Origin of the sequence: Brevibacterium iodinum ATCC 49514 (assembly GCF_900169265.1) — a bacterium.
Lineage (GTDB): Bacteria > Actinomycetota > Actinomycetes > Actinomycetales > Brevibacteriaceae > Brevibacterium > Brevibacterium iodinum.
This window is the reverse complement of the sequence record NZ_FXYX01000007.1, coordinates 57,672-114,295: the sequence shown is the minus strand read 5'-3', so window position 1 is coordinate 114,295 and position 56,624 is coordinate 57,672. Positions and strand designations below refer to the sequence as shown.

Genomic DNA, 56,624 nt, shown 5'->3' with positions numbered 1-56,624 from the left:
GCGAGGCCACGGTCGAGCAGATCGACCGCTCGATCACCGATGGTCCGGGTCTCCGTTGGCCGTTCCAGGGGCCGATGCTCACGTTCCACCTCGCCGGCGGTGAGGGCGGTATGGCGCATATGCTCGACCATTTCGGTCCGTCGCTGAAGTCCCCGTGGACGCGCCTGACCGCTCCCGAGCTCAGCCAGCAGCTGCGAGATGATGTCGTGGCCGGCTGCGATATCGAAGCCGGTGAACGCTCCATTGCCGACCTCGTGGCTCATCGTGATGCCGGAATCATCGCCCTGCGTCGACTCACGGCGCAGTTGGACGCCACGCCAGACTCCAGCAAAGCCCAGTCGGCGGACGGCACTTCGGGGCACCCGGCATCCCCCGCCGCGGTTTCTGCTCCCCCGTCCTCCGCACCGACGGCGGCGACCGCCTCGGCGTCGAAGCTGAGCACGTACAGCACTGAGGTCGTGCCCAAGTGGATCGATTACAACGGTCACATGTCCGAGGCCTTCTATGTCCTCGTCTTCGGATTCGCGACCGACCAGGTGATGGATCAGCTCGGCCTCGATGCCGCCTACCGAGAATCCCAGAAGGCGTCCCTGTATACGGTCGAATCCCATATCCGCTACCTCGACGAGGCGGCTCTCGGCGACCGACTCACCGTCGTCCCGCGCCTCGTCAGTGCCGCAGAGAAGAAGCTGCACCTGGCCTATGAGATGTATGTCGGGGACCGGCTCGTGTCCACCGAGGAGATCATGGCCCTCCACGTCGATCAGACCACGGATCGCGTCGTGCCCTTCCCGGACACCGTGGCCGAGCGGATCTCTCAGGTCGTCGCGGAGCGTCCGGAGTGGGTAGGTCGCTCGATCGACTGACTCGTCAGGAATCGAGAAGTCAGCCCGGACTCGGGCCGCTATTCTTAAAGTCATCGCTTCAGTCGAAGCCGACTATCCGGACCCGAATCCGTTCCATGAGGAGTCATCATGACCACCACGACTGCCGACGTCACGTTCACTGCGACCGCCGAGCTGCTGGCCGACCGTCCGATTCTGCGCCTGCCCCAGGACGCCAGCGATCAGCTGCCCTCCCGCGGGCAGGTGGCCGTCACCGGCACCCTCGACGGCACGGAATTCAGCACTGTCGTCGAACCCGATGGCCTTCGCGGCCATTGGATCAGTCTTGATGAGGACCAGTGGAAGAAGCTCGGTGCGAAAGAGGGAACGGCGGTCGAGGTCGGCCTGACGCCGACGAAGGACTGGCCGGAGGTCACGGTTCCCGCGGACCTCCGCACCGCGCTCGATTCTGCCGGCGGTCTCGACGATGTGTGGTCCGGCCTGACTCCGATGGCACGGTGGGAATGGGTGCGCTGGATCAAGGCGACGAAGAACGCGGATACGCGTGCTCGTCGTGTCGACGTCGCGATCTCGAAGCTCGAGTCGGGCAAACGTCGTCCCTGCTGTTTCGACCTGTCCTCCTGCACGGATCCGGAACTGTCGAAGAGCGGAAAGCTGCTCGGGCTGTCCTGACCCGGCACGCGCCTCATCGGCATGCGTAGCAGGCATCTGATCGCGGTGCAGGATTCAGTCGGTGTCTGCGGCAATCGCGGCCGAAGCCCAGATGAGCGGGATCTGCAGCGGCAGTCTCGCCAAAGCAATGGCCCGGCCCCTGGGATCGTCCCAGTGTTTGACCACAGTGTAGATGTTGGCAGGGAAGACGCCGACCATGAGCGCCGCGGATGCCGCGCCGCCGAGGCGACGTGTCCCCGCGTTCGCCATCAGTCCCGCGCAGCCGAGTTCAGCGATGCCGCTGGCATAGGTCCAGAAGCGCGGGTTGCCCAACTGAGGCGGCACGATGGAGTCGAAAAGGGCGGGCCGGGAGAAGTGGGCAACGCCGGCCAGGCCGAGGATGCCGGTCATGATCGTCGTCTTCATCGTCATTCCGAATCCGTTCTTGTGGAGCTTAGGGGAATCGAACCCCTGACCTTTTCATTGCGAACGAAACGCTCTACCAACTGAGCTAAAGCCCCTCTTCCGGTTTCAGTTTACGCCTGCTCCCGGCGTTCGACCAAAATCGCGCGGCCCCAAACGGGGATCGACCGGCACGGCCTGTCACCTGGGGCGGATCCGGTGGAGCCCCTTGATCCCGGCGAGTAGAGTCGAAAGAGAGTCCCCTCTACGAAAGGACCGACAATGGCAGAAGAATTCGGAACAGTCGTCATCGGCGCAGGCCTCGCAGGAGGCACCGTGGTCGAATCACTGCGCGACGCCGGCTACACGGCGCAGATCGCTCTTGTCGGCGCCGATCCTGCGGCTCCGTACTACCGGCCGGACCTGTCGAAGAAGGTGATGATCGAAGGGTCGGATCCTGCCGATTCGGCGCTCCGAGGCGAAGACTGGTATCCCGCTCACAACGTGTCGACGTTCTTCGGCACCTCGGCGACCTCCATCGACACGGATGCCCAGACGGTCGACCTAGAGGACGGACGAGAACTGTCCTATGGTCAGGTGATCCTCGCGACCGGAGCGGTGCCCCGCACACTCGACGTCCCGGGCGTCCAGCTGGGCAATATCCACACTCTCCGCGATGCCGGGGATGCAGTGGCCATCCGCTCGCAGTTCGGCGACGGCAAGAAGGTCGCGGTCATCGGCGGCGGCTGGATCGGCCTGGAAGTCGCGGCAGCGGCGAAGTCCCACGGCAGCGATGTCACGGTCGTCCTCCGTACCGACGCTCCCCCGCTCTCCTCCGTCCTCGGACAGGAGCTTGGAGAATACTTCGAGGACCTGCACCGGAAGAACGGAGTCAACTTCCTCAAGAACGCGGATACGACCGCGTTCACCGGTGACTCCGCGGTCGAGGCCGTCGAAACGTCCGCCGGAAGCGTCCCGGCCGATCTCGTGGTGGTCGGAATCGGCGCCGATCCCGCCATCGACCTGGCATCCTCGGCAGGGTTGTCGACCGAGAACGGAGTGATCGTCGACGAACAGATGCGCACGTCGGACGGCAACGTGCTGGCGATCGGCGATATTGCGAATGCGCAGAACACTCTGCGCGGTGAACGTCTGCGCGTCGAGCACTGGGACAACGCGGTGCGCCAGGCCGAGGTCGCAGCCTCGACGATCAGCGGAGGGACCAAGTCCTACGACTGGCAGCCGTACTTCTACACCGACCAGTTCGACCTCGGTATGGAATACGTCGGCCGCGGCGCAACCGAGGACGACGTCGTCATCCGCGGTGACAAGTCCAGCGGCGAGTTCATCGTCTTCTGGCACCGTGACGGAACGGTCACCGCAGCCATGAACGTCAATGTCTGGGACTATGGCGACGAACTCCGCGCACTCATCGGCAACAACGTCACCGCCGATCGACTCGCCGACGAACAGGTGCCCGTCGGCGAACTCTGAATCGGTCTGCCTCTGAGTCCGACCGCCACTGAGTCGGACCGCTCAGCTCTCGCTTGATGACTCCGCGGGGTCGGTGACAGACAGTCCCCGACCCCGCGGTTTCCTTGCCGTCTCTGGCATCCTGGTAGGCATGGATTCGCTCTTCGCCGATGAGGCTTTCGACCGCCGACCGACAATCGTCGTACCCGGCGCGGTCTGGGTGCCAGGCTTCCTGTCCTCCGAGGCGCAGCAGTGGATCATCGCCCGCTACGCCGAATGGCAGTCCGGTCCGGTTCCACCCCATGCCACGACGATCGCGGGCCATCCGATGAGTGTGACGACGATCGGTCTGGGTTGGCATTGGCAGCCCGGGGGCTACCACCGGCGTGCCGTCGACGTCAACGACAAGGTGGTGCTGCCTTTCCCCGATTGGATGACCCGGCTGGGTCGGCAGGTTCTGCAGTCGGCAGTCACGGTCGTCGAGGACTCCGCGGATTTCGCCCCGGGATCCGCTGCCGCGTGGGGTTTCGATCCTGCCTGCTACCACCCGGATGTGGCACTTGTGAACTACTACGACGAGCACGCGAAGATGGGCATGCACCAGGACAAAGACGAGTTCGATCCCGCGCCCGTCGTCTCCCTGTCACTCGGCGATACGTGCCTTTTTCGGTTCGGGAACACCGAGTCTCGCAACCGCCCCTTTGACGATCTGCGCCTGGCGTCGGGCGACGCCTTCGTCTTCGGCGGACCTGCCCGCTTCGCCTATCACGGGGTCCGATCGATCCAAGCGGGAACCGCACCGGATGCGGGACGGCTGGACCACCTCGGCGGGGGCAGGATCAACATCACGATACGCACGACCGGTCGGGACTGAACGACGCGATCACGTGGCTGAGCGACCCACCACTGCGACAACAACGGACACGAGCAGGCGAACGTATCGAGCGATCGGCGCCCTCAGGGAACGACGGACTCAGGAGTCCTTCGCGTCGGGGTCGATGTCGACAACCCCTTCAGGCGGCGCTGCCAGCCGATTCGGTGACGTCTTCCGGAACACCGGCTGTCCGGACAGCACCGCCGACCTGGCCAGGGTGTTGCTCGCAACCGAGGACACGATGATCAGGCACAGCACGGCGATGACCGCCATGATCAGCGAACTCCAGGAGAACCCGGACGCGTAGAGGTCGTAGATGAAGGCCGCGATGACGATGAACGGCATGCCCAGACCTGTGGCCGGAGAGAACACATTGATCCGAGACAGGGCATCACGGACCCTGAACATCGCCAGAGCGGAGCCGAGCAGCAGCAGGGAGCCGGTGATCCCGAAGATCCCGACGAGGGTCGTGGCGAGTGCTTCATTCATCAGCGGTGCCCCCTCGTGAGGATTCGGGAGAGAGCGATCGTGGCGAGGATGCCCACCATGGACGACAGGAAGATCACATCGAGGACGATCGATGAAGACACCGTGATGCCGAGCATGGTGACGATGGCGATCGCCGAGAAGTAGATGAGGTCCGAGACCACCGCGCGTGAGCCCTGGTCGCGAGCAGTGAGCACGCGGATGAGCCCGATGACGATGGCGGCGGCGAGGATGACCGCACAGATGCTTGCGATGACGATCATGGGCGTCCTCCCTGCGGATCGGCGTGTGGTCCCGGTGCCCGTCCACGGGTCATGGCCAGCAGTCGCGATTCCATATCGATGAGGCCATTGAGGGCGGATTCCTCCGACTCCTCGAACAGGGCGTGGACGAAGATCACCGGCGGGGTCGTCGACGTGCCGGCGGCGATCGCTGTCACCAGGGTGCCGGGAGTGATGGTGATCGACGATGCGAAGAGGGTGACTTCGAGGTCGGTGGCGCAGCGCATCGGCAGTTCGACGATCATCGGCTGGGCGTAGTCGCTGCGGAAGAGTCGGGAGATGATGGTCGCCGAGCCCGTGATGATCGCCCAGACGATGAAGCCGACGTAGGAGATGCCGTGGATGAGTCGCATCACGGTGCCATCACCGCCTCGATGTAGTCACTGTGGTCGAGCAGACCTTCGGCTGCCCGATGCGTGAGGGCGAGCAGAGGCTCCGGGAAGCAGAAGAGCGCAACGGACAGCCCGATCATGATCGTGGCGGGCACCAGCAGTCGGCCCGGGATGCGCACGCTGCGCGTGATCGGTTCGGCCGGAGCACGCCCGGTCTCCGCCGAGTCCGGACGGTACGTCTGCATCGGCGATCCCCAGAAAGTGTTGCGCCAGGTGCGCTGAAGCGCCAGCAGACTGATCAGTGCGCCCACGACGATGACGGTGACCAGGACCCATCCGAAGCCGCCGCCGGCGTCCGTGGAGGCCCTGACGAGGCCGACCTTGCCCCACAACCCGGAGGTCGGCGGCAGACCGACGAGGGAGAAGAGGCCGAGGACCATGAGGACGGTCGCCCACCGCTCCCGTGAGGCGAGTCCTGAGAGCTTGCGGAAGGAACCGGTGCCGTAGGTCTGTTCGACGGCGCCCATGACGAGCAGCAGGCCTGCCATCGTGATCATGTGGTGCATCATGTAGAAGGCGCCGGCACCGAGGGCCGCCGAGGTCAGCAGGGTGGCGCCGATGAGAATGTGGCCCACGCCTGCGGTCATCTGGAACCCGAGCACATTGCGCACCCGCACCTGCCCGAATCCGGAGATCGCACCGATGAGGATGCTCGCCACCGCGACGATGAGAATGGCGGTCGCCCACGGTGCAGGCTCACCGTAGACAGTGGTGTAGATGCGGTAGATCGCATACAGCCCGACTTTGGAGTGCAGTCCGGAGAACAGCGACATCATGCCCGCCGAGGTGTTCGGATAGCTGCGGACGAGCCACCCGTGGAAGGGTGCGCCGCCGGCCTTGATGAGCAGAGAGAGCAACACCACGCCCAGAGCGACCGCGGCTTGGCCGGTCGGACGTCCCTGATCTGCCAGGACGGCGAGGTTGACGGTGCCGGTGGCGCCGTAGACGAACCCGACGCCGATGAGCAGCATCGTCGAGGTCAGCAGGTTGACCATGACGTAGAGACGTCCGATGCCGAGCCTGCGCCAGGTGCCGGTGACGGCGATGAGTGCGTAGGCGGGCAGCATCATCACCTCGACGAAGACGAAGAAGTTGAACAGATCACCGGTCAGCAGCGCACCGTAGACACCGGTGAGCATCATCAGGATGAGCGCCGGAACGAATCTGTACTGGTCCTCACCGGTGGAGACCAGGAACAGGCTGCTGACGAACGCGACCAGCGAGGTGAGCACCAGCATGAGCGCGGTGAACGTGTCCGAGACGAACACGATCGCCAGGCCGGGCACATAGTCGCCGACCGAATGGGCGATCACCGGGGTCGAGGCGTGCACCCCGAGCAGGACGATGCCGCTGCCGCCGACGAGCACAGGAACGGCGAGCAGGAGCAGCCGGTCGAAGGTGCGTGAGGTGATGAGCACGCTCAGCGCGGAGGCCAGAAGCGGGATGCCGATGAGCAGCAGAAGCAGTGCGGAGTTCATGAGTCGCGCTCCTCCCCTGTCTCAGGATTGCGTTTCTGGTCGTCGTCGTGGCCGAGCACAGCCAGGGCGAGCATGAAGATCGTCACTGCCAGGGTGATGACGATGGCAGTGAGGACGAAGGCCTGAGGCAGCGGATCGGCTGCCTCGGCGAGGTCACCGCGCCCGGCCAGAGGTTCCCCTCTCCACGCGCCGACGCCGGCCGAGAGCAGGATGAAGTTCGCGGCATGGGAGATGAGGGTGAGACCGAAGACTCCCCGGACCATGGAGCGCTGCATCATGAGGTAGACGCCGCCTGTGGTGAGGACGCCGATCGTCGGTGCCAGGATCATGCTTCCTCCTCATCTCCGTCGGTTGGTGGGTCCCCGTGGAGGATATGCGTCGAATTCGCGCGCACCTTCGCCTCTCCGGACTCTTCGACACCGCGGCGTCGGCTGCGTTCGGGGCGTTCTCCGCGGATGGCCTCCATCGGACCGCTCAGCTCACCGTAGAGCAGCTCATCGGCACGTTCGCGTGTGCGTTCGACGTCTCGGCGGATGATGCCGTTGGTGAGCACATCGTCCCCGGCCGGTGTGGCCGCGGAGTCCGAGACGCCGAGGAGGTTGAACGAGAGCAGCATGAGGCCGAGTACCGCTAAGTAGACTCCGACGTCGAAGAGCATCGATGTCGTCCAGTGCTGACCGGCGAATTCGGTGTGCATCGGCTGCAGGAACGAACCGGCGAAGAGGAGGCCGATGATTCCCGTGACCACTGCTGTGGCGACTCCGGAGCCGATGAGGTACAGGGGCGCACGCGGCGGACCGATCGCCCGGTCCTTCGGCGTGGACAGGTAGGCCAGGCCGATGACGGCAGACCCGACGAGGGCGGCGATGAATCCGCCTCCCGGGGAATTGTGGCCGCGCCAGAAGATCAGCAGCGAGCTCACCGCCAGCAGCGGGCCGAGGATCTTCAGGGTCAGCTGCAGAGGGATGACGTTCGGCCAGGCCTCGTGGACGGCACGGTATGCAGTGGTGCCCTTGGGGCGGATCGACACCCACGGCGGCCGCGGCGGCTCCGGGATGTTCTCGGCCGGCGGGTCGATGAACTTGTCCTTGACCGTCGACATCACCGCGACGATCGCGATTCCGGCCATGCCGAGGACGGTCAGCTCACCGAGGGTATCAAGGGCACGGAACTCGACGAGGATCGTGTTGACGATGTTCTTACCACCGCTGATCTCCGGGGCTTTGTCGAGGTAGTACAGGCCGAGGTCGGACCGTTCCCGACGACCGTTGAGCGCCAGAGTGAGTCCGGCCACGCTTGCCCCGACGATGATCGCGAGGATCAGCCGCGGTGTCTGCTTGCGCTTCGGGTACTTCCAGAACGACCGGGGCAGCTTCTGCAGCACGAGCATGATGACGATGATCGTCATCGCTTCGACGAGCAGCTGGGTCAGGGTGACGTCGGGGGCCCCGAGAGCCAGGATCTGCACGGTGGCGAGGATTCCGATGGCAGACAGCGCCACGACGGTGGTCAGTCGCGAATGCGAGGTGCACAGGACGAGCACCGCCACGGTAATGAGGATGAGCAGAATCACGTCGACAGGACGGCTGAGGTTGGCTTGGAGCGGCGGCAAATCGGCGAAGACGACGGGGATGGCCCCGATGGCGAGCACGCTCAGTCCGCCCAGCGACAGAGCGAGATAGGGGCCCGAGTTCATGGGACGGACGAAGGCGGAGAGCCCATATCCCAGGCGTTTGAGAGTATTTGTCAGCGAATCGATGACATCGGCTCCGTCGAAGGGCAGCGTGGCCTTGTGGAAGAAGACGAAGACGCGTGACCGGCGGAGGATGATGAACACGCCGATGACGATGATGAGCCCGGAGGCGAGCAGTTCGATGTTGAATCCGTGCCACAGCGCCAGGTGCACGTGTTCAGAGGCTGTCGGCACCGCAGCCCGCACCACCTGGTCGAGCGGGGTGTCGAGGAGGTAGAGGACAAAGCTCAGCGGCACCGACGCCAGGATCGGCAGGGCCGCTGCGATGAGCATGACGGGTGAACCGCGCTGGATGCGACGCTCCTCGGGTTCGCGGCCGTCGATGAAGCTGCCCCAGACTGTCTTCGCGCAGTAGGCGAAGGTGAGCACCGAAGCCCCCACGGCGACGAGCAGAGCCACCCAACCGGCCCAGGGCCCGCCCGGGGTCTCCCCCAGCGCAGTGAACAGAGCCTCCTTGGACACGAATCCCAACAGCGGCGGAATCCCGGCCATGGACGCACAGCCGATGATCATCACCGTGAATGCCGCCGGGGCGGTGCGCATGAGTTTCGGAATCCGTGCGAGGTCTCTGGTGCCTGCGAGGTGGTCGACCACGCCGACCATCATGAACAGGCCGGACTTGAACAGTGCATGAGCGATGACGTGGAGGGTGGCGGCTGCGATCGCTGCCTCGGTGCCGACCCCGATGACCGCGGTGATGAGACCGAGTTGGGACACGGTCGAATAGGCCATGAGCTTCTTCACGTCATGTTGGTTGAGCGCGAACCAGCCGCCCAGGCAAGCGGTGACGAGACCTGCTGTCACGAGCAGGATATTCCATGCCGGTGTGGCGTGGAAGGTCGGTGAGAACCGAAGCATGAGGAAGATGCCGGCTTTGACGACGGCAGCGGCATGCAGATAGGCCGAAACAGGGGTGGCCGCGGCCATCGCGTCGGGCAGCCACGGATGGAACGGGAACTGAGCGGACTTCGTCATGGCTGCGACGCCTACGAGCAGAGCCACGAGCGTCGTGACTTCGGGCTGGCCCGCCCACACCGGGGAGCTGATCGCCTCGGCGAGGTTCGTCGTCCCCGTCACGGCGATGATCACTCCGGTGGCCACCAGCAGGCTGAGGCCGCCGATGAAGGTGAAGAACATCGTCCGCAGGGCCGGTGCCTGCCCGGGGGGTCCGGACCGGGCGATGAGGAAGAACGACGCCAGGGACGTCAGCTCCCAGCACACGAACAGCACGAGCACATCGTTGGTGAGCACAAGGGCGACCATGGAGAAAGTGAAGATCACCATCAGCCAATAGAAGCTCGTATTACGTCCAGGGCTGAGGTAGCGCGTCGAATAGATGAACACGACCGCACCGATGATCAGTGCGATATAGGTGAACACGACACCGATTCCGTCGGCGCGCAGCGCCAGGTCCACCCCGAAGCTGGGAATCCAGGGGTAGAACACTTCCGGATTCCGCCCGGCCATCACCTCGGCGGCGGTGGGAGTGAACAGGGCTGCCACGCCGAGATAGCCGATCGCCAACGGCCAGCCGCTCTCGCGTCCCGCGAAACGGGTGAGGACGGGAGTGAGCACCACGAGGGCTGCCAGAGCGATTAGCGTTAGGATCATGACCGGGCCTCAAAGGCCGCAGGCACAGGTGATCGTTCGTTCACTCACTGATCCTTCATCGCAAGGTGCGCGTTCTGCAGAACACAGACTTTCGAAGATTCAGACTATCGACTCGGAGTTCCATGAGCAAAAGCACAAAGAGCCTCGACCCTTCCCCGCGGCTGTCGGTCTACTTCGACGCGCGCTTCACCCGCACGACTCATCACGACGGGATCTCCCGGTACGGTTCGTGTCTGCTTTCGGCCCTGCTGTCGGCCGTCGAGGGCACGGAGATCGAGGTGACCGTGATCATCAGCGATGAGGCTCAGTTGGCTCTGCTTCCCGAATGCTCATGGGTGCAGCTGAGCGATCCCACCTCCCCCGCCGAGGTGGCCATCGCCGGAAAGCTCAATGCACTGGGCGCCGATGTCGTGTTCTCGACGATGCAGACGATGGGATCGTTCGGACGCCGCTACGGCCTCATCCTGACCATCCACGACCTCATCTACTACTCGCATCCCAAACCGCCGGGTGACCTGCCGCTGCCAGTGAGGCTGCTGTGGCGGGCGTATCACTTGAGCTTCCTCCCGCAGCGGCTGCTGCTCAATCGTGCCGATGCCGTGGCGGCCGTCTCAGAGACGACGAAAGATCTCATCGCCGCCCACCGGCTGACGGATCGTCCGGTGCAGGTGGTGTCCAATGCCGCCGAGGCGGTCGCTATGCCGGCTCGGACAGTGAACCGACACGATGCGAAGACGCTTATCTACATGGGTGCGTTCCTGCCGTACAAGAACGTCGAATCCCTCATCCGCGCGCTCGAGCACCTGCCGGGGTGGACCCTGCACATTGCCAGCCGCATCGATGGCCGGAGGGAAGCTCAGCTGCGAGCCCTCATTCCCGACCGGGCGAGGGTCGTCTTCCATCGGGGAATCAGCGATGAGGAGTATGCGCATCTGCTCGACGAGTCGACTGCCCTGGTCACGGCTTCGCGGGAGGAGGGCTTCGGCCTGCCCGTGATCGAGGCGATGGCCAAAGGAGTGCCCGTGGCCGTGTCGGATATTCCGATCTTCCGGGAGATCGCCGCCGAGGCGGCCGAATACTTCGACCCGGAAGACCCGCAGTCGATCGCGAACGCGATCGACCGGCTCACCGATGCAGGCAGGTGGGCGGAGCAGTCCGCGGCCGGCAGGCGTCAGTCCCAGGTCTTCGATTGGGAAAAGTCGGCAGACTCACTGGTCGACCTCATCAGATCAGTCGCTGCCAACCGCAAGACAGAGGGCTGAGTCCGCGCGGGCACTGATGCAAGGATGACAGCCTCTGGTTCGGCAATGGCGCAGCAGCCGATGGCCGAGCCCGCCGCGGTGCGACCGAACGACTCAGTGGGAGACCGTGCCCCAACTGCGCAGAACCCATTGGTCGCCGGAGTACCCGAACTCTCCGTGACCGCAGTTTCGGAGCACCCCGAGCCGACCGGTCCCGTTCATCTCCAGGAGGATTTCGGCGGCGGCGCGCAGCACAGCACCGTGGGCGACGACAGCGATCGTCGAGGCTTCAGCGGACTGCGCGATTTCGGTGATGGCGTCGGCAACGCGGCGGCCCGACTGGGTACGCGATTCTCCTCCGGGAGGCGCGATATCGGCGCCGGAGGCCCATTCGGCGAGTTCGTCCGGCCAGGTCTCCGCCACCTCGGCGCGGGTGGAGCCTTCCCATTCGCCGAAGGCGGTCTCGCGCAGCCGCTCATCGCGAACGGGTTCGAGAGCGACGAGTGACGCCAAGCTGTCGGCGGTCGCAGCGGCGCGCGAGAGATCGGAGGAGACGATGAGCTCCGGTCCAAGTTCGGCGAGCCGCCCGGCGACCTGATCGGCCTGCGCTCGGCCGGTGTCGTTGAGGGGGACGTCGGACTGCCCCTGGAACCGACCGGCGACGTTGAAGTCCGTCTGTCCATGACGCCAGAACAGAACGGTCTTCGTCATGTGTCCGAGCCGGGTTCCGGCAGCTGCAGATCAATGACCGGAACGTCCTTCCACAACCGCTCGAGCGCGTAGTATTCGCGCTGTTCGGCTGAGAAAACATGGACGACGATCTCGCCGAAGTCGAGCAGCACCCAGTCCCCTCCCCGGCCTTCACGGCGCAGCGGGGTGCGGTCGTGGACGAGCTGCACTTCCTGTTCGATCGCGTCGATGACCGCACCGATCTGGCGTTCGTTGTCGGCGGAGACGATGAGGAACGCGTCGGTGATGTAGAGCGTGGAGCTCACATCGAGGCCGATGATGTCGGTTCCGAGCTTCTCGTCCGCGGCTTTGGCCGCGGTTCGAAGCAGCTGGGTGGATTCGGCGATCTCGCTCACAAGATCCTTTCGCATGGATGCGGTTATCGAGGTGGTGTGTCCCGGGTGTTGCTCAGAGGAACATGACGAGGGCGATGACGATGAGTGCCAGCGCGAAGAAGGCGGCCACGCCGAGGACGATATAGGGCATCTTCGAAGGCTCTTCGCCCATGAGGATCTGACCGTCCTGCCCGGTCACCGAGCTGGCACGGATGCGTGAGCCGGGAGGGTTGACGGTCTCTTCGTCTTCGTAGTCGGCATTCGGCAGCGACCAGGCTTCGGGCACAGCGTCCATCGGCCGGGTCTCCGGATTGGCCGCCAGGGCGCGTGCCGCGTCATCGGAGCCTGCGTCACCGGCCGATTCGTCGGCCCGACCGGGCACCGGCGTCTGCGGTCCGCGAGCATCGCTCTTGCGGGGTTCATCGACCTCGGGGATCTGCGCCGAGGCGGCTGTGACGACGCGGACTCCGGAGGTCGAAGGCGGCTGCACGATCGGCATCCGTCGCGACCGAGACGAAGGCTCGGACTCGTCCTCGCCATCGGCCTCGGGCTCCGCCGCCGACTTGTCTTCGGTGGCAGGCTCATCTGCGGGAACTGCTGCAGCGGCAACACCCGTGGCTCGCTTGTCGGTTGAGGCGTTCTGATCCTCTGAGTCCGGCTCGTCCGAGGTCTCGGCAGGCTTCTCGCCCTCGTCCTCGGTGCCGAGTGCAGGAGCGTCGCGGTCGAGAGCCGAATACGGCATCGACAGCGCGTCGTAGGGTTCGCTCGCCACGGTCGTCGGCCTCGGAGCCGAGGCAGAAGTGACAGGGGCTTCGAAGTCGCGGGCGGCGACCTCATCAGCTGCTCCCCCGAAACCGGCGGTGTCATAGGATTCGTGCTCGGTGCCCGCGGCATTCGCATCCGGGCTCGACACGGACGAGGCATCTGCAGGGTCGGCTGCGGCGTCCGTGTCGGCTGCGTCTGGCTCGAGGGCGTCCGAGCCGGTGGCTTCCGACTGTGTCGCCTCCGGTTCCGGGACCTCCGGGATCGGACCGGTCAAGCGACCCTCGGCAGCGGCCTGGCGTTCGGCCAGTTCCTGCTCGTCGGCCACAACCGGCATCGCGCCGGTGGACAGATCGCCGTACTGCGAAAGTCCGTGTTCGCGCAGGTATCGCTTCTTCTCGGCACGCGATTGGAAGTGCGGCAACGGGGTCCGTGTCGGGTCGAGACGGTCTTCGGCATGTACCGGCGGCCGGGACTCCTGCGGATGGTCCGAGGCCAGGGCGCCGCGTTCGTGGCTGGTCCGCGGCGAGGGGTCGGGGTCGATGCGCGAGGCGGCGTCGTCGCGGGTCTCAGCGGCGGGTTTCGCACCGGGCTTCTTCGGGGGCAGCGGGCTGAGGAGTCCGGCGCGAGAGTTCGGAGCCTCCTTCGGCTGCTCAGGAACCTCTCGTGCTTCGAACGCCTGTTCCGCCGCCAGCCTTTCGGCTTCGCGCCGTGCTCGACGTGACGTGAACTGCTCCTCAGCCATTCTCACTCCTGTACAACTCGTATTTCGCGATGTACTGCACTACGCCGTCCGGTACGAGGTACCAGACGGGTGCACCATCCATCACCCGTTGTCTGCAATCCGTGGACGATATCGCCAGCGCAGGGATCTGCACGAGACTCAGCCGGTCGACCGGCAGTCCCTCACCGTGGAGTTCGTGCCCGGGCCGGCTGACCCCGACGAAGTGTGCCAGGGAAAACAGCTCATCCACATTCTTCCACGTCAAGATCTGAGCCAAAGCGTCCGCGCCGGTGATGAAGAACAACTCGGTATCGGGACCGTAGCTGCTGGCGAGGTCGCGCAGCGTGTCGATCGTGTAGGTCGGACCCGGTCTGTCGACATCGGCCCGGGAGACGGTGAACCGCGGATTCGATGCCGTGGCGATGACGGTCATCAGGTATCGGTGCTCGGCGCTGCTGACCTCTTCGACTTCCTTCTGATACGGCCGTCCCGTGGGGACGAAAACCACCTCGTCGAGGTCGAAGGTCGCCTGGACCTCACTTGCCGCGACGAGGTGGCCGTTGTGGACGGGGTCGAAGGTGCCGCCCATGACACCGACTCTGCGTCTGTGCTCTGCCATATCAGTGGCGGTGCGAGATGCCCTTCCACGACCGGGACACAATGCCCATCGTGATGAAGATCGCCAGGGTGATGAGTCCGTACCAGATCGGATCCATCGGCAGCTCCACGTGAGCTGCGTGCTCCCCACCTTCGGCCGCGGCGGCCATAATGGCTGCGTTCACGTCATTTCTCCTTACTCAGTGATCCGTCGCGCGCAGAGCGCTTCGGGGTCGTTACCTTCTCAGTTTCTCATGAACCATCGGGGAATCCGGCATCGACATGACTTCTTCCCCCTCCGATGTCTCCCCTGGTCGGGCGGTGAGGACCCTGATCGCGGAGTGTCGGAGTCGATTGGGGCTCAGGAACGGACCTGGCCGTTGCCCATCATCACCCATTTCGTGGTCGTCAGCTGCTCGAGTCCCATGGGGCCGCGAGCATGTAGCTTCTGGGTGGAGATGCCCACCTCCGCACCGAAGCCGAGCTCTCCCCCGTCAGTGAATCGCGTGGAGACGTTGACTCCGACCGCCGCTGCGTCGATGGCGGTGACGAAGGTGTCCGCGTTGTCGAGGTCCTTCGTCACGATCACCTCGGTGTGGCCGGAGCTGTAGGCACGGATATGGTCGATGGCCTCTTCGATGCCGGAGACGATCTTGATCGCGATCTCCAGCCCCAGGTACTCCTTGGCCCAGTCGCGTCTCGACACGCGTCGGACCTTCATCCCGGCCGGCGCCAATGCCGAGACGTCCGAATCGGCGTGGACGATGACCCCGGCGCCGTCGAGGCGTTCGAGGATCTTCGGCAGCACTCGCTTCGCGGCCTTCTCATGCACGAGCAGGGTCTCCAGCGAGTTGCACACGCTGGGTCGATGCGTCTTCGAGTTGAGGACGAGGTCGACGGAGGTCTTCACCGTGGCGGTGGAGTCGATGAACATGTGCACATTGCCCACGCCTGTTTCGATGACGGGCACGATCGATTCCTGCACGACCATGTTGATGAGGTCGGCTCCGCCTCGGGGAATGAGCAGATCGACGTAGTCGCGCGCGTGCATGAGCACGTGCGCGCCCTCGCGCCCGTACTGGTCGATGCCGCTGATCGAGTCGGCCGGCAGTCCTGCCGATTCGACGGCGCGGCGGAGGATGGAGATGATCTCAGTGTTCGAGTTCTGTGCAGCCGATCCTCCGCGCAGGACCGAGGCGTTTCCGGACTTGAGTGCGAGGACGGCGATGTCGACGGTGACGTTCGGGCGGGCTTCGTAGATCGCGCCGATGACACCCATAGGCACACGGTTCTGGGTGAGTCGGATGCCGTTGGGCAGGGTGCGTCCGACGACGACCTCGCCGACGGGATCCGCGAGGTCGATGACGTCCTCGACGGAGTCCGCGATCGCTGCGATGCGATCGGCGTCGAGGCGCAGACGGTCGAGCAGAGCCTCGCTCATTCCGTTCTCGGTGCCTGCGGCGATGTCGGCGTCGTTGGCTTTCACGATGCGGTCGGTGCTGCTGCGCAGCGCCTCGGCGATGGCGCTGAGAGCGGCATTCTTCTCGGCGGTCGAGGTCGTCGCCAACAGGGTCGAGGCGATCTTGGCGTTGCGCACGATGCGGGTCACTCCGCGCACGGTCTTCGGGTGGATCTCGGCTGCTGCTGTCATGGGCTATCTCCCCCCGCTCACCTGTGTGAGAACGAGATCGTTTCGATGGATGACCTCTTTACGGTAATCATTTCCCAGACGGGTGCCAAGTTCCTCGGTTGTGGACCGGAACATCAGCGGGAGCTCGTCCGAGGAGAAGTTCGACATACCGCGGGCGATGACCTCGTCGTCGAGATTGCGGATCTCGACCGGATCCCCTGCTTCGAAGTCCCCGCTGCACGAGGTGACGCCCGCAGCGAGCAGGGACGTGCCCCTCGAGAGCAACGCCGTTTCGGCTCCTCTGTCGATCGTGACCGAGCCGAAGGTCCGGGCGAGGTGGCGCAGCCACAGCAGGCGGGTACCCCGTCGTCTGTGGGTGACCGCGAAGTATGTGCCCACGGGCTGCCCCGCCAGCGCTGAGGCGGCCTGCGGTGCTGAGGTCAGCACGGCCGGGATCCCCGAATCGGCGACCATGATGGCGGCGTCGACCTTCGTGGCCATTCCGCCCGTACCGGTGCCGGCCGTCCCGACACCGCCGATGGCGAGGTCGTCGAGGTCGCTGGGTCCGTGCACGCGGCCGATCAGGCGGGAGCCGGGCTGGTCCGGGGGTCCCGAGTAGAGCGCGTCGACGTCGGAGAGCAGCACGAGCGCATCAGCGTGAGCCAGGTGAGCGACGAGCGCTGCCAGCCGGTCGTTGTCTCCGAAGCGGATCTCCTCGGTGGCCACGGCATCGTTCTCGTTGACGATGGGCAGCGTGCCCAATGCGAGGAGCTTGTCGATGGCGCGCTGGGCGTTCTTGTACTGGGTGCGTCGGATCAGGTCATCGGCGGTGAGCAGCACCTGGCCGGGAACGAGGTCGTAGCGTCCCAGCGCCCGTGTGTATGCGGCCATGAGCAGTCCTTGGCCGACCCCGGCAGCAGCCTGCTGGCTGGCAAGGTCGCGAGGTCGCTTCTTCAGGCCCATCGGCTCCAGTCCGGCTGCGATCGCGCCGGAGGAGACGAGGATGACCTCATGACCGGCCGATCGGTGAGAACCGATGACATCGGTCAGGGCGATGAGTTTTGCTTCGTCGAGTCCGCCGTCGATCGTCGTCAGCGACGACGATCCGACCTTGACGACGATGCGACGGGCTCGGGCGATGTCGTCCCGGAACGATCCTGCGGAAGAATCCACCTGAGCTGCGGCGCTCACTCCTCGCCGGCTCCCTCAGCAGACTCCGTCGCAGGTGCACCGAGGCGGCTCTCACGCTGGGCGCGTTCGGCCAGCCGCTCCTGTTCGAACTCGGCCCGTGTGGCGGCCTTCGCGTCCATCTTCTCGTGATAGGCGGCCTTGCGCTCCTTGCGTGTGGAGCGCGTTTCCTCGTCGAGCCGGGCGTCCGATCCGCGAGAGCCGAGCAGTTCGGCCCCGCCGACGGTTGTGGGATCCCAGTCGAAGACGACGCCGTCGTCTCCGCCGACGACGATGGTGTCGCCGGGTTTCGCTCCAGCCTTGAAGAGAGCCTCTTCGACGCCGAGGTGCTCGAGGCGGTCGGCGAGGTAGCCGACGGCCTCGTCGTTTCCGAAGTCCGTCTGCTGCACCCAGCGACGAGGCTTGTCACCGAGGACGCGGAACAGCGGTCCGTCGGAGGTGCGTTCGGAACGGACTTCGAATCCGCGATCGTCGACGGCTTTCGGCCGGATGACCACACGCTGCGGTGTCGCTTCTATCTCGGCGCGACGTTCCCGTTCGGCGAGCACGAGCTCGGCCATGGCGAACGAGAGTTCCCGCAGACCCGCATGACTGACTGCCGAGATCTCGAAGACCCGGTATCCGGCAGCTTCGAGATCGGGCCGCACGATATCGGCGAGGTCGCGACCGTCGGGGATGTCGACCTTGTTGAGCGCCACGAGCTTCGGACGCTGTGAGAGCGGAAGTAGTCCGCTCCCGTCGTCGAGGTCGACGGCATAGGCGGCGAGTTCGGATTCGATGATCGTGAGGTCGGAAACGGGATCGCGTCCGGGCTCCCAAGTGGCCATGTCGATGACATGGACGAGGCCGGCGCATCGTTCGACGTGGCGGAGGAACTCGAGGCCGAGCCCCTTGCCCTCCGATGCGCCGGGGATGAGTCCTGGAACGTCGGCGACCGTGTAGCGGGTGTCGCCGGCCTGGACGACCCCGAGGTTGGGCACGAGTGTCGTGAACGGGTAGTCGGCGATCTTCGGCTTGGCGGCTGACAGCGCAGCGATCAGGCTCGATTTGCCCGCCGACGGGTATCCCACGAGAGCGATGTCGGCGATCGTCTTGAGTTCGAGCACGAGGCTGAGCGTCTGCCCGGGCTCTCCGAGGAGCGCGAAGCCGGGGGCCTTGCGCTTCGTCGAGGCCAGAGCGGCGTTGCCGAGCCCGCCGCGGCCACCGGCGGCTGCGGTGAATTCAGTTCCGTCGTCGACCAGGTCGGCAATGACGTCGCCGTTGGTGTTCTTCACCACGGTGCCCTCGGGGACATCGACGATGAGGTCTCTGCCGTCGGCACCGTGGCGCAGATCGCCCTTGCCGATCCCGCCGTCGTCGGCGCGCACGTGCGGACGGTGGTGCAGAGGAAGCAGAGTGGTGGTCTGGCGGTCGACGCGGAAGATGATGTTGCCGCCGTTGCCGCCGTCGGCGCCGTCTGGCCCGCCGAGCGGTTTGAACTTCTCGCGCCTGATCGACGCACATCCGTTCCCACCTGCGCCTGCGGCGAGGTGAACGGTGACACGGTCTACGAACTCGGTGGCCATAATGTCCTTATATCAGATGAAGGGTGAGTCGTTCGACTCACCCTTCATGCTCCCTTTTCAGGGAGAGATCATATTGACGACGGAACGGATCCGGGAAAGATCAGGCTCCGACGATGTTGACGATCTTGCGACCGTTGCGGGTTCCGAATTCCACGGCACCGGCGGTCAGTGCGAAGAGGGTATCGTCTCCTCCACGGCCGACATTCGCTCCGGGGTGGAACTTGGTTCCGCGCTGGCGGACGATGATCTCGCCGGCCTTGACGGCCTGGCCGCCGAAGCGCTTCACGCCGAGGTACTGTGGGTTCGAGTCGCGACCGTTGCGGGTCGAGCTGACTCCCTTTTTGCTTGCCATGTGAGAAGTCTCCTCTTACTTGATGTTCGTGATCTTCAGACGGGTGAGGTCCTGGCGGTGGCCCTGACGCTTCTTGTACCCGGTCTTGTTCTTGTACTTCTGGATCACAATCTTGGGACCGCGGAGTTCACCGGCGACCTCAGCGCTGACCGAGACCTTCGCCAGAGCGTCGGGATCGGTCGTGACCGTCTCACCGTCGACAAGAAGTACGGCATCGAGTTCGACGCTGTCTCCAGCCTTCGCCTTCATTCGATTGACTGTGATGATATCGCCGACGCTCACCTTTTCCTGGTGGCCTCCGGCGCGGACGATGGCATAGACCATGGTCGAACCCTCTTTCTGTTGAAAACAAACGAACGGCGGTTGTCCCTTGGCTGCCGCAGAACGAGTCCTGCAGACATCCCATTGAGAGGAATCACCAGCCGTGGTGCGTCACGCGCACCGACGAACAATTCTAGTCGAGAGTGCACGGCGACGGCAAACCCGCAGCCCATGCTCGAGCGGACGACCCGCCCAATGTGAGCCATCTCTCGTCCACGCCCGGAGGCAGGCGACTCTCCCGGCACTTCGACTCAGCTTTCGCGCGACTCCGCGATGCGCTCGTGCCGGCGGATGACCTCGGCGACGATGAATGCCAAGAACTTTTCTGCGAACTCCGGATCGAGATGGGACTCCTCGGCGAGTTCTCGCAGCCGGGCCACCTGCCTGGCTTCCCGAGACTCGTCGGCCGGGGGCAGACCATGGTCGGCTTTGAGTTCGCCGACTCGCTCGGTGAGTTTGAAGCGCTCGGCGAGGAGGTGAACGAGGGAGGCATCGATGTTGTCGATGCTGCCTCGCAGCTCCTGCAGCCGTTCGACTGCGCGTATCCTGTCGTCTCTGTTCTCATCCACGCCCCCAGTCTATCGATGCCCGGACATGCCTGTGCGCCGCGTCCGAATGGGCGCGGCGAACAGGCAACCTAAGTCGGTTGAGTCCTCCTCCGTCAGACATGGAGGTCGGCAATCAGGCGGGCTGGTCGACCGGGACAGCGTCGGCGGTGTCCGGATCGTTGAGCGTGCCGGCCTTGCGGTCGGCGAGGTACTTCTTCATCTCCTTCTTGACCACCGGCATCAGCATGTAGAGGCCGAGGATGTTGATGAAGGCACACATGAACAGGGCCGCATCCGCGAACTCCACGACCTTGGAGAAGGTCGCCACACAGCCGACGACGACGAAGAGGCAGACCAGCGTGCGGAAGACGGTGACACTGGCCTTCGCATTGCCGAACAGGTAGCTCCATGCCTGCTCACCGTAGTACGCCCAAGTGATGAGGGTCGAGAAGGCGAACAGCGCGACAGCGATGGCCAGCAGGATCGGGTACCACGAGGCGACCGTGGAGAAGGCATCCGAAGTCAGTGCCACTCCACCGATCTCACCGGCACCCAGATCCTCCCGGTACGACGCCTGGTTGGCCACGATGATCGTCAGCGCCGTCATGGTGCAGACGATGACCGGGTTCGAGGAGTGCCACGAATCCCTCGGAGATCGGACGACGCGTCTTGACCGCCGAGTGAGCGATCGGCGCGGACCCGATTCCAGCCTCGTTGGAGAAGGCCGAACGCTGGAAGCCGATGATCATGACTCCGACGATGCCGCCGGCCACACCCTGCGGGTTGAACGCGCCGGCGAAGATCTCGCCGATCGCATTGGGGATGTTCGAGAAGTTGAGCCCCAACACGAGGAGGCACGAGATGACATAGAAGATGGCCATTCCGGGTACGAGTTTGTCGGTGACCTTGGCGATGGAGCGGATGCCGCCGAGGATGACCAGGGCGACGAGAGCCGCGAAGATGATTCCGAAGACGAGCGAGGCGAAGGGGCCGGCCAGGAATCCGTCATCGCCGCCGGTGGCGGTGCGGACCTGGGCGAAGGTCTGGTTGGCCTGGAACATTCCGCCGCCGACGACGCCGAAGATGAGGATGGCGATGGCGAACAGTCCGGTGAGCACCGTTGCCACCGGCTTGGAGAAACGGCGGAAGGCAACGGGGAGGTACTTGAACGGGCCACCGTGAACCACACCGTTCTCGTCGATCTCGCGGTACTTCACTCCGAGAGTGCATTCGACGAACTTCGTGCACATACCCAGAAGTCCGGCCACGATCATCCAGAAGGTCGCTCCAGGTCCGCCGAGTGCGATGGCCACTCCGACACCGGCGATATTGCCGAGACCGACGGTGCCCGACAGCGCAGAGGCCAGTGCCTGGAAGTGGCTGACCTCACCCGGATCGGACTTCGAGGAGAATTTTCCACGGATGATCTCGAGCGACAGCTTGGCTCCTCGAGCTTGGATGAAGCCGAAGTAGACCGTGAAGACCGCCGCCGCAGAGATCAGCCACAGGACGACGAATGGAAAAGAGATCTCTCCGATGGAGATCGGAAAGAAGATGATACTGCCGAACCATGTCGCGATCGGATCGAACCAGGAATTGATGGCACCGTCGACCGGGGACACCGGCGCTGCTGAAATCTGAAGATCATTCATAGTGTGACAACCTACTGAGACTTGAGTCACATTCAAGCGTTCCAAGTTGTGGGACGGTTTCAGTTATCGAACCGTTACGAAACTGGCCGTTCCACGGCTGTTTGAGATTCCCGTCTCATTACCTGGCCTAGACTGGGAGCATGACTCAGAACCCCCAGCAGCCAGATCAGCGACCCATTCGAGCGTCGAACCCGACCACTGATCGCGGCCCCGTCCCCAGCGGAGATCCGAGCACACATATCCAGGCAGGGCACAGTCAGCCCGCGGCCTATCCCGGGGCGGAGGCGGTGACGAATCCCAATGGCCACTATGGTTCGCAGGGTGCTCAGTCCGGTTCGATCGGCGGCGCGGGGACGACCGCATCGTATGGTCCGCCCGCCGGCGCCCAGGCGAACACGGGCGCGCCGCCGCACCACCGTGAAGGCGCACCGCTGCCACCGGCACCACAGAGACGACGCTCAGACGGACAGCCCGCCGATTCAGGTCCGGGTCTGGTCGCCGGGTCCGGGCCTGTCTCGTCACAGTCCTCTCCCCCTGGGACCGGACGGTCGACTGTGCAGACTCCGAATTCCCACCGCGGCCCATCTGCCTCGGGTCAGGGGAATTCTGCACCGACGCGCATCGTCTCCCCCGACGGCGAACGTGTCCGAGAGAAGCCGGCAGGCGGGGTTTCGGGCTACTTCGCCATCGTCGGCGCCATCGTCCTGCTGCTCCTCGCTGTGCTCCTGGGCATCATCGGGTTCGTCATGACCTTCGCCCAAGTCGTCGTCGGTGTCGTCCTCTTCATCGTCGCCGTCCTCGGCTTCATCGCTTCGATGTTCCTGTTCAAGGGCTGCACTTCGGTGGCGCCAGGACATGCCGTCGTCCTCCAGCTCTACGGCAAGTACGTCGGAACGGTCAGGCAGTCGGGTCTGCGATTCGTCAATCCCTTCTACACGAAGGATCAGATCTCGACTCGCATCCGCAACCATGAGACCTCGACGCTGAAGGTCAATGACCTCGACGGCAATCCGATCGAGATCGGCGCTGTGGTCGTCTGGCAGGTCCGCGACACCGCACAGGCGATGTTCGAGGTCGATGACTTCGAGGAGTTCGTCGCCATCCAGGCGGAGACCGCGGTTCGGCACATCGCCAACTCCTATGCCTACGATACGTCGGATCCCAGCCGCATGTCGTTGCGCGACAACGCCGACGAGATCACCTCGCGGCTCTCCGATGAGGTCGCCGCCCGCGTCATGGCTGCGGGCGTCACGATCATCGAATCGCGCATCACCCAATTGGCCTACGCCCCTGAGATCGCCCGTGCCATGCTCCAGCGCCAACAGGCCACGGCCGTCGTCGCCGCCCGTCAGCTCATCGTCGAAGGAGCTGTGGGCATGGTCGAGACGGCGATCGAGGAGATCGAAGGACGGCAGATCGTCAGGCTCGGGCAGACCGAACGCAGCGACCTCGTATCGAACCTGATGATCGTCCTCTGCGGTGACCAGGCCGCACAGCCGACGATCAGCACCACCCGCAATCAGCAGTCGGCAGGCTGACCGCCAGGACCCGGAGTTCACCGTACGCGACCGCGCCCCGTCGACGTCATCCGTCGGCGGGGCGCTGTCTTCTGCCTCAACTCAGGACAGGCGCTCAGTCCTCACCGATGATGACGAACGAGGTGGGCAGCTGCTCCTGCTTGGGGGCAGGGGCCTTCTTCGCCGGTTCGCGCTTCTTCGCCGGAGTGCTCTTGACCGGTTCGGCGGCGGCGACCTTCGTCTCGCTGTCCGCGCCGATCATCAGCGGCAGATCCTTCGGCTCGTCGGCTGCAGGCTGCTGCTCGGCTGCAGGCTTCTGTTCGGCTGCGGTCTTCGCTTCTGCCGGCGCCTGCTCGTCGCCGCTCGATTTCTCCTTCCCATCCGACTTCTCGTCGGGCGTCTCGGTCTGCGAGTCGTCTCCGCGGTTCGAGCGAGAACGACGCCGTCCGTTGCGCGAACGCGAGCGGGGCTTTCCGTTCTCGCCGTCATTCGACGAGGCATCGGACTGAGTCTGAGCGTCGGATGTCGATTCGGTCGAATCGGCGTCATCCTTCTTCAGGGTGGCTTTGGCAATCGCGGCGACAGCCGACCGAGAAGCATCCGAGGACACTGTCTCATCAGTCGATTCGGACTCATTGTGCTTGGACTTCGAGCCTGAGTCGCCCCGCCGCTTGCGGTCACGACGGTTGTCGTGGTTCGACGAGCGGCCGCCGCGATGGGCCTTCGAACCGTCTTCTTCCGAACCCGGCAGCAGCAGTCCCCGCCCGGTGAGGTCCTCGCCGGCGCTGACCAGGGATTCGGCGAGTCCGGTGCCGATGCGCTTGCGCGTCATCTGCACGAGTCCCAGCGATGTCACCTCGGCGACCTGATGCTTCGTCCGGTCGCGACCGAGGCACTCGACGAGGCGGCGCACCACGAGGTCGCGGTTGGACTCGAGCACCATGTCGATGAAGTCGACGACGATGATTCCGCCGATGTCGCGCAGGCGGATCTGCCGAATGACTTCCTCGGCGGCTTCGAGGTTGTTGCGGGTCACCGTCTCCTCGAGGTTGCCTCCGGAGCCGGTGAACTTGCCGGTGTTGACGTCGACGACCGTCATCGCTTCGGTGCGGTCGATGACGAGTGAACCCCCCGAGGGCAGATTCACGGTGCGCTGCAGGGCCTTCTGGACCTGCTCTTCGATCCGGTAGTGGTCGAAGATGTCCTCGTCCTCGTTGTAGCTGTGGACGCGATCGAGCAGGTCCGGGGCGACGGATTCGACATACTCGTGGATGGTGTTCCATGCGCCGTCGCCGTCGATGACGAGCGAGCTGAAGTCCTCGTTGAAGACATCACGGATGATGCGCACGATCATGTCCGGCTCGCTGTAGAGCAGCTGCGGGGCCAGCACCTTCGTCGACTTCGACTTCTTCTCGATCGTCTCCCACCGTTTGGCGAGACGTTCGACATCACGTGAGAGATCGGAGTCGGTGGCGCCCTCGGCAGCGGTGCGCACGATGACGCCGTTCGAATCGCCGACGAGCTGTTTGAGCAGCTTCTTCAGACGTGCGCGTTCGTTGTCGGGCAGCTTCCGCGAGATTCCGGTCATCGAATTGCCCGGAACGTAGACCAGGAACCGCCCGGGCAGGGAGATCTGGCTGGTCAGGCGGGCGCCCTTGTGTCCGATCGGGTCCTTCGTCACCTGCACGAGCACGGCATCGCCGGGACTCAGCGCGGTTTCGATGCGGCGCGCCTTGCCGTCCATGCCGAGGGCGTCCCAGTTGACTTCGCCGGCGTAGAGCACAGCGTTGCGGCCCTTGCCGATGTCGATGAAAGCCGCCTCCATGCTCGGCAGCACGTTCTGGACCTTGCCCAGGTAGACGTTGCCGATGAGCGAGGACTGCTGACGGTTCTCCTTGAGGTAGTGCTCGACAGCGATCCCGTCTTCGACGACGACGAGTTGAGTCTGGTCGCCGCTCTCCCGCACCAGCATGGTCCGGTCGACGGATTCACGTCGAGCGAGGAATTCGGCTTCGGTGATGATGGGGCGGCGACGTCCGGCTTCGCGGCCCTCCTTACGACGCTGTCGCTTTGCCTCGAGGCGGGTCGAACCCTTGAGCGAGGTGACTTCGTCGCGGTCGGTGCTGCGGGTGCGAGACCGGCGACGGCGGCGACGGCGCGAGCCGCCGTCGGAGTCGTCATCGCCATCGTCCGAATCCGAATCGTCGGAGTCACTGTGGTCGGCCTCCTTGTGATCGGAGTCGTGATGATCCGACTTCGATTGTGAGTCCTCGGCGTCCGCATCGGAGCGCTTCGAACCGCGATTGCTCGACCGAGATCCCCGCTTCGACGACTTCGCGTCCTGCTTGCCGGCAGAGTCCGAGGAATCGTCCTCGGAGTCCTTCGAGTCGTCGTCGGAGTCCTTCGAGTCGTCGTCGGAGTCAGGGAAATCGTCGTGGGAGTCATCGCGACCCCGCGATCGGCGCCCGCGGCCGCCTCGCCGCCGGCGCGGACCGCTGGAGGAATCGTCCTCACCGCGGTCGTTCTGGCGGTTCTCCTGTGAGGACGACGTGTCGTCATCGGAGTCGTGGGAATCATCCCTGTCATCGTCGGAGTCATCGTCGTCGATCGTGATGACCTCGGCATGTTCGGCCTTCGGCACCTGGAAGATCAGGCCGCCGTCATAGGGCACGGCTGGAGTGGTGCGGGGTTCGGGTGCGGCAGCCGGAGCGGCCGGGGCCGCGAAGGGATTGCGCGGGTCGAAGCTCGGCGATGTCTGCGACGCAGCATCGTCCTCGTCGTCGCCATCGGCATCGTCGGCGTCGTCGTGATCATCGTCATCGTCGTCCGTGTCTCCGCGGACGAATTCCTCGAAGACGAGTCCCCGGTTGGCCACGGCATCGCGTGCGGACTTCTGCCCGCCTCGGCGAGGAGTCGGCTCTTCGCCCTCATCATCGTCGTTGTCATCGGCATCGCCGATACGCAACGATTCGGCCGCCTCGGCGATGTCATCGAGGCGCGCACGCACGCTGTCGTCGACATCCTCGTGTTCGGCGTTCTTGGCACCCGCCGAGTGCTGCAGATTCGCGAGGTCCGCGAGAATGCCTTCGGTCGGATCTGTCGACTCTGTGCCGTCGTTCGACGTATCGTTCATCGTATCTCCCAGTCCGAAGACGCCGTCCACACCGTACGGATCTTCGGATCCTTGCATGGTCCGCAATGGACCGAAACCTGTGGATGGCACATCCGGCTCGCGCTCAGCGCGTAGGCCTTCCGTGCTGCCTCATCTTGTTGTCGACCTGCGAGGTCATACCCTCGACTCGGTGGAGGCACTTCTCCTGCTCGGTGTGAGAGCAGGTATCCGTCCGACCATTATGTCACAGAAGTGTCTCTGCGCTGTGGTTTCGATGGGGACGGGGTTTGCCGCACGGGCCATCGCCAGGCATTCTTGAGGAGTGAACACCATACTGACTCAATCCGATGATCCCGAGTCCGCCGATACCACCTCGTCGTGGGTGCTCAGATCGGTGCCGTTCGGGATCTTCCTCATCATCGCCTCTGCCATCGGCTTCCTCGCCTCGTTCTCCCTGGCGGCGGAGAAGTACGAGAAGCTGGCGAACCCGGACGTCGTCCTCTCGTGCGACCTCAACCCGTTCTTCTCGTGCGGTTCGGTCATGGAACACGCCGAGGCCGAGCTGCTGGGCTTCCCCAATCAGCTCATGGGCGTGGCGGCCTTCATCATCCCGCTGCTGCTCGGCGTGCTCATCCTGTCCGGCACCCGGCTGCCCCGCTGGGTGATGGTGGGACTGAACATCGGACTGGCCTGCGGCGTGGCGTTGGTGATGTTCCTGTTCTACGTCTCGATCTACAAGATCGGAGTCGGCTGCCCGTGGTGCATCATCGTGTGGACCGTGACGATTCCGATGTTCATGGCCGTCACCGCCCGCAATCTGCTCACCGGCGCCTTCGGTCGGCGCGCCGCCGAAAACGCCGTGCTGAGGGTCCTGGCGAAGGAGAACATCGCCCTGTCGGTGCTGTGGATGCTCATCATCTTCGCCTGCATCGTCGTGCAGTTCTGGGCATTCTTCTCCAATCTTCTCTGACCGCGAATCGAATGCAGTGAGGGCGCCCCGCCGCTTGGTGGGGCGCCCTCATGATTTCGACCGGCTCGGCTCAGACGTCGGCCACGTTCGGTCCTCTGCCTGTCATCAGCCTTCGGCCGGGTACCAGATTCCGATCTCCCGTTCAGCCGATTCGGTGGAATCGGAACCATGGACGAGGTTCTTCTGCACCTTCTCACCCCAGTCGCGACCGAGATCGCCGCGGATCGTACCCGGAGCAGCTGCCGTCGGGTCGGTGGCACCGGCCAAGGACCGGAAGCCGGGGATGACGCCCTGACCGGAGGCGATGATCGAGACGATCGGCCCTTCGGACATGAAGTCGACCAGCGGCTGGTAGAAGGGCTTGCCTTCGTGCTCGGCATAATGGGCTGCCAGTTCGGCGGCGGTGGCCGAACGGAGATCCAAGGCGTCGATCGCATAGCCCTTGGCTTCGATTCGGGCCACGATCTGTCCGACGAGTCCGCGAGCGACTCCGTCGGGCTTGATGAGGATGAGCGTACGTTCCATTCCGGTCCTTCCAATGTCGTGTGGACGTCGGTCCACAGTCTACCCGGGCACCGAGGCGCTCCCGCCTCGGCGTTCTCACAGTTCAGCCGCGCGCGGCGACCTCACGATCGATGCGAGCCGACCAGTACACGGCCACGGCCCACAGGGCGATGAACAGCGCTGCGACGAAGAACATCGAGGTGAGCACGAAGCCGGAGGCCAGCAGCAGCCCCTGCACCGCCCACCCGATGATCACACCGGGACGTTTCGCACCGATCTGCCGCGGCAGCAGGATGACTGCGATGATGGCCAGCACTGCGATGACCGAGGCGCCGATGAGCAGCTGCGCCAGGGTCAGGGTCTGCGCTGACTTCACCGACAAGCCGAATGTCGTGAGCACGGCGAAGTAGACGACGACGAGCTCGCAGATGAGGATCGATCCGCAGAGCACGGGGTACTTCGATTTCATCCCTCCTCCCCACGTCCGAGCAGCAGACGCGCTTCGGCCACTGTGTAGATGGAGCCTGTGACGACGATTCCCGGGCTCTTCGCATCGACGCTGTTGGCCAGGTCGATGCCCTTCATCAGAGCGGCATTGAGATCGGAGGCGACGATGACGGAATCCTCGTCGACCCATTCCCGCGCCGCCTCGGCGAGGTCGCCTGCCGGCAGCGCACGGGAGTTGAGATTCTCGCTGACGACGAACACATCCGCACTGCGATGGAGCTCTTCGATGACACCGTCGCTGTCCTTGTCCGCCAGCATCGCCAGCACGATGACGACATAGTCGAAGTCGAACGCCTCGGCGAGGGTGTCGGCCAGCACACGCGCGGCATCCGGGTTATGGGCGCCGTCGACGACGACGCTCGGTCCCGTGCGCAGGAGTTCCGCGCGGCCCGGTGAGGTCACCCGGGCCAGCCCCTCGGCCACCGTCTCCTGATTGAGCGGCTTGTCTTCGGCTCCCAGGAAGGCCTCGGCCGCGACGATCGCGACCGCGGCATTGTGGGCCTGGTGATTTCCGTGCAGCGGCAGGAACAGGTCGGAATAGACGTCTCTGCGGCCCTGGACCGTGATGAGCTGACCGTCGACGGCCCGCTGCCGGTCGAGGAGACGGAAGTCCCGCTCCTCAGCGGCCAGCGGAACTTCACGACGGGCAGCTTCCTCGTCGAGGACCGCCTGGGCCGCCGCGTCCTGGACAGCAGACACGGCAACAGGTTCGGGCGCCGGGCTGTCCTCGACGCTGCGGTCGAGGATCCCAGCTTTGGTCGCGGCGATCTCCTCGATGGTGTCGCCGAGGAACGCCTGATGATCGAGACCGATCTTCGTGAACACGCACACCTGGGCATCGGCGACGTTCGTCGAATCCCATTGTCCGCCCATGCCGACCTCGGTGACGACGACATCGACCGGAGCATCGGCGAACACGGCGAAGGCCAACACGGTCAGCGCTTCGAAGTAGGTGAGCTTCGCGCGTCCTTCGGCCTCGAGCTGGGCATCGACGATCTCGAGGTACGGGGCGATCTCGTCATAGATGCGCACGAAGGTGTGAGCGGACACGGGGGCGCCGTCCACGGAGATCCGCTCGGTCACCGAATGCAGGTGCGGACTGGTGAACCGGCCGACCCGGAGCTCATGAGCGGAGATGAGCGAATCGATCATCCGTGCCGTCGACGTCTTCCCATTCGTGCCCGTGATCGTGATCGTCGGGGCCGCAGTGTGGATATCGCCGAGGATCTCACACGCCCGCCGAGTCGCATCGAGGCGCAGCTCGACCTGCGTCTCCCCCGCCCGGGCCAGCAGCAGGGCATAGACCCGAGCGAGCTCGGCCCGAGTGGCCTCATCGACGACCGGTTCGGGCAGAGGTTCCGAATCCGCGTCTTGTTCTGCGGTCTGCGGATCTTCGACAGCGGCAAGCAGTTCCTCGGCTGCTGCCACCGGATCCTCGGCTGGGCTGTTGTCCTCGCTCATGCCCGCTTCACCGCCAGACGGGTGCCGCCGGGCAGCTCTTCGGGGCTGAAGACCTCGGCACCGGCGTCGACCGGGCCGAAGTCCAGAGTGGTCGTCAGGGTCTCACCGGCGATGAGGTCGACGTGAGGCTCGAGCGCGGCGACCACCTCGGTGCCGGCTTCGATGGTGACGGCGATCCGGTCGGAGATGTCGAGATCGAGCTGCTTGCGGATGCCCTGGATGGCGCGCACGGCATCACGTGCCATGCCTTCGGCCTCGAGCTCGGGTGTGACCCGCGTGTCGAGGGCGAGGAAGCCGGAGTCGAGAGCCGCGAGCTCCATGCCCTCGGTACCGGATTCGGCCACGGATTCGAGCGTGTACTCGCCGTCGACGAGTTCGATTCCGCCGCTGACGACGGTGCCGTCGGTGACGGACCAGTCGCCGGACTTCGAAGCCTTGATGACCTGCTGGACCTGTTTGCCCAGACGGGGTCCGGCGGCACGGGCGTTGACGACGAGATTCTGTGACAGGGAGAATCCGGCGGCCTCCGCCTCGGCGACGTCGAGGACCTCGACGGTACGCACATTGAGCTCATCGGCGATGATCTCGGTGAAGTCAGAGCTCAGGTCCGTGTCGGTGGCGACGGTCAGCTGCGACAGCGGCAGGCGCACCCGCAGTTGGTTGGCCTTGCGCACCGAGGAGGCCGTTGAGCAGATATCGCGGGTGAGGTCCATCGCCGCGACGAGGTCGGCGTCGGCAGGGAATGCCTCGGCGTCCGGGTAGTCGGCCAGGTGCACCGACCGCTGCCCGGTCAGTCCGCGATAGATCTCTTCGACCGTGAACGGCAGCAGGGGCGCGGCCACACGGCAGAATGCCTCCAGGCAGGTATAGAACACGTCGAAGGACTCATGCGTGTCGGTGCCGCCGTCCCAGAACCGGCGACGCGAACGACGCACATACCAGTTCGTGAGCATATCGAGGTAGCTGCGCACGAGTTCACATGCCGCCCAGATGTCGAGGCCTTCCATTGCCTCGGCGAACTCGGTGATGAGGTCGTGCGTCTTGGCCAGGAGGTACCGGTCGAGGACCTGGGACGAGTCGTAGCGGGACTGTGCCTGGTAGCCGGTCTTCTCCCCCGCCGGACCGTCGGCCGCGTTGGAGTAGGTGGCGAAGAACTGCCAGGCGTTCCACAGCGGGAGCACGACCTGGCGGACACCGTCGCGGATGCCCTGTTCGGTGACGACGAGGTTGCCGCCGCGCAGGATGGACGAAGCCATGAGGAACCAGCGCATGGCGTCCGAGCCGTCGCGGTTGAAGACCTCGTTGACATCGGGGTAGTTGCGCAGGGACTTCGACATCTTCTGCCCGTCGGAACCGAGCACGATGCCGTGGGAGATGCAGTTCGTGAATGCGGGTCGGTCGAAGATCGCTGTGGCCAGAACGTGCAGCAGGTAGAACCAGCCGCGGGTCTGTCCCACGTATTCGACGATGAAGTCGGCCGGGAAGTGGTTGTCGAACCATTCGGAGTTCTCGAACGGATAGTGCACCTGGGCGTAGCTCATCGAACCGGAGTCGAACCAGACGTCGAAGATCTCCGGGATGCGCTGCATCACGGAATTGCCGGTCGGATCGTCCGGGTTCGGGCGGGTGAGGTCATCGACCCATGGGCGGTGGAGGTCGATTTCTCCCGAGTCGTTGCGCGGCAGACGTCCGAAGTCGGCTTCGATCTCTGCCAGGGAGCCGTAGACGTCGGTGCGCGGGTAGGCCGGATCGGAGGAGATCCACACGGGGATCGGCGAGCCCCAGAAGCGATTGCGGGAGATCGACCAGTCGCGGGCGTTTTCGAGCCATTTGCCGAACTGTCCGTGCTTGATGTTGTCGGGCACCCAGTTGATCTGCTCGTTGAGTTCGACCATGCGGTCCTTGAACTCGGTGACGCGGACGAACCAGGAGGACACCGCACGGTAGATCAGCGGGTTCCTGCAGCGCCAGCAGTGCGGGTAGGAGTGCTCGTAGGATTCGTGGCGGACCAGCAGAGCACCGCGCGATTCCATCGGACCCGTGTGGTTGCGCAGGTCCTTGATGATCGCCTTGTTGGCGTCGAAGACCTGCTGGCCGGCGTAGTCGGGAACGGTCGTATCGAAACGACCTGCGTCGTCGACGGGACGGGCTGCGGTGATTCCAAAGGAGTCGGTGAGTTCCTTGTCCTCTTCACCGAAGGCGGGTGACTGGTGGACGATTCCGGTGCCGTCTTCGACGGTGACGAAATCCGCGGCGAGGATCGTGTGCAGGTTCTCGCCGAACTCCTCCTGGCGGCCTTCGAAGTACGGGAACGGAGGTTCGTAGGAGGCGCCGACGAGTTCGCTGCCGGGGAAGGTGCGCACAACCTGCGGGTCGGCACCGAGTTCACGAGAATAGGCTCCCAGGCGCGCCTCGGCGAGGATGAGGGTCTTGCCCTGAAGTTCTTCGGCACCGTCTTCACCGGGGATCACTGCGACGAGCGGGATCTCCGGGTTGACTGCCACGGCCTGGTTCGACGGAACCGTCCACGGAGTCGTCGTCCAGATGAGGACCCATTCGTCGGAGTCCTTGAGCTTGTAACCGAGGGTCACGGCCGGATCCTGACGCATCTTGTACACGTCGTCGTCCATGCGCAGCTCATGGTTCGACAGCGGCGTCTCGTCCTTCCAGCAGTACGGGAGCACGCGGTAGCCCTCGTAGACGAGACCTTTGTCCCAGAGCTGCTTGAACGCCCAGATGACGCTTTCCATGTATTCGACGTTGAGCGTCTTGTAGTCGTTGTCGAAGTCGACCCACCGTCCCTGACGGGTCACATATTCTTCCCATTCCTGGGTGTAGCGCAGCACCGAGGAGCGGCAGGCGTCGTTGAATGCGGCCAGTCCCATGCGGCCGATCTCGGATTTGTCGGTGATGCCCAGCTGACGTTCGGCTTCGAGTTCGGCAGGCAGCCCGTGGGTGTCCCAGCCGAAGCGGCGGTCGACCTTCTTGCCGCGCATCGTCTGGAAACGCGGGACGACGTCCTTGACGTAGCCGGTGAGCAGGTGACCGTAGTGGGGCAGCCCGTTGGCGAAGGGAGGGCCGTCGTAGAAGACGAATTCGTTCTCGCCGTTCTCGCCGGCATCGCGCTGGGCGATCGATGCCTTGAAGGTGTCGTCCTCCTGCCAGTAGCGCAGCACAGCGTCTTCGATGGCAGGGAAGTTCGGGGACGACGAGAGTCCGAAGGTTGAGGTCGATACCTTGGGATAGAGAGGCTGAGTCATGAGCGTCCTTCTGGGTCACTGCGGTCACTGTCACGAGGACGACAGTCTGCCGCGGTACCACCTCGCTTATCCGCCGTCCCACCGGTGCAGGTCGGTCAGCGGATCGCTCATTCACTCAGACGATGACGGGTCCACCCGTCCGGGTCTACTGAGAACGCAGCGTTTGGAACGCTGGTTCCGTTCTTCCGGATGCTCCCCGGTGATAGCCGGATCGACGCAAGACAATCGTATACCGTCGACTCCGCCCGAGACCACTCGGCGGCGCGGAGTTTCTCCCTCGCCGAGGCGGCCCCGGGCTGGAGCCGTGGGTGCTCACAGTCCCCGGTTGCGGGCGACCTTGTGCTGAGCGGCCTGGGCGATCGGTCGGATGACCATGAGATCGACGTTGAAGTGGTGGGGCCGGGTGAGGGTGTAGACGACGGCGTCGGCGACGTCGTCCGCGGTCAGCGGGTTCTCGACTCCTTCGTAGACCTTCGCGGCCTTCGCCTCATCACCGCCGACGCGTTTGAAGGTGAATTCGTCGGTGGCGACCATTCCTGGTGCGATCTCGATGACGCGCACGGGTTCGCCGGCGAGCTCGAGGCGCAGGGTCGCGGCCATCGAGTGGGTGCCGTGCTTCGCGGCGACGTAGCCACCGCCGCCTTCATAGGCCTGATGGCCGGCGGTCGAGGACATGACGACGATGTCCCCGCGACCGGAATCGATGAGGGCCGGCAGCAGTGCTTTGACGACGCGCAGGACGCCGAGGACGTTGATGTCGAACATGTCCCGCCACCCGTCGACCGATGCCTCGGCGACGGTGTCGGTTCCGAACGCGGCGCCGGCATTGGCCACGAGGGAATGGACGGCTCCCCCGGCGAGCACCTGTTCGGCCATGGACGCCACGGCGGCGTCATCGGTGAGGTCGGCGACGATGTAGTCGGCTCCGGTCTGCTCGGCGAGGACTTTGAGCTTGTCCTCTCGGCGGGCCACGGCGATGACGTCCCAGCCTTGCTCGCGCAGCTGTCGGACCGTGGCCGCACCGATTCCGGAACTGGCTCCTGTGACTACTGCTCTGAGCTTTTCCATCTGTGTTCTCCTTCGTCGGATCTGTCGGCGGGTTTGAGTCTGGATTCCGGAAGCGGGGCTCTCCTGTTCAGATTCAGTCTACGGACTCGGCTCTCGGCCGCGTGCGGTGTCTTCTGAGCCGAGATCGGTCTCGAAAGCGCTGCTCCCGGCCGGCTCGGGTGGCGTCGTTTCTTCCGGGGTCGTCGACGCGACAGGTGGGGGCCCTTCGCGCCCGGTCGGAGTTTCTTCACTCTTGGTCGGGTGTGCGGGTTGCGGGGTCGGGTTTCGCCGAAGACGGCACGGAGGCCGGGGATCTTCACTGCCACCCAGGTGATGGCGGCGCAGACGATCGCATAGGCGATCGGCATGATCACGGCGTGGAGGAGGACGCCTGGCACGGTGTCAGGCAGGCCCATGGCATTTCGGACAGGGTAGAGCAGCAGCGGATGGAGGAGGAACACACCGAAGGAATACGGATAGAACCGGTGCAGCAGTCCGAAGCCTTCGCGCAGATGGAAATGCAGGAGGAGGTAGGCGGCCATGGAGGCGAGGACGACTCCGGGGGCGAGGTATTCGTACGGGAACATCCACGGCTTCTCACCGGGACCCAGACCGGCCCAGACCGCAGTTCCGGTGACCGCGATGATGAGGCTGACCCACGCCAGGACTGCACCTCTGACCGAGAGCACGATATCGCGCAGCACCCAGCCGAGGATGTAGAAACCAGCCATCGGCAGGAACCGAGTGGCGATATTGGCTTCGCCGACGTCGAAGACCATCGACACCCACTGGTCAGTCATGCCGACGCCGAGGAAGATCAGACCGGTCCCCCACTGCAGACGGCGGGAGCCGTGCACACTGAGGAGGCGGAAGAACGGTGTGAGCAGGGTCAGACCGGCAAGGACGTAGAGGAAGTAGAGCTGGACGAAGGGCGATCCGGTGAGGATCGCGATGCCCGGGTTCCAGGTGTCATCGTCGGGCTGCAGGTAGTAGCGGCGGAACAGAACGTACACGACTGTCCAGAACACGAGGGGGATGCCGATTCGCCAGACACGTTTGGACAGGAACTTCCGCGGTTTGCTGCCCCGGTCGGGGTCGAGGGCCAGAGCCCCGGAGATCATGATGAACACGGGCACCGACCACCGGCAAGCGGAGTCGATGGTGTTGGCCAGCCACCAGTCGGGCCCCGAACTCGCGAAGTTCTCTTCGACGACGGTGCCCAGGGAATGGATGGCTACGACGGCGATGATCGCGATCGCACGTGCCGGATTCATCCACGCGGTCGACGTGGGCGGCGGATTCTCTGTCGGAATTCGGTCCAAGAACGCCATGTGTCCATGATGGCATTGCCCGCGGCGCAGGCGACTCACTGCGCCTTCAGGGTGTGAGCCCTCCCACACCGTCGGACTGGGGCGGCCGAGGTGCGAGTGCTGCACTCGAGCACCGGTGGGGCTTGGCGCGGCCACGAGCGCGAACCGGTTTGGCCGATCGCGAACCGGGTGAGAAAATCAGCAATTATGAACACACCTGCCTTTTCGGACTCGACGCACGAGTCAGTGAACCTTCCTGACAAGCCGGCCCTCGAGGGGCTGCGGGACAAATGGGACGCCGCGTGGAGCGAGCAGAACGTCTACGCGTTCGACGTCGACACCGATCGTGAGCAGGTCTACTCGATCGACACTCCCCCGCCGACCGCCTCGGGGTCGCTGCATGTCGGACACGTGTTCTCCTACACCCAGACCGACATCATCGCCCGCTATCAGCGGATGACCGGCAAGAACGTGTTCTATCCCCTCGGCTGGGACGACAACGGCCTTCCGACCGAACGTCGCGTGCAGAACCACTACGGAGTCACCTGCGATCCCGGCCAGCCCTACGACCCGGACTTCCAGCCGCCGGAGAAGGCACCGAAGAATTCGCGTGACTTCGTCAAGGTCTCTCGCCAGAACTTCATCGAACTGTGCGAGAAGCTCTCCGCCGAGGACGAGAAAGTGTTCGAAGACCTCTTCCGCTCCACCGGACTGTCCGTGGATTGGAAGTACACCTACCGCACGATCGATGACGATTCGCGTGCGGTGAGCCAGCGGGCCTTCCTCACCGATCTGAAGAACGGGCATGCCTATTCGCAGGACGCCCCGACCATGTGGGACGTCACCTTCGGCACTGCTGTGGCTCAGGCCGAACTCGAGGATCGTGAGCGCGAAGGCGCGTACCACAAGGTGAAGTTCTTCCCCGAGGGCGCTGATGGCCAGGCCGACACCTCGGCGGAACCGATCATCATCCTCACCTCGCGTCCGGAGCTCATTCCCGCCGTCGTGGCACTCGTCGCTCATCCCGATGACGAACGCTACGCCTCCCTGTTCGGCACGAACGTCGTTTCGCCGCTCTTCGGTGTCAGCGTCGAGATCCGCGCCCATGAGCTTGCTAAGTCCGACAAGGGCACAGGCATCGCCATGGTCTGCACCTTCGGCGACCTCACCGACGTCACGTGGTGGCGTGAACTCGATCTGCCGACCCGCGCGGTGATCAACCGCGGCGGCCGCCTCAGCCTCGAGGTGCCCGAGTGGATCGCGAACTCATCGAAGTCCGATGCTGTGGCCAACTATGAGGCACTGGCAGGAAAGACGACGTTCTCTGCGCGCAAGGACATTGCGCAGATGCTCATCGACTCCGGTGACCTCATCGGTGAGATCGAGCCGATCACGCATCCGGTCCCGTTCTACGAAAAGGGCGACAAGCCGCTCGAGGTCGTCACCAGCCGTCAGTGGTACATCCGCAACGGTGGACGGTCGGCCGAGCTGCGGGATGCGCTCATCGCCCGCGGTCGCGAGATCGAATGGCACCCGGCGTACATGCGCTCCCGCTACGAGAACTGGGTGGAGAACCTCAACGGCGACTGGCTGGTCTCCAGGCAGCGGTTCTTCGGTGTCCCGATTCCGCTGTGGTACCGCCTCGACGCTGAAGGCCAGCCCGATTACGATGACCCGATCGTGCCCGAGTCGCTTCCGTGCGACCCCATCGCCGAGGCTCCTGCCGGCTTCACCGACGACCAGCGTGATGTGCCCGGCGGGTTCACCGCAGACCCGGATGTCCTCGATACCTGGGCGACGTCGTCGCTGACGCCGCAGCTGCTCGGCGGCTGGTCGCGTGACGAGGAGTTCTTCGACAAGGTATTCCCCTTCGACCTGCGTCCACAGGGACACGACATCATCCGCACTTGGCTGTTCTCCACCGTGGTCCGGGCAAACTCGCTCAACGATGCGGCACCGTGGAAGCATGCCGGCCTGTCGGGGTGGATCCTCGATCCGGACCGGAAGAAGATGTCGAAGTCCAAGGGCAATGTCGTGGTTCCGTCGGACATCCTCGGCGAGGCGAAGCCGGGATTCGGTCCTGACGCGGTCCGCTACTGGGCGGCCAGCGCGAAACTCGGCGCGGACACCGCCTATGACGTCACGCAGATGCAGATCGGCCGCCGGCTGGCGATGAAGCTGCTCAACGCCTCGAAGTTCGCTCTGGCACAGGGAGTGCACGCCGGTCTCATCGGTCAGCTCGGCGCCGTCACCCACGATCTCGATCGGGCCCTGCTGGCGAAGCTTGCCGAGGTCGTGGAGCAGGCCGGGAAGCATATGGCCGCTTACGACTATGCTCATGCACTGCGTGTGACCGAGAGCTTCTTCTGGGAGTTCACCGATGACTATGTCGAGCTCGTCAAGGACCGTTCCTACGGCTCGTCGGGATCTGACGATCAGCTGTCGGCGCACGTCACCTTGGCCACTGCTCTGGATGTCCTGCTGCGTCTGTTCGCTCCGTTCACTCCGTTCGTCACCGAAGAGGTCTGGTCCTGGTGGCGCACCGGTTCGGTCCACCGTGCGCCGTGGCCGGCAGATGAGGTGCTGAGCCATCCGGAATCGTCCGTCGCTCCCGAGCTGCTGGCCTCGGTGGCAGCCGCACTGACCGAGATCCGCCGCACGAAGACCGAGGCCAAGGTGTCGCAGAAGACCGAGGTCGCTTCCGTGACCATTCAGGCGCCGGCCACCGTCGTCTCCGCCATCAAGGCGGCAGAAGGCGATCTCAGGGCCGCGGGCCGTATCAAGTCCCTGAACACCGAGGAAGCCGGCGAGGAGATCACCATTGCCTCGATCGACTTCGTCGACCAGGACTGAGCCGAACACCAGCCGGCCCTGACGGTCAGCCGGCGCACCCTCCGGCCCCGCCGGCTGAACTGTGACCCGAACTGGTCCCGCAGAGCCCCGCGACATTCGTTCCTCCGCAGAGTCGGAGCAGCGGATGCCGTGGGGCTCTGTTCATGTTCCGGAACGGATACACGAAATGACCGGGGTCTGCGTTCTCTCCGCCGTACTATGGTTATCGACCACTGAAGAAGCACCGAAGTCCTCCCTGAACGAAAGGACCCCAGAACCGTGAGAAGCGAACTCTTTTCCAAGCGCAATGCCGAGGTCCAGAACCAAGAGCGGTGGACGCTCCAGTCGAACAAGATGCTGCGTTCGGTGGTCACGCCGAACGCGCCGATGATCGCCACCAAGGGCGCGATGGTCGCCTATCAGGGCGATGTCCGTTTCACCCACCAGGGGTCGAAGTCGGTCGGCCAGTTCATGAAGAAGGCAGCCACCGGGGAGGGCGGAAACGTCATGCGCGTCGAGGGGCACGGAGAGGTGTTCTTCGCCAGGGAGGCCTCGAACATCTTCATGATGGCGCTCGAAGGTCCGCAGGACGCACTGACCGTCAACACCGCGAATCTGCTCGCCTTCGACGACGCGCTCAGCTGGGAGATCAAACGCATCAAGGGCGGTGTCGGTGCGATGGTCAGCGGTTCGGGACTATTCAACCTCGAACTTGCCGGCCAGGGCACTGCCGCCATCTGCTGCAAGGGTGAGCCCATGGTCCTCGACTGCTCGCAGCAGCCGACCTTCGTCGACCCGCAGGCCGCCGTCTGCTGGTCGTCGGCGCTGGCCCCGCAGATCAAGACCGACGTCAGCGTCGGCACCTTCTTCGGTCGCGGCTCCGGTGAGTCCGTGCAGCTGGCATTCCACGGCCCCGGCTTCGTCGTCGTCCAGCCCGCAGAGAACGAAGTCTACTCGGCCACCACCAGCTGACGCACCTGGGGGCCGTCCGCAGCATCACCACGCTGACGCACTCCTGATCTGCTGCTTCGGCAGCGAGTCGGGGGTGTCGTCGTCTCTCCCGCGCATCTCCCCGATGTCGCCGCATCGGGCGCCCCTCACCCGTCGTCACTCAACAACTTGGTGCACAACGGTGTTTCGGCAGGGCGCGTGAGGAATGCGCCAGCACCGGGGCGTTATGACACTGGAGCGGTGGAGTAAGGGCAACGGTGAGGGATGCGAATGTACCGGGACGTCATGCCGCTTGCAGTCCGGGGTGAGAGCCACGAAGCAAACTGAGCGACAATACCCGAATACGCGGATATGTCGGATTCTATTGACATGTCGGAGAAACCGACTCTGCTTGGCTCATTCGGGCTCGACGTCGACACGCCGCTGGAGCGTCAGGCGCTCAAGGGCATGGGTTCGGGGTGGCCGGGAATGCTGGCCGGAATGGAGCAGACCCTCCAGAACTAAGACTCGCGCTGATTCGGGGACGACGCATGGTGGTGCGAGCACGGTCGAACGTCAGGCCTGCTCGATGGATCAGGCAATGGCGACAGTGTGCTCGTGCCCGCCCCGTTCGACCCGGTATTTCCGGAAGGTCGGAAAGGCCACCGCACAGGCGAGCACAAGAACGATGACGGCGACGCCGCCACCCGCCGAGGCGACCGTGGTGTCTGTGACGGCCGCGACGGAGCCGTGGAGGACGTCCGCGATACGAGGTCCGCCTGCGACAACCACGATGAACACTCCCTGCATCCGACCGCGCATCGCATCGGTTGCGGCTTCCTGGAGCATCGTCTGGCGAAAAGCGCCGGACACGATATCGGCTCCTCCGCCGACCGCCATCGCAGCCAATGCGACGACGAGCGCGGTCAGCCAGAACCCTGCCGCCAGTTCAAGCGACAGTCCGAACACCGTCATTGCCGCACCCCAGACGACGATGGCGACGATGACGGCCAGTCCCTGGCGCTCCACACGTGAGACCCACCCGGAGAAGATCCCCGCCAATGCACTTCCGCCGGCCAGCGCAGCGAAGAGCAGCGAGAAGACGATGCCGCCCTCGGGCGGACCGTCGAAGGTCTCAGCGGCGATCTGCGGGAACAGTGCCCGCGGCATTCCGAAGACCATCGCAATGATGTCCACCAGCAGAGAGACCATGACGACGGTGTTCGTCCGCAAATATCGGAACCCGTCGACGATGCCTTTGAATCCCGCCCGAGTATCGGGCTGTTTCTGCGGCGGCAGCGACGGCAATCGGATCACTGCGTAGAGCGTAGCGAACAAAAACATGGCGTCGATGACGTAGAGCAGCTGGTACCCGAACAGAGGGATCAGCGCTCCGCCGACGACAGGGCCGACGACAGCGCCCAATGTCATCACGGTCATGTTCAGCGAGTTCGCCGCGGGCAGCAGGCCGAGCGGGATGATCGACGGCAGCAGAGCTCCCCTCGCGGGTTGGTTCAGGCCGAAGAATGCCTGCTGCATCGAAAACACCGACAGCAGCAGCCAGACATTGTCGCTGCTGAGCACCGCGATGAGGGCGAGTATCGCGCTCGTGACGATCAGACCGACCGTCGAGATCACGAGCAGTCTGCGTCGATCGATGACATCGGCCAACGACCCGCCCCACAGTCCGAAGACGATGAGTGGAACCAGCCCGAACGCACCGGCGAGCCCGACGTACCCGGACCACCCGGTGATATGGAAGATCTGTGCGGGGATCGCCACAACAGTCATCTGCGCACCGATGACGGTGACGATATTGGCCACCCACAGGCGTCGGAACGACGCGTAGCGCAGTGGGCGTGTGTCGGCCAGGAGTCTCATGCGAAAAGAGACTCAGGCAGACTTCTTACTCGTCCTGTTCCGTGACTTCGGCACGAGGGTCGGGGCGACATTGGATTCGACGACGTCCTTGGTCACGACCACCTCGGCGATGTCTTCGCGTGAAGGCACATCGAACATGACCGGCTGCAGGACCTCTTCCATTATCGAGCGCAGGCCTCGAGCGCCCGTGCCGCGCAGCAGAGCGAGATCGGCGATGGCCTCAAGTGCGTCGGTCTCGAATGTCAGGGAGACATTGTCGAACTCGAACATCCGCTGGTACTGCTTGACCAAGGCGTTCTTCGGTTCTGTGAGGATCGACATCAGCGCGGCCCGGTCGAGGTTGGACACGGTGGCCAGCACCGGCAGGCGGCCGATGAACTCCGGGATGAGGCCGAACTTGAGCAGATCTTCGGGAAGGATGTCCGCGTAGAGGTCCTCTTCGTCGTTCTTCGACTGCAGCAGGGCGCCGAAGCCGATGCCGTGCTTGCCCTTGCGGCCGGCGACGATCTCCTCCATCCCGGCGAAAGCGCCGGCGACGATGAAGAGCACATTGGTCGTGTCGATCTGCAGGAAGTCCTGGTGCGGGTGTTTGCGCCCGCCCTGCGGCGGCACCGACGCCTGAGTGCCTTCGAGGATCTTCAGCAGTGCCTGCTGCACGCCCTCACCGGACACGTCGCGGGTGATCGACGGGTTCTCCGACTTGCGAGCGATCTTATCGATCTCGTCGATATAGATGATTCCGTGCTCGGCACGCTGGATGTCGAAATCCGCGGCCTGAATGAGTTTGAGCAGGATGTTCTCGACGTCTTCGCCGACGTAGCCGGCTTCGGTCAGCGCGGTGGCATCGGCGACCGCGAATGGGACATTGAGACGCTTGGCCAGCGACTGGGCGAGGTAGGTCTTTCCCGAGCCGGTGGGACCAACGAGCAGGATGTTCGACTTCGCGATCTCAACCTCGGAGTCGTTCGAGCCGAGGGTCTTCTCATCACCGGACTGCAGCGATCGGATGCGCTTGTAGTGGTTGTACACAGCTACCGACAGTGCCTTCTTCGCCGGTTCCTGACCGACTACGTACTCCTGGAGGAAGTCGAAGATCTCACGAGGTTTGGGCAACTCGAGTTCGGCCTGCTCCGGACTGGATTCGCTGAGCTCCTCTTCGATGATCTCATTGCACAATCCGATGCATTCATCGCAGATGTAAACACCAGGTCCGGCGATGAGTTTCCGAACCTGCTTCTGAGACTTCCCACAGAAGTTGCATTTGAGCAGGTCTGCTCCGTCCGCACTGCGAGCCACTGTCACAACCTTTCGCCAGGACGCTTGGCCCCAACTCTACCGCTCGTGTTTCCTGTACCTCAATAGCTTCCCATACGTGGCTGACACGAGCCCCCAGCCACGACTCGGTGTGTCGGCGGAAGGAACTGAGAATGGGTCCGTCCGATTGCAATCGCACGAACCCGTTCTCAGTGTTTCCCTGTCCTCCGACAGGTGATCAGCTCGCGTTCTTGCGCGAAGAGAGCACCTGGTCGACGAGACCGTAGTCCTTGGCCTGCTCGGCCGTGAGGAAGAGGTCGCGTTCGATGTCGTTCGAGACCTGAGCGGCCTCCTTGTTCGAGTGCTTGGCCAGAGTTCCCTCGAGCCATTCGCGCATCCGCAGCACCTCAGCGGCCTGGATCTCGAGGTCAGACGCCTGCCCCTGTCCCTGTCCCTGCATCGCGGGCTGGTGGATGAGCACTCGCGCGTTGGGCAGTGCCAGCCGCTTGCCGGGAGTGCCGGCGGCCAGCAGCACTGCGGCTGCGGAGGCAGCCTGACCGAGGCAGACGGTCTGGATCTCCGGCTTGATGTACTGCATCGTGTCGTAGATGGCCGTCATCGCCGTGAACGACCCACCCGGCGAGTTGATGTAGAGAGTGATGTCGCGGTCGGGATCCTGCGATTCGAGGACGAGCAGCTGAGCCATGACATCGTCCGCGGAGGTGTCATCGACCTGTGCGCCGAGGAACACGACACGGTCGTCGAAGAGCTTCGTGTAGGGATCCTGGCGCTTGAAGCCATAGGGTGTGCGCTCTTCGAACTGCGGCATGACATAACGCGACTGCGGCATGTTCGACGCCGTCGAACCCGGCATTAAGTTCATTGAATTCATTCTTCCCTCACTCCTGCTCAGTTGTTCTCGACGTCGGACGCGCGGGTGACCATCTTGTCGATGAATCCGTATTCGAGCGCCTCTTCGGCGGTGAACCAGTGGTCGCGGTCGTTGTCCTGGAGGATCTGCTCGAGCGACTTCCCGGTCTGCTGAGCAGTCAGTTCGGCCATCTGCTTCTTCATGTGCAGGATCAGTTCGGCCTGGATCTTGATGTCCGTGGCGGTTCCCCCGATGCCGCCCAGCGGCTGGTGCATGAGGATGCGGGCGTGCGGGGTGGCGTAGCGCTTGCCCGGGGTGCCCGAGGAGAGCAGGAACTGTCCCATCGAGGCAGCCATTCCCATGGCCACAGTGGAGACATCGGGCTTGATGTACTGCATCGTGTCGTAGATGGCCATTCCGGCGGTGACGGAGCCGCCGGGCGAGTTGATGTAGAGCGAGATGTCCGCTTCGGGATCTTCGGCGGCCAGCAGCATCATCTGCGCGCAGATGGCGTTGGCGTTGTCGTCACGCACTTCCGAACCGAGCCAGATGATGCGCTCTTTGAGAAGACGATTGAAGATGTGGTCATCCAGACCCATTCCCCCACCGGCGTCGAGGCCGACGGGAGCTGTCATGTCGTATGCGCTCACGTTTCACTCCTGTGTTCTGTGGATGGCTTGTTATGGACTCTAACCGCTCTCCCCCGGGTTTTAGTCCGCGGCGAGGCCTGTGTTCGCCCTCAGCGTGATCGGGACCTGCGCAGATGCGAAGACGGCGGGTACGGATCACGATCCGTACCCACCGTCTCATCAGGATTCCACCGCCGAGGCGGCTCGTCCTCAGTTCTCTTCGGCGGCCTCTGCAGGTGCTTCGTCCGCGGCTTCCGCGCTCTGCGCGGTCGCGCCGGCTTCCTCGGCGTCGTCACCGGCGGAGGTGAAGGCCTCCATGTCGACGACGTTTCCGGCGGTGTCCTTGACCGTGGCGCCGGCGAGGACGGCGGCCAGGGCCTTGCGGCGCGAGACTTCGCCGACCAGCGCATTGACCTGGCCGGAGCTGTCGAGCATCTGGGCGAACTCGTTGGGGTTCATTCCGTACTGCTGCGAAGCGGAGATCAGGTACTCGATGAGTTCTGGCTGGCTGACCTCGACGTTCTCGGCTTCGGAGACCGCATCGAGGATGAACTGCGTGCGCAGGTTGCGCTCGGTCTCCTCGGTGACCTCCTTGCGGTGCTCGTCGTCGTCCGAACGGTTCTCGGACTCGAGGTGACGCTCGACCTCGTCGGTGACGATCTTAGCCGGGACCGGGACGTCGAGGGTCTCGATGAGATGTTCGAGGACCTTGTCCCGTGCCTGGACGCCCTGCTCGGTCTCCTTGGCTTTGCCGGCCTGGACGCGCAGGTCCTCCCGCAGTTCGTCGATCGTGTCGAACTCGCTGGCCAGCTGAGCGAAGTCGTCGTCGGCCTCGGGCAGTTCACGTTCTTTCACAGCGCCCAGGGTGATCTTCACAGTGCCCTGTTCGCCGGCGTGCTCGCCGCCCGCGAAGGTGGTCTCGAAGGTCGTGGTCTCTCCGGCGGAGAGGCCGTCGAGCGCTTCGTCCATGCCTTCGAGCATCGTTCCGGCACCGACCTGGTAGGAGATGTCGGAGGCGGTGTCGATCTCTCCGTCGCCGATGGTGGCGACGAGGTCGAGGGTGACGAAGTCGTCCCTGGCCGCGGGGCGGTCCACGGCGACGAGGGTTCCGAAGCGGGTGCGCAGCTGCTCGAGCTCTGCATCAACATCGGCGTCGGTGACCTCGATGGGGTCGACCTCGATGGAGATCGTGTCGTAGGCAGGCAGTTCGACCTCGGGGCGCACGTCGACCTCGACTGTGAAGCCGAGTTCGCCGTCTTCGGTTCCGTCGAGACCGGGAACCTCGGAGATCTCGACCTCGGGCTGGCCCATCGGCTTGAGGTCATGCTCTTCGACCGCGTTGCGGTAGAAGTCGTCAAGTCCGTTGTTGATGGCTTCCTGGATCACAGCAGGACGGCCGATGCGCTGATCGATGATGCGCGCGGGGACCTTGCCCTTACGGAACCCGGGGACGGTGACCTGATCCCCGATGGTCTTGTATGCCTCGTCGACGCTCGGTTTGAGTTCGGCGTATGGGACTTCCACGCTGATCTTGACCCGGGTGGGGTCGAGTTGCTCGACGGAGCTCTTCACAGTGTGACCTTTCAAATTCGACAGTCATGCATTTTCGGTCATCTCCGACCTGATCATCCGGGTTCGTGACCGCAAACGGCCATCTCACAGCCTGATCGGTCATCTCGTGACCTTAGAGGGAGCGAAAGTCCACGAATAGTTCGCGCACGTCCGCAAGACGCAATCCCCTATGTTACGCGAAACCCCGCCCGGTACGCGAAACCGGGGTGATTTCACGAGCTCGCACCACCTCGGTGCCCGTAGAGTTCGTCGAGGGTGATGATGACGTTGGCCGCAGTCCATGACAGCGGCGCCACGGAGACCGGATCGCCGTCCCCGCTGATCTTCTCCGGCAGAGACCCCGCGCTCGTGCGGTGTTCTGCCAGCCAGTCGAGGATCGATTCGGCCCGCTCGCTGAGCCCGAGGCGCGCGAAGCCGAGCCCCATGAGCGAGGTCGACGGCGTCCAGCTGGAGCGGTCGATGATCCAGCCGTGTCCGGGCTTGATCCCTCCGGCCGGCTGTTCGAGGCGGTCCCAGACGCCTGCGAGAAGCTCGGGCTCGAGCGCGTAGATCCCCTCTGACCGCTTCGGCACGAGCCCGGCCGCCGGCAGATAGGCGATGGCCGAATCCGATCCGCCTGAGGTGGGGTACCGCTGCATCCCATTGGCACCGAAGGTTCGCGTGAAGGTCGCACGAAAATCATCCGCTGCGCGCAGGACTGCTGCCGAATCCTCGCCGAGGCGGCTCCACAGTTCGCCATCAGCCTTGGTCAGTGCGGTGAGTGAGTTCATCCCGACCAGAGTCGGTCCGGCCAAGCCGAGGGTGACCTGTGATTCTCCGACCTCCCAATAGTCCGGGCCGACCGGAGGCAGGCTGCGACCGCGGTCGGTGAGGGAGAACAGGCGCCGACTGGTCCGTCGCAGCAGGACATCGAGTTCCCCGAGGTCGGACGGGCCAGTCGTCTCCGTGGAGACGGCATGCACTTCGGAGACCGCCCAGAGCACGAGACCGAGGGAGTCGAACTGCGAATCGCGATCGTCCGGCGCCAGTCCGGTCAACGGGTCGACGCGGGCGGCGAACGAACCGTCGACCGCCTGCACGGACTGCAGGCAGCGCAGATGGCTCCATGACAGTTCCGGCAGCCCGACCCGCGCCAGAGCCACTGCAGAGAAGGCCGTGTCCCGCGGCCAGACATAGCGCCAGGCATCGGCCCATCCGGCGACCGGCGCGGGCAGTTCATCGCTGAGGACCCATAGGTCGAGCAGGGCGGAGACAGCGAGGTCGCGGCGGTGGGCAGGCAGAGATCCCAGCCACGATTCGCAGCTGTCGAGGAATTCCCGCTGCCTCCGGGCCGGGCCCGGATCGGCCAGATCCGGCATGACTCGTGACTGTGCGGGCAGGCGTCGCGCGGCGACGGCGTCGAGGGCCTCGCGCCGACCTGATCCGGCGTAGGCGGCGGTGACCGAGCGGACGGGATCCGGTTGGGCCGCCTCGGCGAGGGCTGCGGTGATCGCCGAACCGAGACCGATCGCACCGATCCCGGCGACCGCTCCGGTGAGCATCGCTCGCCGGCTGGGCCGGGCGATCGCCGACGCAGTGTCCCTTTCATCGCGCAGGGGCGTGCTCTGCGGCGACTGATCGACTGTGGTCATCTGAGAATCTTACCCACCCGGGAACGAAGAAACCGGCCTAACCATCAGGTCAGACCGGCTTGTGGAGGGGATGACGGGAATCGAACCCGCACCATCAGTTTGGAAGACTGAGGCTCTACCATTGAGCTACATCCCCGTGTTGCGAGTTCGACTATAGTCGAGAACTTCGTCGAGCGCCAAATCGACATTCGGTGACCTGCGTCACCCCTGCTATCTCACTGTGAGGTGTGTCGCATTGACGGGTTTGCGCGATTCGCAAGGTGCACGTCGCGACCCGCCTGTGGTTAGATAGGAGCCGTCGCGGGATGTGGCGCAGCTTGGTAGCGCATCTGTTTTGGGAACAGAGGGTCGCAGGTTCAAATCCTGTCATCCCGACAGACTTCAGCCGCCCGGACCGATCGGTCCGGGCGGCTTTCTCGTGCCCAACTACGCTGGCCCCCAATTACTACCTGAGGGCGGCCCAGATACCTGGCGCTAGGTTGCTCAGCCGCCGTCAGGTAGTACCAAAGGAGACATCTCAGGTGAGGCTCACGCCTCGAAGTCGATGACCTGCCTGACGACCGTCCCGTCGGAGAGCGCGTCGAAGGCCTCGTTGAGCTCGTTCAGGCCGATCGTGTCGGAGATGAGCTCCTCGACGGGCAGCTTGCCTTCCCTCCACAGCTGGGCATAGACGGGGATATCCCGACTCGGCACTGCCGACCCCAGATAGGAGCCGATCACGGTCCGGGCCTCCGCAGTCAGGGTCACCGGGGTGATATGTGACTGCGCATCCGGAGCGGGGAGCCCGACCGTCACGGTCGTCCCGCCGACGGCGGTGGCTGAGAACGCGGTCTCGAAGGCTCGAGGATGGCCCACGCACTCGATAACGATCGGTGCCTTCCGCTCCCCCAGCTGCTCGGGAGTGAAGACCTCGACGGCGCCGAGTTCCTTCGCCCGCACGAGCTTGTCGGGGTTCGCGTCGACGCCGATGACTCCGGCCGACTCGATGGACAGCGCGGTGATGAGTGCGGCCATTCCGACTCCGCCGAGGCCGACGATCATCACCTCGTCATCCGGTTCCGGCCGTCCCGCGTTGAGCACCGCTCCCCCGCCGGTGAGCACGGCGCAGCCGAGCACAGCCGCGATGGAGGCGGGAACGTCGTCGTCGACGGGAACCACGGAGGCGCGGTTGAGAACCGCATGCGAGGCGAACACTGAGGCACCGAGGTGGTGGAGCACCTCTGCGCCGGTGTCGTCGTGGAGACGCACCTTGTGACCGTCGAACGGCAGCGTTCCGGCTCCGTTCGTCGCACTGCCTGGAGTGCAGGGCAGTTTGCCGTCAGTGCGGCAGTTCGCGCATTCCCCGCAGCGAGGCAGGAACACTGTGACGACCTGCTGCCCGATCTCGAGATCATCGACGCCGTCGCCGAGTTTCTCGACGACTCCTGCCCCTTCGTGACCGAGCAGCATCGGCAGAGGCCGGGGACGGTTGCCGTCGACGACGGAGAGGTCCGAATGGCAGACTCCGGCAGCCGTCATTCGGATGAGCACCTCACCGGGCCTCGGCTCATCGAGTTCGAGGCTCTCTAACGCAATCGGTTTCGACTGCGCAAATGGCCGAGGCCGTTCCTTCTCGCGCAGCACAGCGCCGTGGATCTTCACAGTGTTCTCCCTCTTACAGAGCCTGCTGGCCCTGCTCCTCATACTTCGACATGATGCTGATGCGGCGTTCGTGGCGCTCATCGCCGGAGAACGGCTCGGCCAAGAAGGCGTCGACGATGGCGATGGCCTCGGCTTCCGGGTGCTGGCGGGCACCGACGGCGACGATCTGAGCATTGTTGTGCTGACGGGCCAGCTTCGAGATCTCCGGGTTCCAGGCCAGAGCGGTGCGTGCACCCTTGACGAGGTTGGCGGCCATCTGTTCGCCGTTGCCCGATCCGCCGATCACGACTCCGAGAGCGTCGACGCCGGCTGCCTGGTCATCGACGGCGCCCTGTGCCGCGGCGATGCAGAATGCCGGGTAGTCATCAAGAGCGTCGTACTCGTGGGCGCCGTGGTCGACGACGTCGTGCCCGGCTGACTCGAGGTGCGCCTTGAGCACCTCCTTGAATTCGAATCCGGCGTGGTCGGTGCCGAGGTGAACCTTCATTTGTCTGCCTTTCGGTGGAATCCGTATCAGTTGAGCCCGCTGCGGGAACGGACTGTTCAGTCGCGGCCGCTGGTTCGGCGCGAATAGCTCAGTCGAAGTTCGGCCCCTGGTCGCGGGTGCGCTTGAGCTCGAAGAATCCCGGCGTCGAGGCGACCGCGAGGACTCCGTCGAAGAGGCGTCCGGCGTCCTCCCCCTTCGGAGCGGGGGTGACGACAGGGCCGAAGAACGCGGTTCCGGCGACGCGGCAGATCGGTGTGCCGACATCGTCGCCGACCAGGCTCAGAGCCTCGTCGTGGGAGGCCTGGAGCTGAGCATCGTAGTGATCTGTTTCACCGTACTTCATGAGATCGGCGGGCAGCTGCAGTTCGGCAAGAGCCTCAGACACTGCCTTCTCGAAGTCCTTCTCTCCACCCGGATGGATCCTTGTGCCGATCGCGGTGTAGAGCGGTTCGGCGATCTCCTCACCGTGCTCGGCGATCGCAGCGGTGACGATGCGCATCGGGGCCAGGGCCCGGTTCATCAGTGCGCGGTAGTCCTCGGGAATGTCCTTGTCACGGTTGAGGAAGTTCAGGCTCATCGGGTGGAACTTCACCTCGACGTCGCGGACCTTCGCCACTTCGAGTCCCCAGCGTGAAGTCATCCATGCCCACGGACAGGCCGTGTCGAACCACAGATCGAGTGTTTCCTTGCTCACTGTCTCTCCTCCGTCAAACGTTTGCGGGTCCCGTGCCGGGCACCCACCGTGTCAGTGCTCAATCTATCAAGACCCGCCATCCTCGGTGACGGTGGCCGAGTCGCGATCAGTCGCCCCGACACCGCCGCAGTGAAGCGTGTCCATGAAAGAATGATCGAGTACACCCGGTTCCCGAAGCGAAGGTCACCTCACTGTGCCGCAATACAATCTCACCCGCGACGAAGCACGCGAACGTTCATCCATCGTGGACGTCTCGAGCTACGAGCACACCCTGATCCTCACAGGAGTTGGTGAGAGTTTCCGCGTCCGTTCACGTATCCGGTTCACTGCGACAGCGGACTCGACGACGTTCATCGACGCCATCACCTCCAGTGTCGAGCGCGTCCGCCTCAACGGCACCGACCTCGACCTCGCCGAGGTGGTCGCACCGGCCCGCATCACCCTTCCCGGCCTCGCCGCTGAGAACGAACTCATCGTCGATGCACATTTCACCTATATGAACACCGGAGAGGGTCTGCACCGATTCGTCGACCCGATCGATGACGAGGTCTACCTCTACTCTCAGTTCGAAGTCCCTGACGCACGCCGGGTCTTCCCCGTGTTCGAGCAGCCCGATATCAAATCTCCGTACTCCTTCACCGTGATCGCACCGGAGAAGTGGACCGTCGTCTCGAACTCCCCCACTCCGACTCCGAGCGATCCGAAGGAGACCTTCGCCGAGCTAGGAGAGGAACCGCAGGAGGGCATGGCGGTGTGGCAGTTCGCCCCGACCACGCCGATCTCGTCGTATATCACCGCGATCATCGCCGGCCCGTACGAGTCCGTGCATTCGCAGCTGACATCCTCCGACGGTTCGATTGTTCCTCTGGGACTGTACTGCCGCGCGTCTTTGCTCGAACACCTCGATGCGACGAAGCTGTTCCGGATCACGAAGGCCGGCTTCGAGTTCTTCGAACGCGAATTCGGTGTCTCCTACTCGTTCGAGAAGTACGATCAGCTCTTCGTGCCCGAGTTCAATGCCGGAGCGATGGAGAACGCCGGTGCCGTGACGATCCTCGAGAACTATGTGTTCCGGTCACGTCCCACCGAGGCTCTTGTCGAACGCCGGACCGTCACGATCCTCCACGAGCTCGCCCATATGTGGTTCGGTGATCTCGTCACCATGCGCTGGTGGAACGATCTGTGGCTCAACGAGTCCTTCGCCGAGTTCATGTCGACGCTGGCGACGGCCGAGGCCACCGAATTCGCTGATGCGTGGACGACCTTCGCCACGATCGAGAAGTCGTGGGCCTACCGGCAGGATCAGCTGCCGAGCACGCATCCGATCGTCGCCCCGATCGACGACCTTGCCGATGTCGAGGTCAACTTCGATGGGATCACCTACGCCAAGGGCGCTTCCGTGCTCAAACAGCTCGTGGCCTGGGTCGGTCGCGAGGAGTTCTTCTCCGGCCTCAAGAGCTACTTCGACAAACATGCGTGGTCGAACACCGAACTCTCCGATCTCCTCAACGAGCTCGAGGCCACCTCGGGCAGGGATCTGGAGAGCTGGTCGAAGCTGTGGCTTGAGGAATCCGGGGTCAACCTCCTCGAAGCCGTCGTCACCACCGAAGCCGGTGACGGCACGGCAGAGGCATCGGGAACGGACGAGCAGACGATCTCGAGCCTGCGCGTGACTCAGAAGCCTTGGTCGATTCCGGGTCAGCCGACCCCATCGCTGCGTCCGCACCGGTTGGCCGTCGGATTCTATTCGGACAACGGACAGGGACGTCTGCAACGCACCTATTCGTTCCCCCTCGACATCGACGGAGAATCCGCAGAGGTGGACGAGGCCCGAGGCCTGGCTCTGCCCGATGTCGTCGTCGTCAACGACGCCGATCTCAGCTATGCGAAGGTCCGCTTCGACGCCCGCAGCATGGACACGGCGGCGAACAGACTGGGCGACTTCGACGATTCGCTCACCCAGCTCCTCGTACTGGCAACGCTGTGGGATGAGGTCCGGGACGGCGAACGGCCCGTCCACGACTACATCAACACTGTGCTCACCCACCTGGGCGCCATCACCCATTCCTCCGGACTGCTCACACAGATGCGCCAGCTCGACACCGCGGTCAGCTCGTACCTGCCGCCGCAGGAGCGCGAGGCGATGCACGCCGAGGTGGCTGACCGTTTCATCGAGGTCCTCGAGGCGACCGAGGAAGGATCGGACCAGGCCTTCCAGTTCGTGCGCGGATTCATCCGTCACGCGACCACCTCCGTTCAGTTGGATCGGCTGAAGTCGTGGCTGCGACCGGAGACCGAACGCGTCTACGGGATCGCCCTGGACACCGATCTCACATGGGAGATCATCATCGGTCTGTGTTCGAACGACGCCGTCGACGATTCGATCGTCGGGGAGATGAGCCGCAGAGATCCCAGCGCCACCGGCGTCCGCCACGCCGCGACAGCACGGGCCAGCCGCCCCACCTCGGAGTCGAAATCGCAGACCTTCACACGAATGGTCGACGATGCAGATCTGCCGAACTCGGAACTCGGGGCGCTCGCTCTCGGCTTCGGAACCGGGCTGCAGACGACCTCCGGGGATTCCATCGCCGCAGAGTCACCGCTGCGGACGTTCGCCGACGAATACTTCGCACGGGTGGCAGGCTGGTGGGAGACGCGCACACTGGAGATGGCGCAGACGATGACTCTGCGGCTGTACCCACCGGTGAGTTCTGCCACAGTCGACGCCACGTCACAGTGGCTCGACGATCACCCGTCAGCGCCGAAGGGCCTGGTGCGGCTGATGCGGGAGAACCTCGCCGATGCGAAGCGGGCGCTGCAGGTTCAGCGTGTATCCAGCGCTTCCAAGGGATCATTGAACCTTCACAGTTAGTCTCGAAAGATCATGACAACCGAAGCAATAGATTCCGCTGTTCAGAACGCAAGTGACTTCGACTGGGCAATGTTTCTCCTCGGCGCTCCGCTGAAGATCACCGTGATCATCATCGGCGCCATCGTCGTCAACCTCATCCTCCGGCTCTTCCTCCGCCGGTTCACCACCGCTGTGGCCAAGGGCACGGTCGGCAGCGAGAAGGCCGAAAGCGCGGGCCGAGCGAAGTTCTCCGCCACCGCGATGGAGGCCCAGCGGGCCGGGATCGATGAGCAGACGATCAAGCAGCGTCGAGCCCGGCGGGCGAAGACCGTGGGGCGCATGCTGTCGTCGGTGACTACGATCCTCGTCAGTGTCATCGCGGTCCTCATGATCCTCGATGCGCTGAGCTTCAACATCGCCCCGATTCTCGCTTCTGCCGGTATCGCCGGTGTTGCCATCGCCTTCGGTGCTCAGGAGCTCGTCCGCGACTACCTGTCGGGATTCTTCATCGTCATCGAAGACCAGTATGGAATCGGTGACACCGTCGACCTCGGCGAAGCCGTCGGCGAAGTCGAGGACGTCGGCCTGCGCCGCACCCAGATCCGTGACCTCACCGGCACCCTGTGGCATGTGCGCAACGGCGAGATCCTGCGTGTGGGCAACCTGTCTCAGGGTTGGGCTCGTGCCGTGCTCGACATCCCGCTCGACTACCGGACCTCGATGGATGAGTACCGCGAGATGACCGCGGACATCACGCGCTCTCTGCGGAAGGATCCCGAGCTGGTCAATGCGATGTTGGAGGATCCCGAGATCGCCGGCGTCCAGTCGCTGTCGGGCTCCCACCGGGTCATCCGCACCATGGTCAAGACCAAGCCGAACCTGCAGTGGATGGTCGAGCGTGCCTTCCGTGCCGAACTGATGACCCAGCTGGCCAAGCGCGGCGGACAGATCGGTATGGTGCAGGAGACGGTTCTGCGCACCCTGCCCGCCCAGGAGAAGGCGATGGCTCCGGCCGTCGCCGAGGATTCCGAGAATCCCTCGCCTCTGCCCGGTGACCAGGAGATCCGCAGCACCGTGCAGGAGGACTCCCCCAGTGAAGGATCGAGCGATGTCGCAGACAACTGACGGTTCCATCTTCGAGGCTGTCGGCGGGCATGACACGTTCACCCGCCTCGTCGACGTGTTCTACCAGCATGTCGATGCGGATGCTCAGCTCATTGCGATGTATCCCGACGGCCATGAGCTGGAGGGGGCGAAGCAACGTCTGCAGATGTTCCTCGAGCAGTACTTCGGGGGTCCGTCGACCTACCAGGAGCAGCGAGGTCACCCGCGACTGCGGATGCGGCATTTCGACTATCCGATCGATTTCGATGCCCGGGACCGCTGGCTGCGGTGCATGCGTGCGGCTCTTGACGACGTGAGCCTGCCGCCGCTGTACGACGAGATGCTCTGGGACTACTTCCAGCGGGCAGCGACCGCGATGGTGAATACTAACCCGAACATCCGGTGATCACAGTCCGGTGAGCATAGACCGCTGATCACAGTCCGCGGGCACGCGTGAGAAGGTGACCGCCTGGGGCCACAAGACGCAGCCAGCCTCCGGCTTCCATGATGCGCAGCTGACGGTCGTCGTCGCGTCCCGCGGGTGGAATGAAGCGCAGCGCAGCGGCGGCGAAGGCCAATCCTCCTGGCATCCCGGTTCCCTGCTCGCCCGCCATCGGACGTGACCACACCCGTGAACGCAGAGCCTTGACCGCGTGTCCCCCAGAACCCTCGGGCGCACCGGTGCTGATCTCGGCGATCCCTGACTCCGCAGTCTCGTGGAGCCGCCCGACGCTGATCGTGTCGTACTCGGACCAGCCTCCGCGCGGAGGCGCGATCCCGGTCCACGACACGAGCACCGAGTTCGGCGGCACCGGCAGAGTGGTTCCATTCTCGTCTCGGGCGAAGCGGTCGAGCAGATTCGACAGCGGCACCGCCTCGTCGAATCCGTCCTGTTCGTGATCGTCCAGGCGCAGCATACGCATGGCCAGCACCAGCGGTGTCGAATCGCCGAGTCCGTGCGGGAACAGCGGTGCCACGGTGGCGGCCAGGACGTCGGAGGCGACCTGCAGTCGCATCGCTCCGTCAGCATCTGCCCTGTGCGCCAGAGAAGCGAAGGCGGAGAGATCCCGCATCGCCAGCGGGTCGCTGATATGCAGATCCGTCATCGTCGGGCCCTCCGCAGCGGCACCGGTGTACCGAGCACCGATTCCATGGCGACGGTCTCGGCTTCCCTGAGGCGCCGTGGCCGACCGCTGTCGATGTCGATGAAGACGATGACGGTCTCGGCGACCGTGTAGGTCCGCGAACCGTCCGGTTCGCAGATGACATAGCCCACCGTCACCGAGGCGGGTCGGACTTCGCTGATGACGAGATCGACGGCGATGGGTCCGGTCCGATAGGGAATCGGGGCACGGTATTCGATGGCGTGGGAGGCCACGAGCAGCTCGGTGGTGGCAGAGGCGTCGGCGAAGACCGTCGGTATCTCGACCCCGCTGACCGTCTCGGTCACCCCGTGCTCTCCCGGCGTGGTCGGTGCATCGGAGCTGTGGGTAGGAGAGCCGAGGGCACGGACGCGAGCCTCTTCCAGCAGTTTGAGCTGGGTGACGTTGTTCACGTGGCCGTAGACGTCCATATCACCCCATCTCAGTTCCAACAGTACGCGGGTGAATTCGTCGAGAAGGGGGTTGGTGGCGCCAGAGTGCATGCCTCCCATCATGCCACCTTCCTCACGACGGTGCCGCACGCGATAGGATCGTGACTCGTACGCACGATTGGCCCAGTCATCCGAGGGAGAAGCCCATGACCGACGAAGCATCCTCCGAAGCGGAGGCGAACGTAGCTCGGCTGCACGAGATCCTCGATCTGCGTCGGCTCGAGTTCACTGCGGCGTCCAGCGAAACGGACTTCTTCATCGGGCACAGTCAGTACAAACCCGACGGTCGAGTCTTCGGCGGGCAGGTGCTCGCGCAGTGTGTCATCGCAGCGGCCGCCACACTCCCCAGTGACCGCCTGATCCATTCGCTCCACGGATATTTCCTGCGCGCCGGCGATGTCAGTGAGCCCATCGAATTCGGCGTCGAGCGGCTGCGCGACGGCCGTTCGTTCTCTGCCCGCCGCGTCCACGCATATCAGAAGGGCGCGCCGATCCTGTCATTGAGCGCTTCGTTCCAGGACGACCAGCCGGGTCTCAGCCATGCCGAGCAGATGCCGACCGGTCTGCCTGCTCCCGAGGACTGCCCGGAACTGCTTGACTATATCGGTGACGAGGATTCTCCGGTCGTCAGCGACTGGCTGAGGAAGCGTCCCTTCGAAGTCCGTCCTGTCGAGCCGTCTCTGCACACCTCGGGCGTCTCGGATCCCTCGATCGCCGAACAGCATTCCTGGTTCCGAGCCAGTTCGAGATTCGGCGACGATCCAGTGCTCAATGCCGCGGCTCTGGCCTATGCCAGTGACTTCAACCTGCTCGAACCTGTCCTTCGTCATCACGAACTGACGTGGCGAACCCCGGGGCTGCGGGTAGCCAGCCTCGACCATGCGATGTGGTGGCACCACCGGGTGCGCGTCGACGACTGGATGCTCTATGTGCAGGAGTCTCCTGCCGCACAGGGCGGGCGCGGTCTCGGCTACGGCCGTATCTTCGCTCAGGACGGGACCCTGCTGGCCACTGTTGCCCAGGAAGGCATGGTCCGGGTCAAGGAGGTTCAGTGACGAGTAAGGACCCGACGATG

Annotated in this window: 53 protein-coding genes and 3 tRNA genes (2 of these 56 cut by a window edge); 16 read left to right on the top strand and 40 right to left on the bottom strand. The window is 64.3% G+C overall.

Going from position 1 to position 56,624, the window contains the following annotated elements; genetic code table 11:
• Together BI49514_RS07455 and BI49514_RS07450 are read left to right on the top strand one after the other, a co-directional pair.
• Positions 1–866, top strand: the 3' portion of a protein-coding gene (locus BI49514_RS07455; protein WP_101545640.1) for a 3-hydroxyacyl-CoA dehydrogenase NAD-binding domain-containing protein. Its footprint begins 670 nt before the window's first position; only the last 866 of its 1,536 coding nucleotides appear in the window; its start codon lies off the left edge, out of view; its stop codon occupies positions 864–866.
• A gap of 108 nt (positions 867–974) precedes the next feature.
• A complete protein-coding gene (locus BI49514_RS07450) occupies positions 975–1,517 on the top strand; it encodes a YdeI/OmpD-associated family protein (RefSeq protein ID WP_101545638.1) in 543 nt (180 codons plus the stop codon).
• A gap of 54 nt (positions 1,518–1,571) precedes the next feature.
• On the opposite strand, the gene BI49514_RS07445 is transcribed toward BI49514_RS07450, so the two are convergent.
• The gene (locus tag BI49514_RS07445; RefSeq protein WP_338063769.1) at positions 1,572–1,928 is read right to left on the bottom strand and encodes a DoxX family protein; all 357 of its coding nucleotides are present in this window, start codon (positions 1,926–1,928) and stop codon (positions 1,572–1,574) included.
• Between the two features lie 16 nt (positions 1,929–1,944).
• Positions 1,945–2,017 (bottom strand) — tRNA-Ala (locus tag BI49514_RS07440).
• Positions 2,018–2,180: 163 nt separating this feature from the next.
• On the opposite strand from BI49514_RS07440, the gene BI49514_RS07435 reads away from it, so the two are divergent.
• Complete coding sequence (locus BI49514_RS07435; protein ID WP_101545635.1) at positions 2,181–3,392, top strand: NAD(P)/FAD-dependent oxidoreductase; 1,212 nt, start codon at positions 2,181–2,183, stop codon at positions 3,390–3,392.
• 130 nt (positions 3,393–3,522) lie between these two features.
• A complete protein-coding gene (locus BI49514_RS07430; protein WP_101545631.1) occupies positions 3,523–4,245 on the top strand; it encodes an alpha-ketoglutarate-dependent dioxygenase AlkB in 723 nt (240 codons plus the stop codon).
• A gap of 99 nt (positions 4,246–4,344) precedes the next feature.
• Here the strand turns inward: BI49514_RS07430 and BI49514_RS07425 are convergent, their stop codons facing one another.
• Genes BI49514_RS07425 through BI49514_RS07400 form a run of 6 tightly spaced genes read right to left on the bottom strand, consistent with a single transcriptional unit; the run spans position 4,345 to position 10,246 of the window.
• A complete protein-coding gene (locus tag BI49514_RS07425; RefSeq protein WP_101545629.1) occupies positions 4,345–4,734 on the bottom strand; it encodes a cation:proton antiporter in 390 nt (129 codons plus the stop codon).
• Positions 4,734–4,994 carry a monovalent cation/H+ antiporter complex subunit F gene (locus tag BI49514_RS07420; RefSeq protein WP_101545626.1) on the bottom strand — a complete coding sequence of 87 codons (261 nt, stop codon included), beginning with the start codon at positions 4,992–4,994 and terminating at the stop codon, positions 4,734–4,736. Before BI49514_RS07420 ends, BI49514_RS07425 begins: the two co-directional genes overlap by 1 nt.
• Positions 4,991–5,365, bottom strand: a complete 375-nt coding sequence (locus BI49514_RS07415; protein ID WP_101545624.1) for a Na+/H+ antiporter subunit E — start codon at positions 5,363–5,365, stop codon at positions 4,991–4,993. Before BI49514_RS07415 ends, BI49514_RS07420 begins: the two co-directional genes overlap by 4 nt.
• A complete protein-coding gene (locus BI49514_RS07410; protein ID WP_101545621.1) occupies positions 5,365–6,882 on the bottom strand; it encodes a monovalent cation/H+ antiporter subunit D family protein in 1,518 nt (505 codons plus the stop codon). The genes BI49514_RS07415 and BI49514_RS07410 overlap by 1 nt, the downstream gene beginning before the upstream one ends.
• Entirely contained in the window at positions 6,879–7,211 is a 333-nt protein-coding gene (locus BI49514_RS07405) for a sodium:proton antiporter (protein ID WP_101545617.1), read from the bottom strand. The genes BI49514_RS07410 and BI49514_RS07405 overlap by 4 nt, the downstream gene beginning before the upstream one ends.
• A complete protein-coding gene (locus tag BI49514_RS07400) occupies positions 7,208–10,246 on the bottom strand; it encodes a DUF4040 family protein (RefSeq protein WP_101545615.1) in 3,039 nt (1,012 codons plus the stop codon). The genes BI49514_RS07405 and BI49514_RS07400 overlap by 4 nt, the downstream gene beginning before the upstream one ends.
• Before the next feature lie 122 nt (positions 10,247–10,368).
• Between BI49514_RS07400 and BI49514_RS07395 the strand changes: the two genes are divergently transcribed.
• Positions 10,369–11,508, top strand: coding sequence for a glycosyltransferase family 4 protein (locus tag BI49514_RS07395; RefSeq protein ID WP_244195086.1), 1,140 nt, complete (start codon positions 10,369–10,371; stop codon positions 11,506–11,508).
• A gap of 93 nt (positions 11,509–11,601) precedes the next feature.
• Here BI49514_RS07395 and BI49514_RS07390 read toward each other — a convergent pair whose 3' ends face one another.
• From BI49514_RS07390 to BI49514_RS07340, 13 genes are all read right to left on the bottom strand, one after another.
• Positions 11,602–12,198, bottom strand: coding sequence for a histidine phosphatase family protein (locus tag BI49514_RS07390; protein WP_101545612.1), 597 nt, complete (start codon positions 12,196–12,198; stop codon positions 11,602–11,604).
• On the bottom strand, positions 12,195–12,572 hold the full coding sequence (rsfS, locus tag BI49514_RS07385; protein WP_229663911.1) for a ribosome silencing factor: 378 nt from the start codon (positions 12,570–12,572) through the stop codon (positions 12,195–12,197). The genes BI49514_RS07390 and rsfS overlap by 4 nt, the downstream gene beginning before the upstream one ends.
• A gap of 52 nt (positions 12,573–12,624) precedes the next feature.
• Complete coding sequence (locus BI49514_RS07380) at positions 12,625–14,058, bottom strand: hypothetical protein (RefSeq protein WP_101545607.1); 1,434 nt, start codon at positions 14,056–14,058, stop codon at positions 12,625–12,627.
• Positions 14,051–14,656 (bottom strand): nicotinate-nucleotide adenylyltransferase, encoded by a 606-nt coding sequence (gene nadD / locus BI49514_RS07375; protein ID WP_101545605.1) that lies wholly within the window; start codon positions 14,654–14,656, stop codon positions 14,051–14,053. The genes BI49514_RS07380 and nadD overlap by 8 nt, the downstream gene beginning before the upstream one ends.
• A gap of 1 nt (position 14,657) precedes the next feature.
• On the bottom strand, positions 14,658–14,819 hold the full coding sequence (locus BI49514_RS16530; RefSeq protein ID WP_167443897.1) for a hypothetical protein: 162 nt from the start codon (positions 14,817–14,819) through the stop codon (positions 14,658–14,660).
• A gap of 176 nt (positions 14,820–14,995) precedes the next feature.
• Entirely contained in the window at positions 14,996–16,285 is a 1,290-nt protein-coding gene (locus BI49514_RS07370) for a glutamate-5-semialdehyde dehydrogenase (RefSeq protein ID WP_101545602.1), read from the bottom strand.
• A 3-nt stretch (positions 16,286–16,288) separates the two neighbouring features.
• The gene (gene proB / locus BI49514_RS07365; protein WP_101545600.1) at positions 16,289–17,455 is read right to left on the bottom strand and encodes a glutamate 5-kinase; all 1,167 of its coding nucleotides are present in this window, start codon (positions 17,453–17,455) and stop codon (positions 16,289–16,291) included.
• A complete protein-coding gene (obgE, locus tag BI49514_RS07360) occupies positions 17,452–19,017 on the bottom strand; it encodes a GTPase ObgE (protein ID WP_101545596.1) in 1,566 nt (521 codons plus the stop codon). The genes proB and obgE overlap by 4 nt, the downstream gene beginning before the upstream one ends.
• Positions 19,018–19,117: 100 nt before the next feature.
• Positions 19,118–19,369, bottom strand: coding sequence for a 50S ribosomal protein L27 (rpmA, locus tag BI49514_RS07355; RefSeq protein WP_025776788.1), 252 nt, complete (start codon positions 19,367–19,369; stop codon positions 19,118–19,120).
• A gap of 15 nt (positions 19,370–19,384) precedes the next feature.
• Positions 19,385–19,693 carry a 50S ribosomal protein L21 gene (rplU, locus tag BI49514_RS07350; protein ID WP_025776790.1) on the bottom strand — a complete coding sequence of 103 codons (309 nt, stop codon included), beginning with the start codon at positions 19,691–19,693 and terminating at the stop codon, positions 19,385–19,387.
• 248 nt (positions 19,694–19,941) lie between these two features.
• On the bottom strand, positions 19,942–20,259 hold the full coding sequence (locus BI49514_RS07345; RefSeq protein WP_101545594.1) for a chorismate mutase: 318 nt from the start codon (positions 20,257–20,259) through the stop codon (positions 19,942–19,944).
• A 112-nt stretch (positions 20,260–20,371) separates the two neighbouring features.
• Positions 20,372–20,845 (bottom strand): alanine:cation symporter family protein, encoded by a 474-nt coding sequence (locus BI49514_RS17180; protein ID WP_338063768.1) that lies wholly within the window; start codon positions 20,843–20,845, stop codon positions 20,372–20,374.
• A complete protein-coding gene (locus BI49514_RS07340; RefSeq protein ID WP_338063767.1) occupies positions 20,781–21,890 on the bottom strand; it encodes an alanine/glycine:cation symporter family protein in 1,110 nt (369 codons plus the stop codon). The genes BI49514_RS17180 and BI49514_RS07340 overlap by 65 nt, the downstream gene beginning before the upstream one ends.
• A 140-nt stretch (positions 21,891–22,030) precedes the next feature.
• On the opposite strand from BI49514_RS07340, the gene BI49514_RS07335 reads away from it, so the two are divergent.
• Positions 22,031–23,428, top strand: coding sequence for an SPFH domain-containing protein (locus BI49514_RS07335; protein WP_244195085.1), 1,398 nt, complete (start codon positions 22,031–22,033; stop codon positions 23,426–23,428).
• A gap of 94 nt (positions 23,429–23,522) precedes the next feature.
• Here the strand turns inward: BI49514_RS07335 and BI49514_RS07330 are convergent, their stop codons facing one another.
• Positions 23,523–26,540 carry an Rne/Rng family ribonuclease gene (locus BI49514_RS07330; RefSeq protein WP_244195084.1) on the bottom strand — a complete coding sequence of 1,006 codons (3,018 nt, stop codon included), beginning with the start codon at positions 26,538–26,540 and terminating at the stop codon, positions 23,523–23,525.
• 301 nt (positions 26,541–26,841) lie between these two features.
• Here BI49514_RS07330 and BI49514_RS07325 point away from each other — a divergent pair, with 301 nt between their 5' ends.
• Positions 26,842–27,489 (top strand): vitamin K epoxide reductase family protein, encoded by a 648-nt coding sequence (locus tag BI49514_RS07325; protein WP_101545587.1) that lies wholly within the window; start codon positions 26,842–26,844, stop codon positions 27,487–27,489.
• A gap of 105 nt (positions 27,490–27,594) precedes the next feature.
• On the opposite strand, the gene ndk is transcribed toward BI49514_RS07325, so the two are convergent.
• The 6 genes from ndk to BI49514_RS07295 all read right to left on the bottom strand — a co-directional run bounded on the left by ndk (position 27,595) and on the right by BI49514_RS07295 (position 35,599).
• Positions 27,595–28,014, bottom strand: coding sequence for a nucleoside-diphosphate kinase (gene ndk / locus BI49514_RS07320; RefSeq protein WP_039210750.1), 420 nt, complete (start codon positions 28,012–28,014; stop codon positions 27,595–27,597).
• Positions 28,015–28,096: 82 nt separating this feature from the next.
• On the bottom strand, positions 28,097–28,462 hold the full coding sequence (locus tag BI49514_RS07315) for a DUF4233 domain-containing protein (protein ID WP_101545585.1): 366 nt from the start codon (positions 28,460–28,462) through the stop codon (positions 28,097–28,099).
• Positions 28,459–29,961, bottom strand: coding sequence for a bifunctional folylpolyglutamate synthase/dihydrofolate synthase (locus BI49514_RS07310; RefSeq protein ID WP_101545583.1), 1,503 nt, complete (start codon positions 29,959–29,961; stop codon positions 28,459–28,461). The genes BI49514_RS07315 and BI49514_RS07310 overlap by 4 nt, the downstream gene beginning before the upstream one ends.
• Positions 29,958–33,221, bottom strand: a complete 3,264-nt coding sequence (ileS, locus tag BI49514_RS07305; protein ID WP_101545581.1) for an isoleucine--tRNA ligase — start codon at positions 33,219–33,221, stop codon at positions 29,958–29,960. The genes BI49514_RS07310 and ileS overlap by 4 nt, the downstream gene beginning before the upstream one ends.
• Before the next feature lie 312 nt (positions 33,222–33,533).
• On the bottom strand, positions 33,534–34,289 hold the full coding sequence (locus BI49514_RS07300) for an SDR family oxidoreductase (RefSeq protein ID WP_101545579.1): 756 nt from the start codon (positions 34,287–34,289) through the stop codon (positions 33,534–33,536).
• Positions 34,268–35,599: an acyltransferase gene (locus BI49514_RS07295; RefSeq protein ID WP_257904117.1), complete on the bottom strand. Its 1,332-nt coding sequence runs from the start codon at positions 35,597–35,599 to the stop codon at positions 34,268–34,270. Before BI49514_RS07295 ends, BI49514_RS07300 begins: the two co-directional genes overlap by 22 nt.
• A 186-nt stretch (positions 35,600–35,785) precedes the next feature.
• On the opposite strand from BI49514_RS07295, the gene valS reads away from it, so the two are divergent.
• The 3 genes from valS (at position 35,786) to BI49514_RS16890 (ending at position 39,865) form a co-directional block, all read left to right on the top strand.
• Complete coding sequence (gene valS, locus BI49514_RS07290; protein WP_101545577.1) at positions 35,786–38,431, top strand: valine--tRNA ligase; 2,646 nt, start codon at positions 35,786–35,788, stop codon at positions 38,429–38,431.
• Positions 38,432–38,689: 258 nt separating this feature from the next.
• Positions 38,690–39,382: an AIM24 family protein gene (locus BI49514_RS07285; protein ID WP_101545575.1), complete on the top strand. Its 693-nt coding sequence runs from the start codon at positions 38,690–38,692 to the stop codon at positions 39,380–39,382.
• A 348-nt stretch (positions 39,383–39,730) separates the two neighbouring features.
• Positions 39,731–39,865 carry a hypothetical protein gene (locus BI49514_RS16890; RefSeq protein WP_257904116.1) on the top strand — a complete coding sequence of 45 codons (135 nt, stop codon included), beginning with the start codon at positions 39,731–39,733 and terminating at the stop codon, positions 39,863–39,865.
• Positions 39,866–39,934: 69 nt separating this feature from the next.
• On the opposite strand, the gene BI49514_RS07275 is transcribed toward BI49514_RS16890, so the two are convergent.
• From BI49514_RS07275 to BI49514_RS07245, 7 genes are all read right to left on the bottom strand, one after another.
• Positions 39,935–41,221, bottom strand: coding sequence for an MFS transporter (locus BI49514_RS07275; RefSeq protein ID WP_101545573.1), 1,287 nt, complete (start codon positions 41,219–41,221; stop codon positions 39,935–39,937).
• A gap of 12 nt (positions 41,222–41,233) precedes the next feature.
• Entirely contained in the window at positions 41,234–42,517 is a 1,284-nt protein-coding gene (gene clpX / locus BI49514_RS07270; protein WP_101545571.1) for an ATP-dependent Clp protease ATP-binding subunit ClpX, read from the bottom strand.
• A gap of 196 nt (positions 42,518–42,713) precedes the next feature.
• The gene (locus tag BI49514_RS07265; protein ID WP_101545569.1) at positions 42,714–43,358 is read right to left on the bottom strand and encodes an ATP-dependent Clp protease proteolytic subunit; all 645 of its coding nucleotides are present in this window, start codon (positions 43,356–43,358) and stop codon (positions 42,714–42,716) included.
• A 26-nt stretch (positions 43,359–43,384) separates the two neighbouring features.
• Positions 43,385–43,981, bottom strand: coding sequence for an ATP-dependent Clp protease proteolytic subunit (locus BI49514_RS07260; protein WP_101545567.1), 597 nt, complete (start codon positions 43,979–43,981; stop codon positions 43,385–43,387).
• Positions 43,982–44,185: 204 nt separating this feature from the next.
• On the bottom strand, positions 44,186–45,547 hold the full coding sequence (gene tig / locus BI49514_RS07255) for a trigger factor (RefSeq protein ID WP_101545565.1): 1,362 nt from the start codon (positions 45,545–45,547) through the stop codon (positions 44,186–44,188).
• Positions 45,548–45,759: 212 nt separating this feature from the next.
• Positions 45,760–47,178, bottom strand: a complete 1,419-nt coding sequence (locus BI49514_RS07250; RefSeq protein ID WP_244195082.1) for a glycoside hydrolase family 15 protein — start codon at positions 47,176–47,178, stop codon at positions 45,760–45,762.
• 62 nt (positions 47,179–47,240) lie between these two features.
• Positions 47,241–47,314: transfer RNA gene (locus BI49514_RS07245), tRNA-Gly, on the bottom strand.
• A 165-nt stretch (positions 47,315–47,479) separates the two neighbouring features.
• Here BI49514_RS07245 and BI49514_RS07240 point away from each other — a divergent pair.
• Positions 47,480–47,553: transfer RNA gene (locus tag BI49514_RS07240), tRNA-Pro, on the top strand.
• Positions 47,554–47,706: 153 nt separating this feature from the next.
• On the opposite strand, the gene BI49514_RS07235 is transcribed toward BI49514_RS07240, so the two are convergent.
• The 3 genes from BI49514_RS07235 to BI49514_RS07225 all read right to left on the bottom strand — a co-directional run bounded on the left by BI49514_RS07235 (position 47,707) and on the right by BI49514_RS07225 (position 50,000).
• Positions 47,707–48,819, bottom strand: coding sequence for an alcohol dehydrogenase catalytic domain-containing protein (locus BI49514_RS07235; RefSeq protein ID WP_180954364.1), 1,113 nt, complete (start codon positions 48,817–48,819; stop codon positions 47,707–47,709).
• A gap of 13 nt (positions 48,820–48,832) precedes the next feature.
• Positions 48,833–49,306 (bottom strand): ribose-5-phosphate isomerase, encoded by a 474-nt coding sequence (locus tag BI49514_RS07230; RefSeq protein ID WP_101545561.1) that lies wholly within the window; start codon positions 49,304–49,306, stop codon positions 48,833–48,835.
• A gap of 88 nt (positions 49,307–49,394) precedes the next feature.
• Complete coding sequence (locus tag BI49514_RS07225; RefSeq protein ID WP_101545559.1) at positions 49,395–50,000, bottom strand: mycothiol-dependent nitroreductase Rv2466c family protein; 606 nt, start codon at positions 49,998–50,000, stop codon at positions 49,395–49,397.
• Positions 50,001–50,193: 193 nt separating this feature from the next.
• Here BI49514_RS07225 and pepN point away from each other — a divergent pair, with 193 nt between their 5' ends.
• Genes pepN through BI49514_RS07210 form a run of 3 tightly spaced genes read left to right on the top strand, consistent with a single transcriptional unit; the run spans position 50,194 to position 54,361 of the window.
• Complete coding sequence (gene pepN, locus BI49514_RS07220) at positions 50,194–52,872, top strand: aminopeptidase N (RefSeq protein ID WP_101545556.1); 2,679 nt, start codon at positions 50,194–50,196, stop codon at positions 52,870–52,872.
• A gap of 12 nt (positions 52,873–52,884) precedes the next feature.
• Positions 52,885–53,976 carry a mechanosensitive ion channel family protein gene (locus BI49514_RS07215; protein WP_244195081.1) on the top strand — a complete coding sequence of 364 codons (1,092 nt, stop codon included), beginning with the start codon at positions 52,885–52,887 and terminating at the stop codon, positions 53,974–53,976.
• Positions 53,960–54,361, top strand: coding sequence for a globin (locus BI49514_RS07210; RefSeq protein ID WP_101545553.1), 402 nt, complete (start codon positions 53,960–53,962; stop codon positions 54,359–54,361). The genes BI49514_RS07215 and BI49514_RS07210 overlap by 17 nt, the downstream gene beginning before the upstream one ends.
• Before the next feature lie 28 nt (positions 54,362–54,389).
• Here the strand turns inward: BI49514_RS07210 and BI49514_RS07205 are convergent, their stop codons facing one another.
• Together BI49514_RS07205 and BI49514_RS07200 are read right to left on the bottom strand one after the other, a co-directional pair.
• Complete coding sequence (locus BI49514_RS07205; protein WP_101545551.1) at positions 54,390–55,061, bottom strand: DUF8185 domain-containing protein; 672 nt, start codon at positions 55,059–55,061, stop codon at positions 54,390–54,392.
• Positions 55,058–55,600 carry an acyl-CoA thioesterase gene (locus BI49514_RS07200; protein ID WP_101545676.1) on the bottom strand — a complete coding sequence of 181 codons (543 nt, stop codon included), beginning with the start codon at positions 55,598–55,600 and terminating at the stop codon, positions 55,058–55,060. The genes BI49514_RS07205 and BI49514_RS07200 overlap by 4 nt, the downstream gene beginning before the upstream one ends.
• A 95-nt stretch (positions 55,601–55,695) precedes the next feature.
• Between BI49514_RS07200 and BI49514_RS07195 the strand changes: the two genes are divergently transcribed.
• Together BI49514_RS07195 and BI49514_RS07190 are read left to right on the top strand one after the other, a co-directional pair.
• Complete coding sequence (locus BI49514_RS07195; RefSeq protein WP_101545548.1) at positions 55,696–56,604, top strand: acyl-CoA thioesterase; 909 nt, start codon at positions 55,696–55,698, stop codon at positions 56,602–56,604.
• Positions 56,601–56,624, top strand: the 5' end (the start) of a protein-coding gene (locus BI49514_RS07190; RefSeq protein WP_229663906.1) for a hypothetical protein. The gene runs 222 nt beyond the window's last position; the window shows 24 of its 246 coding nt (coding positions 1–24); it begins with the start codon at positions 56,601–56,603; its stop codon lies beyond the right edge, outside the window. Before BI49514_RS07195 ends, BI49514_RS07190 begins: the two co-directional genes overlap by 4 nt.

What these genes read in the sequence shown, in the direction of transcription:
- BI49514_RS07330 (WP_244195084.1), bottom strand. Translation starts at nt 26,540, where the DNA reads ATGAACGATACGTCGAACGACGGCACAGAGTCGACAGATCCGACCGAA.
- ndk (WP_039210750.1), bottom strand. Translation starts at nt 28,014, where the DNA reads ATGGAACGTACGCTCATCCTCATCAAGCCCGACGGAGTCGCTCGCGGA.
- BI49514_RS07390 (WP_101545612.1), bottom strand. Translation starts at nt 12,198, where the DNA reads ATGACGAAGACCGTTCTGTTCTGGCGTCATGGACAGACGGACTTCAAC.
- BI49514_RS07215 (WP_244195081.1), top strand. Translation starts at nt 52,885, where the DNA reads ATGACAACCGAAGCAATAGATTCCGCTGTTCAGAACGCAAGTGACTTC.
- BI49514_RS07335 (WP_244195085.1), top strand. Translation starts at nt 22,031, where the DNA reads ATGACTCAGAACCCCCAGCAGCCAGATCAGCGACCCATTCGAGCGTCG.
- BI49514_RS07315 (WP_101545585.1), bottom strand. Translation starts at nt 28,462, where the DNA reads ATGAAATCGAAGTACCCCGTGCTCTGCGGATCGATCCTCATCTGCGAG.
- BI49514_RS07300 (WP_101545579.1), bottom strand. Translation starts at nt 34,289, where the DNA reads ATGGAAAAGCTCAGAGCAGTAGTCACAGGAGCCAGTTCCGGAATCGGT.
- BI49514_RS07265 (WP_101545569.1), bottom strand. Translation starts at nt 43,358, where the DNA reads ATGAACTTAATGCCGGGTTCGACGGCGTCGAACATGCCGCAGTCGCGT.
- BI49514_RS07205 (WP_101545551.1), bottom strand. Translation starts at nt 55,061, where the DNA reads ATGACGGATCTGCATATCAGCGACCCGCTGGCGATGCGGGATCTCTCC.
- BI49514_RS07260 (WP_101545567.1), bottom strand. Translation starts at nt 43,981, where the DNA reads ATGACAGCTCCCGTCGGCCTCGACGCCGGTGGGGGAATGGGTCTGGAT.
- BI49514_RS07310 (WP_101545583.1), bottom strand. Translation starts at nt 29,961, where the DNA reads ATGAGCGAGGACAACAGCCCAGCCGAGGATCCGGTGGCAGCAGCCGAG.
- BI49514_RS07340 (WP_338063767.1), bottom strand. Translation starts at nt 21,890, where the DNA reads ATGAATGATCTTCAGATTTCAGCAGCGCCGGTGTCCCCGGTCGACGGT.
- BI49514_RS07250 (WP_244195082.1), bottom strand. Translation starts at nt 47,178, where the DNA reads ATGACCACAGTCGATCAGTCGCCGCAGAGCACGCCCCTGCGCGATGAA.
- BI49514_RS07405 (WP_101545617.1), bottom strand. Translation starts at nt 7,211, where the DNA reads ATGATCCTGGCACCGACGATCGGCGTCCTCACCACAGGCGGCGTCTAC.
- BI49514_RS07295 (WP_257904117.1), bottom strand. Translation starts at nt 35,599, where the DNA reads ATGGCGTTCTTGGACCGAATTCCGACAGAGAATCCGCCGCCCACGTCG.
- BI49514_RS07445 (WP_338063769.1), bottom strand. Translation starts at nt 1,928, where the DNA reads ATGACGATGAAGACGACGATCATGACCGGCATCCTCGGCCTGGCCGGC.
- BI49514_RS07450 (WP_101545638.1), top strand. Translation starts at nt 975, where the DNA reads ATGACCACCACGACTGCCGACGTCACGTTCACTGCGACCGCCGAGCTG.
- BI49514_RS07415 (WP_101545624.1), bottom strand. Translation starts at nt 5,365, where the DNA reads ATGCGACTCATCCACGGCATCTCCTACGTCGGCTTCATCGTCTGGGCG.
- BI49514_RS07230 (WP_101545561.1), bottom strand. Translation starts at nt 49,306, where the DNA reads ATGAAGGTTCACCTCGGCACCGACCACGCCGGATTCGAATTCAAGGAG.
- BI49514_RS07210 (WP_101545553.1), top strand. Translation starts at nt 53,960, where the DNA reads ATGTCGCAGACAACTGACGGTTCCATCTTCGAGGCTGTCGGCGGGCAT.
- obgE (WP_101545596.1), bottom strand. Translation starts at nt 19,017, where the DNA reads ATGGCCACCGAGTTCGTAGACCGTGTCACCGTTCACCTCGCCGCAGGC.
- BI49514_RS07420 (WP_101545626.1), bottom strand. Translation starts at nt 4,994, where the DNA reads ATGATCGTCATCGCAAGCATCTGTGCGGTCATCCTCGCCGCCGCCATC.
- BI49514_RS07195 (WP_101545548.1), top strand. Translation starts at nt 55,696, where the DNA reads ATGACCGACGAAGCATCCTCCGAAGCGGAGGCGAACGTAGCTCGGCTG.
- BI49514_RS07380 (WP_101545607.1), bottom strand. Translation starts at nt 14,058, where the DNA reads ATGGCTGAGGAGCAGTTCACGTCACGTCGAGCACGGCGCGAAGCCGAA.
- BI49514_RS07425 (WP_101545629.1), bottom strand. Translation starts at nt 4,734, where the DNA reads ATGAATGAAGCACTCGCCACGACCCTCGTCGGGATCTTCGGGATCACC.
- BI49514_RS07430 (WP_101545631.1), top strand. Translation starts at nt 3,523, where the DNA reads ATGGATTCGCTCTTCGCCGATGAGGCTTTCGACCGCCGACCGACAATC.
- BI49514_RS07395 (WP_244195086.1), top strand. Translation starts at nt 10,369, where the DNA reads ATGAGCAAAAGCACAAAGAGCCTCGACCCTTCCCCGCGGCTGTCGGTC.
- BI49514_RS16890 (WP_257904116.1), top strand. Translation starts at nt 39,731, where the DNA reads ATGTCGGAGAAACCGACTCTGCTTGGCTCATTCGGGCTCGACGTCGAC.
- BI49514_RS07400 (WP_101545615.1), bottom strand. Translation starts at nt 10,246, where the DNA reads ATGATCCTAACGCTAATCGCTCTGGCAGCCCTCGTGGTGCTCACTCCC.
- BI49514_RS07200 (WP_101545676.1), bottom strand. Translation starts at nt 55,600, where the DNA reads ATGCACTCTGGCGCCACCAACCCCCTTCTCGACGAATTCACCCGCGTA.
- rpmA (WP_025776788.1), bottom strand. Translation starts at nt 19,369, where the DNA reads ATGGCAAGCAAAAAGGGAGTCAGCTCGACCCGCAACGGTCGCGACTCG.
- valS (WP_101545577.1), top strand. Translation starts at nt 35,786, where the DNA reads ATGAACACACCTGCCTTTTCGGACTCGACGCACGAGTCAGTGAACCTT.
- rplU (WP_025776790.1), bottom strand. Translation starts at nt 19,693, where the DNA reads ATGGTCTATGCCATCGTCCGCGCCGGAGGCCACCAGGAAAAGGTGAGC.
- BI49514_RS07410 (WP_101545621.1), bottom strand. Translation starts at nt 6,882, where the DNA reads ATGAACTCCGCACTGCTTCTGCTGCTCATCGGCATCCCGCTTCTGGCC.
- BI49514_RS07275 (WP_101545573.1), bottom strand. Translation starts at nt 41,221, where the DNA reads ATGAGACTCCTGGCCGACACACGCCCACTGCGCTACGCGTCGTTCCGA.
- ileS (WP_101545581.1), bottom strand. Translation starts at nt 33,221, where the DNA reads ATGACTCAGCCTCTCTATCCCAAGGTATCGACCTCAACCTTCGGACTC.
- nadD (WP_101545605.1), bottom strand. Translation starts at nt 14,656, where the DNA reads ATGGCAGAGCACAGACGCAGAGTCGGTGTCATGGGCGGCACCTTCGAC.
- BI49514_RS07370 (WP_101545602.1), bottom strand. Translation starts at nt 16,285, where the DNA reads ATGACAGCAGCAGCCGAGATCCACCCGAAGACCGTGCGCGGAGTGACC.
- BI49514_RS17180 (WP_338063768.1), bottom strand. Translation starts at nt 20,845, where the DNA reads ATGACGGCGCTGACGATCATCGTGGCCAACCAGGCGTCGTACCGGGAG.
- BI49514_RS07435 (WP_101545635.1), top strand. Translation starts at nt 2,181, where the DNA reads ATGGCAGAAGAATTCGGAACAGTCGTCATCGGCGCAGGCCTCGCAGGA.